This window comes from Rhizobium sp. B230/85, from assembly GCF_019355735.1.
In the GTDB taxonomy this organism is placed as follows: Bacteria; Pseudomonadota; Alphaproteobacteria; order Rhizobiales; family Rhizobiaceae; genus Rhizobium; species Rhizobium rhododendri.
Genome location: NZ_CP072156.1, coordinates 288,358 through 346,028 on the forward strand (window position 1 = coordinate 288,358; position 57,671 = coordinate 346,028).

General features: G+C 58.4%; 53 protein-coding genes, 1 tRNA gene and 3 pseudogenes (1 of these 57 running past the window's edge). 30 read left to right on the forward strand and 27 right to left on the reverse strand.

Annotated features, from left to right (window positions below):
• The 8 genes from galE to J5289_RS29135 form a co-directional block, all read right to left on the reverse strand.
• Window positions 1-385, reverse strand: the start of a protein-coding gene (gene galE / locus J5289_RS01390) for a UDP-glucose 4-epimerase GalE (RefSeq protein ID WP_209185364.1). 599 nt of this gene lie to the left of the window's left edge; 385 of the gene's 984 nt are visible here — the first part of the coding sequence; it begins with the start codon at window positions 383-385; its stop codon lies off the left edge, out of view.
• A 338-nt stretch (window positions 386-723) separates the two neighbouring features.
• Window positions 724-1,011 carry a hypothetical protein gene (locus J5289_RS01395; protein WP_111222061.1) on the reverse strand — a complete coding sequence of 96 codons (288 nt, stop codon included), beginning with the start codon at window positions 1,009-1,011 and terminating at the stop codon, window positions 724-726.
• 232 nt (window positions 1,012-1,243) lie between these two features.
• On the reverse strand, window positions 1,244-1,480 hold the full coding sequence (locus tag J5289_RS01400) for a hypothetical protein (RefSeq protein ID WP_209185365.1): 237 nt from the start codon (window positions 1,478-1,480) through the stop codon (window positions 1,244-1,246).
• Window positions 1,481-1,646: 166 nt separating this feature from the next.
• Complete coding sequence (gene bfr / locus J5289_RS01405; protein ID WP_111222062.1) at window positions 1,647-2,132, reverse strand: bacterioferritin; 486 nt, start codon at window positions 2,130-2,132, stop codon at window positions 1,647-1,649.
• Window positions 2,098-2,409, reverse strand: a complete 312-nt coding sequence (locus tag J5289_RS29700; RefSeq protein WP_111222063.1) for a (2Fe-2S)-binding protein — start codon at window positions 2,407-2,409, stop codon at window positions 2,098-2,100. The genes bfr and J5289_RS29700 overlap by 35 nt, the downstream gene beginning before the upstream one ends.
• Before the next feature lie 136 nt (window positions 2,410-2,545).
• On the reverse strand, window positions 2,546-5,935 hold the full coding sequence (locus tag J5289_RS01415) for an error-prone DNA polymerase (RefSeq protein WP_209207496.1): 3,390 nt from the start codon (window positions 5,933-5,935) through the stop codon (window positions 2,546-2,548).
• A complete protein-coding gene (locus tag J5289_RS01420; RefSeq protein WP_247749258.1) occupies window positions 5,932-7,353 on the reverse strand; it encodes a DNA polymerase Y family protein in 1,422 nt (473 codons plus the stop codon). The genes J5289_RS01415 and J5289_RS01420 overlap by 4 nt, the downstream gene beginning before the upstream one ends.
• 40 nt (window positions 7,354-7,393) lie before the next feature.
• Entirely contained in the window at window positions 7,394-8,338 is a 945-nt protein-coding gene (locus tag J5289_RS29135; protein WP_247749234.1) for an ImuA family protein, read from the reverse strand.
• 163 nt (window positions 8,339-8,501) lie between these two features.
• On the opposite strand from J5289_RS29135, the gene J5289_RS01425 reads away from it, so the two are divergent.
• Complete coding sequence (locus tag J5289_RS01425) at window positions 8,502-8,939, forward strand: metallopeptidase family protein (RefSeq protein WP_111222066.1); 438 nt, start codon at window positions 8,502-8,504, stop codon at window positions 8,937-8,939.
• An 8-nt stretch (window positions 8,940-8,947) separates the two neighbouring features.
• Here the strand turns inward: J5289_RS01425 and J5289_RS01430 are convergent, their stop codons facing one another.
• Entirely contained in the window at window positions 8,948-9,154 is a 207-nt protein-coding gene (locus J5289_RS01430; RefSeq protein ID WP_209185368.1) for a DUF1737 domain-containing protein, read from the reverse strand.
• Complete coding sequence (locus tag J5289_RS01435) at window positions 9,151-10,059, reverse strand: CoA ester lyase (protein WP_209185369.1); 909 nt, start codon at window positions 10,057-10,059, stop codon at window positions 9,151-9,153. Before J5289_RS01435 ends, J5289_RS01430 begins: the two co-directional genes overlap by 4 nt.
• Window positions 10,060-10,172: 113 nt before the next feature.
• Here J5289_RS01435 and J5289_RS01440 point away from each other — a divergent pair, with 113 nt between their 5' ends.
• From J5289_RS01440 to J5289_RS01455, 4 genes are all read left to right on the forward strand, one after another.
• On the forward strand, window positions 10,173-10,403 hold the full coding sequence (locus J5289_RS01440; protein WP_142828761.1) for a hypothetical protein: 231 nt from the start codon (window positions 10,173-10,175) through the stop codon (window positions 10,401-10,403).
• Window positions 10,404-10,550: 147 nt separating this feature from the next.
• Window positions 10,551-11,156 (forward strand): 3-isopropylmalate dehydratase small subunit, encoded by a 606-nt coding sequence (gene leuD, locus J5289_RS01445; protein ID WP_142824560.1) that lies wholly within the window; start codon window positions 10,551-10,553, stop codon window positions 11,154-11,156.
• A 212-nt stretch (window positions 11,157-11,368) separates the two neighbouring features.
• The gene (locus J5289_RS01450) at window positions 11,369-11,587 is read left to right on the forward strand and encodes a hypothetical protein (protein ID WP_142824559.1); all 219 of its coding nucleotides are present in this window, start codon (window positions 11,369-11,371) and stop codon (window positions 11,585-11,587) included.
• A gap of 198 nt (window positions 11,588-11,785) precedes the next feature.
• Complete coding sequence (locus J5289_RS01455) at window positions 11,786-12,748, forward strand: sensor domain-containing diguanylate cyclase (protein WP_247749235.1); 963 nt, start codon at window positions 11,786-11,788, stop codon at window positions 12,746-12,748.
• 21 nt (window positions 12,749-12,769) lie between these two features.
• Here the strand turns inward: J5289_RS01455 and J5289_RS01460 are convergent, their stop codons facing one another.
• From J5289_RS01460 to J5289_RS01470, 3 genes are all read right to left on the reverse strand, one after another.
• Window positions 12,770-14,377: a DHA2 family efflux MFS transporter permease subunit gene (locus J5289_RS01460; RefSeq protein WP_257623384.1), complete on the reverse strand. Its 1,608-nt coding sequence runs from the start codon at window positions 14,375-14,377 to the stop codon at window positions 12,770-12,772.
• Between the two features lie 2 nt (window positions 14,378-14,379).
• Window positions 14,380-15,534, reverse strand: a complete 1,155-nt coding sequence (locus tag J5289_RS01465) for an HlyD family secretion protein (protein ID WP_247750757.1) — start codon at window positions 15,532-15,534, stop codon at window positions 14,380-14,382.
• Window positions 15,535-15,616: 82 nt separating this feature from the next.
• A complete protein-coding gene (locus J5289_RS01470) occupies window positions 15,617-17,839 on the reverse strand; it encodes a cation:proton antiporter (protein WP_209185370.1) in 2,223 nt (740 codons plus the stop codon).
• 317 nt (window positions 17,840-18,156) lie between these two features.
• Here J5289_RS01470 and J5289_RS01475 point away from each other — a divergent pair, with 317 nt between their 5' ends.
• Entirely contained in the window at window positions 18,157-18,432 is a 276-nt protein-coding gene (locus J5289_RS01475) for a hypothetical protein (protein WP_209185371.1), read from the forward strand.
• A gap of 22 nt (window positions 18,433-18,454) precedes the next feature.
• On the opposite strand, the gene J5289_RS01480 is transcribed toward J5289_RS01475, so the two are convergent.
• Together J5289_RS01480 and J5289_RS29140 are read right to left on the reverse strand one after the other, a co-directional pair.
• Complete coding sequence (locus J5289_RS01480) at window positions 18,455-18,955, reverse strand: regulatory protein RecX (protein ID WP_224127913.1); 501 nt, start codon at window positions 18,953-18,955, stop codon at window positions 18,455-18,457.
• Between the two features lie 212 nt (window positions 18,956-19,167).
• Window positions 19,168-19,359 (reverse strand): annotated as a pseudogene (locus tag J5289_RS29140) (cold-shock protein); the annotation flags it as partial.
• A gap of 247 nt (window positions 19,360-19,606) precedes the next feature.
• Here J5289_RS29140 and J5289_RS01490 point away from each other — a divergent pair.
• The 5 genes from J5289_RS01490 to J5289_RS01510 all read left to right on the forward strand — a co-directional run bounded on the left by J5289_RS01490 (window position 19,607) and on the right by J5289_RS01510 (window position 27,819).
• Window positions 19,607-21,907, forward strand: coding sequence for an FdhF/YdeP family oxidoreductase (locus tag J5289_RS01490; RefSeq protein WP_209185372.1), 2,301 nt, complete (start codon window positions 19,607-19,609; stop codon window positions 21,905-21,907).
• Window positions 21,908-22,071: 164 nt separating this feature from the next.
• The gene (locus J5289_RS01495; RefSeq protein ID WP_209185373.1) at window positions 22,072-23,079 is read left to right on the forward strand and encodes a Tim44 domain-containing protein; all 1,008 of its coding nucleotides are present in this window, start codon (window positions 22,072-22,074) and stop codon (window positions 23,077-23,079) included.
• Between the two features lie 766 nt (window positions 23,080-23,845).
• Window positions 23,846-24,499 carry a hypothetical protein gene (locus J5289_RS01500; RefSeq protein ID WP_209207495.1) on the forward strand — a complete coding sequence of 218 codons (654 nt, stop codon included), beginning with the start codon at window positions 23,846-23,848 and terminating at the stop codon, window positions 24,497-24,499.
• Window positions 24,486-25,673 carry an XRE family transcriptional regulator gene (locus J5289_RS01505; RefSeq protein WP_209207494.1) on the forward strand — a complete coding sequence of 396 codons (1,188 nt, stop codon included), beginning with the start codon at window positions 24,486-24,488 and terminating at the stop codon, window positions 25,671-25,673. The genes J5289_RS01500 and J5289_RS01505 overlap by 14 nt, the downstream gene beginning before the upstream one ends.
• A gap of 391 nt (window positions 25,674-26,064) precedes the next feature.
• Window positions 26,065-27,819 (forward strand): hypothetical protein, encoded by a 1,755-nt coding sequence (locus J5289_RS01510; protein ID WP_209207493.1) that lies wholly within the window; start codon window positions 26,065-26,067, stop codon window positions 27,817-27,819.
• A gap of 19 nt (window positions 27,820-27,838) precedes the next feature.
• On the opposite strand, the gene J5289_RS01515 is transcribed toward J5289_RS01510, so the two are convergent.
• Window positions 27,839-30,883, reverse strand: coding sequence for an N-6 DNA methylase (locus tag J5289_RS01515; RefSeq protein WP_247750756.1), 3,045 nt, complete (start codon window positions 30,881-30,883; stop codon window positions 27,839-27,841).
• Between the two features lie 361 nt (window positions 30,884-31,244).
• Between J5289_RS01515 and J5289_RS01520 the strand changes: the two genes are divergently transcribed.
• Complete coding sequence (locus J5289_RS01520; RefSeq protein WP_209207491.1) at window positions 31,245-32,519, forward strand: hypothetical protein; 1,275 nt, start codon at window positions 31,245-31,247, stop codon at window positions 32,517-32,519.
• 73 nt (window positions 32,520-32,592) lie between these two features.
• Here the strand turns inward: J5289_RS01520 and J5289_RS01525 are convergent, their stop codons facing one another.
• The 9 genes and pseudogenes from J5289_RS01525 to J5289_RS01560 form a co-directional block, all read right to left on the reverse strand.
• Window positions 32,593-32,850, reverse strand: a complete 258-nt coding sequence (locus tag J5289_RS01525) for a hypothetical protein (protein ID WP_209207490.1) — start codon at window positions 32,848-32,850, stop codon at window positions 32,593-32,595.
• An 83-nt stretch (window positions 32,851-32,933) separates the two neighbouring features.
• Window positions 32,934-33,374, reverse strand: coding sequence for a hypothetical protein (locus tag J5289_RS01530; RefSeq protein WP_209207489.1), 441 nt, complete (start codon window positions 33,372-33,374; stop codon window positions 32,934-32,936).
• Window positions 33,371-33,637 (reverse strand): hypothetical protein, encoded by a 267-nt coding sequence (locus J5289_RS01535; RefSeq protein ID WP_209207488.1) that lies wholly within the window; start codon window positions 33,635-33,637, stop codon window positions 33,371-33,373. Before J5289_RS01535 ends, J5289_RS01530 begins: the two co-directional genes overlap by 4 nt.
• Before the next feature lie 335 nt (window positions 33,638-33,972).
• Window positions 33,973-34,602 carry a hypothetical protein gene (locus J5289_RS01540; RefSeq protein ID WP_209207487.1) on the reverse strand — a complete coding sequence of 210 codons (630 nt, stop codon included), beginning with the start codon at window positions 34,600-34,602 and terminating at the stop codon, window positions 33,973-33,975.
• A 71-nt stretch (window positions 34,603-34,673) separates the two neighbouring features.
• On the reverse strand, window positions 34,674-36,104 hold the full coding sequence (locus J5289_RS01545; protein WP_209207486.1) for a site-specific integrase: 1,431 nt from the start codon (window positions 36,102-36,104) through the stop codon (window positions 34,674-34,676).
• 78 nt (window positions 36,105-36,182) lie between these two features.
• Window positions 36,183-36,302: pseudogene (locus J5289_RS29810) on the reverse strand (hypothetical protein); the annotation flags it as partial.
• Between the two features lie 277 nt (window positions 36,303-36,579).
• Entirely contained in the window at window positions 36,580-37,413 is an 834-nt protein-coding gene (locus J5289_RS01550; protein WP_209207485.1) for a DUF3037 domain-containing protein, read from the reverse strand.
• On the reverse strand, window positions 37,410-38,147 hold the full coding sequence (locus J5289_RS01555; protein ID WP_142828757.1) for a HipA family kinase: 738 nt from the start codon (window positions 38,145-38,147) through the stop codon (window positions 37,410-37,412). The genes J5289_RS01550 and J5289_RS01555 overlap by 4 nt, the downstream gene beginning before the upstream one ends.
• 165 nt (window positions 38,148-38,312) lie before the next feature.
• Window positions 38,313-38,402 (reverse strand) — tRNA-Ser (locus tag J5289_RS01560).
• 293 nt (window positions 38,403-38,695) lie between these two features.
• Between J5289_RS01560 and rplU the strand changes: the two genes are divergently transcribed.
• From rplU to modC, 11 genes are all read left to right on the forward strand, one after another.
• Window positions 38,696-39,013, forward strand: coding sequence for a 50S ribosomal protein L21 (gene rplU / locus J5289_RS01565; RefSeq protein ID WP_111222079.1), 318 nt, complete (start codon window positions 38,696-38,698; stop codon window positions 39,011-39,013).
• A gap of 30 nt (window positions 39,014-39,043) precedes the next feature.
• A complete protein-coding gene (gene rpmA / locus J5289_RS01570) occupies window positions 39,044-39,313 on the forward strand; it encodes a 50S ribosomal protein L27 (protein ID WP_142824524.1) in 270 nt (89 codons plus the stop codon).
• A 124-nt stretch (window positions 39,314-39,437) separates the two neighbouring features.
• On the forward strand, window positions 39,438-40,073 hold the full coding sequence (locus J5289_RS01575; protein ID WP_111222081.1) for a GNAT family N-acetyltransferase: 636 nt from the start codon (window positions 39,438-39,440) through the stop codon (window positions 40,071-40,073).
• On the forward strand, window positions 40,070-40,666 hold the full coding sequence (locus J5289_RS01580) for a GNAT family N-acetyltransferase (RefSeq protein ID WP_209185403.1): 597 nt from the start codon (window positions 40,070-40,072) through the stop codon (window positions 40,664-40,666). Before J5289_RS01575 ends, J5289_RS01580 begins: the two co-directional genes overlap by 4 nt.
• A gap of 193 nt (window positions 40,667-40,859) precedes the next feature.
• A complete protein-coding gene (gene obgE, locus J5289_RS01585; protein ID WP_209185404.1) occupies window positions 40,860-41,954 on the forward strand; it encodes a GTPase ObgE in 1,095 nt (364 codons plus the stop codon).
• Entirely contained in the window at window positions 41,951-43,117 is a 1,167-nt protein-coding gene (gene proB / locus J5289_RS01590; RefSeq protein WP_209207484.1) for a glutamate 5-kinase, read from the forward strand. The genes obgE and proB overlap by 4 nt, the downstream gene beginning before the upstream one ends.
• Window positions 43,110-44,393, forward strand: coding sequence for a glutamate-5-semialdehyde dehydrogenase (locus tag J5289_RS01595; RefSeq protein WP_209187654.1), 1,284 nt, complete (start codon window positions 43,110-43,112; stop codon window positions 44,391-44,393). The genes proB and J5289_RS01595 overlap by 8 nt, the downstream gene beginning before the upstream one ends.
• Window positions 44,394-44,430: 37 nt before the next feature.
• Window positions 44,431-45,021 (forward strand): nicotinate-nucleotide adenylyltransferase, encoded by a 591-nt coding sequence (locus tag J5289_RS01600; protein ID WP_209185479.1) that lies wholly within the window; start codon window positions 44,431-44,433, stop codon window positions 45,019-45,021.
• A 515-nt stretch (window positions 45,022-45,536) separates the two neighbouring features.
• Window positions 45,537-46,328 (forward strand): molybdate ABC transporter substrate-binding protein, encoded by a 792-nt coding sequence (gene modA, locus J5289_RS01605; protein WP_209207483.1) that lies wholly within the window; start codon window positions 45,537-45,539, stop codon window positions 46,326-46,328.
• Between the two features lie 52 nt (window positions 46,329-46,380).
• Entirely contained in the window at window positions 46,381-47,079 is a 699-nt protein-coding gene (gene modB / locus J5289_RS01610) for a molybdate ABC transporter permease subunit (protein WP_142824517.1), read from the forward strand.
• Complete coding sequence (modC, locus tag J5289_RS01615; protein ID WP_142824516.1) at window positions 47,079-48,155, forward strand: molybdenum ABC transporter ATP-binding protein; 1,077 nt, start codon at window positions 47,079-47,081, stop codon at window positions 48,153-48,155. Before modB ends, modC begins: the two co-directional genes overlap by 1 nt.
• 9 nt (window positions 48,156-48,164) lie before the next feature.
• On the opposite strand, the gene J5289_RS01620 is transcribed toward modC, so the two are convergent.
• Window positions 48,165-48,542 carry a winged helix-turn-helix domain-containing protein gene (locus J5289_RS01620; RefSeq protein ID WP_142824515.1) on the reverse strand — a complete coding sequence of 126 codons (378 nt, stop codon included), beginning with the start codon at window positions 48,540-48,542 and terminating at the stop codon, window positions 48,165-48,167.
• Window positions 48,543-48,795: 253 nt separating this feature from the next.
• Between J5289_RS01620 and rsfS the strand changes: the two are divergent.
• The 6 genes and pseudogenes from rsfS (at window position 48,796) to J5289_RS01650 (ending at window position 54,604) form a co-directional block, all read left to right on the forward strand.
• A pseudogene (rsfS, locus tag J5289_RS01625) lies at window positions 48,796-49,238 on the forward strand (ribosome silencing factor).
• A 108-nt stretch (window positions 49,239-49,346) separates the two neighbouring features.
• On the forward strand, window positions 49,347-49,829 hold the full coding sequence (gene rlmH, locus J5289_RS01630) for a 23S rRNA (pseudouridine(1915)-N(3))-methyltransferase RlmH (RefSeq protein ID WP_142824514.1): 483 nt from the start codon (window positions 49,347-49,349) through the stop codon (window positions 49,827-49,829).
• A gap of 151 nt (window positions 49,830-49,980) precedes the next feature.
• Window positions 49,981-51,432: a murein hydrolase activator EnvC gene (locus tag J5289_RS01635; RefSeq protein ID WP_374108579.1), complete on the forward strand. Its 1,452-nt coding sequence runs from the start codon at window positions 49,981-49,983 to the stop codon at window positions 51,430-51,432.
• The gene (locus J5289_RS01640; RefSeq protein ID WP_142828751.1) at window positions 51,422-52,744 is read left to right on the forward strand and encodes a S41 family peptidase; all 1,323 of its coding nucleotides are present in this window, start codon (window positions 51,422-51,424) and stop codon (window positions 52,742-52,744) included. The genes J5289_RS01635 and J5289_RS01640 overlap by 11 nt, the downstream gene beginning before the upstream one ends.
• Window positions 52,745-52,855: 111 nt before the next feature.
• Window positions 52,856-54,049 (forward strand): divergent polysaccharide deacetylase family protein, encoded by a 1,194-nt coding sequence (locus tag J5289_RS01645; RefSeq protein WP_209185408.1) that lies wholly within the window; start codon window positions 52,856-52,858, stop codon window positions 54,047-54,049.
• A gap of 12 nt (window positions 54,050-54,061) precedes the next feature.
• A complete protein-coding gene (locus tag J5289_RS01650; RefSeq protein WP_209185409.1) occupies window positions 54,062-54,604 on the forward strand; it encodes an RNA pyrophosphohydrolase in 543 nt (180 codons plus the stop codon).
• A 96-nt stretch (window positions 54,605-54,700) separates the two neighbouring features.
• Here J5289_RS01650 and J5289_RS01655 read toward each other — a convergent pair whose 3' ends face one another.
• On the reverse strand, window positions 54,701-55,399 hold the full coding sequence (locus J5289_RS01655; RefSeq protein ID WP_209185410.1) for a DUF1013 domain-containing protein: 699 nt from the start codon (window positions 55,397-55,399) through the stop codon (window positions 54,701-54,703).
• 232 nt (window positions 55,400-55,631) lie between these two features.
• On the opposite strand from J5289_RS01655, the gene acs reads away from it, so the two are divergent.
• Complete coding sequence (gene acs / locus J5289_RS01660; protein ID WP_209185411.1) at window positions 55,632-57,590, forward strand: acetate--CoA ligase; 1,959 nt, start codon at window positions 55,632-55,634, stop codon at window positions 57,588-57,590.
• Window positions 57,591-57,671 lie beyond the last annotated feature (81 nt).

Consider the following 57,671-nt stretch of genomic DNA (forward strand, 5'->3'; position numbering starts at 1 on the left):
CGCTCTGCGGCAGGCCGTAGGTGGCGCAGGTTGAAGAGAAAACGAAAGCTTTTATGCCTGCCGCTTGCGCCGCAGAGAGAAGAGTGAGAGTGCCCACCACGTTGTTTTCATAAAACGCGACAGGATCCTTCACGGATTCGCCCACTTCGATCAGCGCTGCAAAATGCAGGATGGCTGCCGGCTTGTGCCGGGCGATCACCTCGTCGAGGCGGGCGCGGTCACGAATATCGCCTTCCTCGACCGGCCCCCATCTGACGAACTCGCGATGACCATTCGAGAAATTATCGTAGACGACGGGCACGAAACCCTTGTTTGCGAGATCGAGGCAAGTGTGCGAGCCGATATAGCCGGCACCCCCCACAACGAGAATTGTTTCCCCGGCCATGCAACGCTCTCCTCTATCTAAGCTGCGAAAGACTTAGACGAGTTGGGAGACAAGAAAAAGGCATCGGCGGTCGAAAATCAAAGTCTGACCGTCGCGCATCGCTGCGTGACGGATATGGGCGGAAAACCGATCTTACTTGTGCCCATCCCGCTGCGATATGAGCGAAAGCGGCTCGACGCTCTTTCCGAGGAGCGCTATCCGAGCCGATTGCATGCAGAAGCGATAGACCGGCCATTCCAGCCGGACACAGCAAAGCTGCCCATGCCGGCGACATGACCTCTCTCGATTTGAAAATACCGCGTGCTGACAAGGCGAGGCTTTTAGGCCCGGCGGGATGCCTACTTGTTGCGCATCAGCCAGATCTTACCAGCCATGGTGATTTCATGGCAGTCCAGTTCGGGCGATTCTTCCTGGTTGCAGCGCTCGATGAGGCCCATTTCGCGCAGTTCTTCCAGGGTGGTATTGGTGAGGAATTTAACCTTCTGCGGCCGCTCCTTGAAGCGGTCGGTCTTGGCATAGGTCACCACGGCGTTCAGGTGAGTCCACTTCTTCGGTGGCAGCGGAAAAAGCTTCCCGTCCTTGGCAAGCTTCAACCCTCTGATCTGAGTCGGTGTGAGCGTAATCATCGTGTGTCCTTGGATGCTAAAAGTTGTGCCTGACGGCCAAAAAGAGGGCTTGATCGACCCTCTTGTTTTTCTCTTGAAGCTCTCCCTAGCAGATCAATCGGCAAAAAGATAAGGATCTGTGCACGCCGATAGCGTTTCAGCGCGATCAAGGCTAACGCAACCCCACAAAATGCGGGCACTGACGTAACTGTGACGCTTGTTGCGCGTGTTCTTGGGAGGAACCAATACCTGGCTATACCACCGGCAAGGGTTCACCCCATGTCAAAGTCCACAATGGCTCGCCGGCCGGCATATGCGTATAGGTAAAGCGCTCGGTCACATCAGTGCCAATCACATCGACGATCCATTCCGTCGGTGAGCGGCGACAAAGCGCCTTCTGTTTTAACCAGGAACTGAATTGCTGTTTGCTCCCGCAGGCAGTTTCCGTTTGTCCGTTCGGCAGCTCAAAAGCCCAGTGTATCATCGCCATGCTCTAACTTTAAAAAAGTCGGATAGCAGGCAATACTTACGGCTGCCTGAAGGCAGACCGTCCAATAGCACAGACTTTTCGATTGGATTCCTGCAGTGCGCCAAGCGAAATTGGCAGGACAGGCATAGAAACGCGGCAACCTTTGAAGGCTGCCGCGTCTATGACACTACTCGGCTGCGTCGGCCGAATCGGCATTGAGCTGCCCGTATTTCTCGGCGCCGATCTTGGCGAAAAGTTCGAGTTGGGTTTCGAGGAAGTCGATATGCCCCTCCTCATCGGCAAGCAGCGTTTCGAAAAGCTTCATCGAAACATAGTCGCCGGCATCATGACAGATATCGCGCGAAATCTTGTAGGCGGCACGCGCGTCGTATTCGCCAGCGAGATCTGCCTCCAGCACTTCCTTGACGGTCTGGCCAATACGCAAGGGTGCGAGCGTCTGCAGGTTGGGATGGCCTTCGAGGAAAATGATGCGGGCGACGAGCTTGTCGGCATGCTGCATCTCTTCGATCGATTCGGCGCGCTCTTTCTTGGCAAGCTTGGTGTAGCCCCAGTCTTCGAGCAGCCGATAATGCACCCAGTACTGGTTTACGGCACCGAGCTCGAGGAACAATGCCTCGTTAAGCCGCTCGATGACTCTTATGTCGCCTTTCAATGTCCGCTCTCCTTTGGTCTTCGTGGAACTTTTTGAGACGGGACATGAAATCAACTATTTCGACATCCGTCGAGTGGCGACGGGCGTGATAGTCTTCGGTTGTCTGTATGATCAGGTCGACCACGCCGGGAAAACAGCCGCAGCAGCGTCCGCGCTTCGACATCGCATGATAGACCTTCGACGGCACGATCAGCTGCCAACAGTCTTCGTCGAGCAGCTCGTTGATGACTGCCCGGATATCGTGATCGGTTATGTAATTACAGCTGCAGACCAGCATGGTTCTTCAGTCCGTCAAACATGACACTTGCTATCCTGTTTTTGATAAAGAAGAGACTGGATGTCAAGAAAGATTCTGATGCTGGCTTCCACAGGATGTCGTGAATGTGTCACATCGCCGTGAATGGCGAGTGTTTTCAATGGAAGTTCCGACCCCTGGGCATGACACTGGCAGTCCCGGAGACATCGGCAAGATCTGGGACATCCCTTTTCACCGCCTTTTCCCGCGCTAGGCGCTCGAGTTGCAGGGCCAGTTTCTTCTGCCGATGGTCGGCTGTCGGACGCAGCGCCTCGTCAGCTCTCTCGCTCGCGCCGAAACGCCGTGCTTCACGCTGCAGGATACCGAGTGCCGGGGTCAGGTCCTCGAGGTGATCGGCAACCACGTGAATGACGCCATTGGCACTCTGCAATCGTCCATGGATCTTGACCAGCCTCGCGCCCATCGCAATCGATCGGTATTTTTCAAAGATTTTCGGCCAGACAATAGCGTTTGAGACACCTGTCTCGTCCTCGAGCGTCATGAAAACGACCCCCTTTGCAGACCCCGGCCTCTGGCGCACCAGCACCAGCCCGGCAATGATCAGCTTGCGGCCGGATGGAACGGTAAGCAGATCGACGTTGCGAACAATGCCCATCGCGGTGAACTCGGTCCGCAGGAATTCTACCGGATGCGCCTTCAGCGATAGCGACAGGGCACGATAATCCTCGATCACCTCTTCGCCCGGCAGCATGGCCGGGAGGGTAACCTCCGGCTCGACCTGCAGATCGGCCCTGTCGGCAAGATCGAATAGCGGCAGGTTCTCCGCCGCATTTTTCGCATCCAGCGCCCGCACCGCCCAGAGAGCCTCCCGCCTGTTGAGACCGATGGACCGGAAGCAATCGGCATCGGCCAGCTTCTCGATGTCGATTCTCGCCAGCCCGGAGCGCAGCCAGAAATCGCGCACGGAAACATAGCCGGCGCCGCGCCGGGCCACGAGGAGGTCCCGCATGTCCCCCTCCGACACTCCACGCACCTGGCGAAAGCCCAGCCGGACAGCCTTCCTGGTCCGGATCACCCCCTGCATCGATGCATGCCGGGGGTCGATAGCGATCGGAGAAGGTGCATTTTCCAGGATCGAATCCCATTCCGACAGATTGATATCGACCGGGCGAATGTCGACGCCGTGCTCGCGCGCATCGCGAACCAGCTGCGCTGGCGCGTAAAAACCCATCGGTTGCGAATTCAGCAGCGCCGCACAGAAGACGTCCGGATAATAGGTCTTGAACCAGCAGGATGCATAGACCAGCAAGGCGAAGGAGGCCGCATGGCTTTCCGGAAACCCGTATTCGGCAAAGCCTTCGATCTGGCTGAAGCAGCGCTCGGCAAACTCCTGCGAATAGTTGTTGGCCAGCATGCCCGCGATCATGTCGTCTCTGAATTCATTGACCTTTCCGGATCGCTTGAATGTGGCCATCGAGCGTCGCAGCCGATCGGCCTTGGCGGGAGGGAAGCCCGCAGCCGTGATGGCGATCTGCATCGCCTGCTCCTGGAACAACGGCACGCCGAGGGTGCGCTTCAGCACCGCCTCCAGCGCCGGGCTCGGATACTCGATCTCCCGGCCGCAGCGCTTGTCTTCCCTGCGCTTCAGGTAGGGGTGCACCATGTCGCCCTGGATCGGCCCTGGCCGGACGATCGCCACCTCGATCACCAGATCGTAGAACTCCCGTGGCCTTAGGCGCGGCAGCATGCTCATCTGCGCCCGGCTTTCGATCTGGAAGACGCCGATCGTATCCGCCCGGCAGATCATGTCGTAGACGGGCTCGCCGTCCTGGTGATCGTCGTTACCGAGATCGGCGAGCGTCTTCTTCACCTCGTAGTGCAGCGCCAGCATGTCGAAGGCCTTGGCAAGGCAGGTCAGCATGCCAAGCGCCAGGATATCGACCTTCAGGATGTCGAGGACATCGAGATCGGTCTTGTCCCACTCGATCATGTAGCGATCGGGCATGGCGGTGTTCATGATCGGCACGATCTCGTCGAGCCGGTCGCGGGTGATGACGAAGCCGCCGACATGCTGCGTGAGATGGCGGGGAAATCCCATCAGTTCGGAGGCATAGGAGAGCACACGCTGCGTCGTTCGATCCGAAAGATCGAGCCCTGCGGCCCGCGCCTCGCGCTCCGACAGATCGTCGGACGACCATCCCCAGACGGTGCTTGCAAGTGCCGACTGTACGTCCTCGGAAAGCCCGAATGCCTTGGCCACCTCACGGCCGGCGGATCGAGCGCGATAACTGGTCACCGCCGCCGTCAGGCCGGCATGGGCAATGCCGTAGGTCCTGTAGATGTACTGGATGACTTCCTCGCGGCGGGCATGCTCGAAGTCGACATCGATATCAGGCGGTTCGTCACGGTCCATGGAGATGAAGCGCTCGAACAGCAGCGTGCTCCTCTCCGGATTGACCTCCGTAATCTCGAGGCAATAGCAGAGCGTCGAATTCGCCGCCGAGCCCCGCCCTTGGCAAAGGATATTCAGTTCGTAACGGGCGTGCTGGATGATTTTGTGGACTGTGAGAAAATAGGATTCGTAGGCCTTCTGCCGGATGAGATCGAGTTCATAGGCGATCTGCGTGGAGATTTTCTCCGGTACGCCTCCGGGATAACGGCGCGATGCGCCAAGCCATGTCAGACGTTCCAGGGTTTGCGCCGGCGTTTCGCCCGGTGCACTTTCATCCGGATAATTATGCTTCAGTTCGTCCAGCGAAAACTGCAGGCGGGCAAAAAAGGCCTGCGTATTCTCGACCGCCTTGGGATAGGCCTCGAAAAGCCGTGCCATTTCACGCGGCGGCTTGAGATGGCGCTCTGCGTTAGGCGCCAAAAGAAATCCGGCATCGGCGATCGTCACATGCTCGCGGATTGCCGTGACGATATCAGCAAGCGGGCGCCTCTGAGCGCCATGATAGAGAGGCTGGTTGGTGGCAATCAACGGCAACCGCGTCTTTGCAGCCAGCATTGCAAAGGCTTCGAAGACGAAGCGGTCTCGGCCGTCATAGGATGGCGAAAGGGCCAGATGCAGCTGCCGGGGAAAGCGACCGCGCAACCGATCGAGACAGGTCGTCAGCGCTTCCCAGCCAGAAGCATCGGAAACGAGGGCAGGGTCGGGGACAACGGCCAGCATCATGGCGTCCCCCCAGGCACACAGATCCTCTTCATGCAGGATACAGCCGCCCTTTTCCGTTCTGAGGTTACCCGCACTGAGCAGCCGGCAAAGATGGCCCCATCCGGCCCTGTTCTCCGGGTACGCCAGAACATCCGGCGTTCCGTCGGCAAACACCAGCCGCGCACCGGGCTGGAATCGATAGCCGTTCTGCCGGGCGATCGCATGGGCGCGCACCACCCCCGAAACGCTGTTGCGATCGGCAATGCCAAGGCCGGTCAGGCCGCAGGATTCGGCCGCCACGACCATTTCCTCCGGACTTGAGGCGCCTTCGAGAAACGAGAAATTCGTTCTCGCCCCGATCTCGAAGAACATAGGCGCCGGGCGCTGGCTCATGCGAAAACCCCGTGCATCAGCCAGCGCGGCGGGGCGCCTTGCCCATAGAGCCCCTCGCGAAACATCCAGAAGCGGTGTCCGCTTTGTACTTCCAGCCTGAAATAGTCGCGGGGCGGGGCCGCCTCGCCATCGAGCCACCATTCGCGTGCCAGCCTCTCCGGCCCCTCGGCGCGCAACACCTCGTGCATCGTTCGCCGCCAGCGAAATCTCTGTGGCGGCCCTTCCGGCACCTCGGCCATGAACGTCTCGACCGGCTCCGGCGTCCGGAACAGCCGCAGCGGTCGCTCGGACCGGCCGGCCCCAACCGTCGGGCCAGTCGTCTGCCGAGGCTGGTCGGACAGCACGTCCGATGCGGGCACGAACAGGGCCGCCCGCTCCGGCACATGACTTTCCGCCAGTTCCAGTGCCTGCAGACAGGCCCGCCCGAGCCGGGCTGCGACCTGATCGACAAAGGCGGAAAGCGACTGCTCCGATGGTCCATCGACAGTAAAATCCGCCTGAAGCGCATCGAAAACTTCGTGCTGCAGCACGTTCAGCCGGACAATCTCGTAACCGAAGCCGGCATCGAGATCGTCATGCACGGCCTTGATACGCTCTGAAAACAGCGCGGCAATGCGTTTCGGCTCGCGCAGCGGCTTCGACGCACCGGCCGAAATCCGAAACACGGCACCGTCGACCCTGAACAGCAGCAGTTCGAACAGCCGACCGCCGATACCACGGGCTTCCAACCCCGGCTTCAGGGCAGCCCCAAGCTGGCCTGCCAGCAGCAGGATATCTTCCTCGGCCTGAACCGGCTCGATGAGGCGCCGTTCGGCAGAAAGGCTGGCCACCGGACGTCGCGGCGAAATCGGCTCCTCGTCAAGGCCCAGCGCCTGATCAAGGCGCAAAAGCAGATGCGCACCGAACCGTCGTGCCAGTGGCGCCCGGGCGGCAGCGATGATATCGCCGACCTGCTTCAGGCCGAGCTTCTGCAGGGCGGCGACGGTCGGTCCGTCGAGCCTGAGCGACGCCACGGGCAATGGCGCGAGCACAGTCTCCATCTCATCCGCTTCGACAATGCCGCTGCGGCCAAAGCGTGCGACGGCCCAGGAGAGGCCCGGGGAAGATGAAATGGCGCCCCGCACCTCCAGACCGAGATGAAACAGCCGGTGCAGCACATCCTTCAGCAGTGCCCGCTCACCCCCGAAAAGATGGGCGCAGCCGGTAATATCGAGGAACAGGCCGTCACGACCATCCAGCGAGACCAGCGGTGTATAGCGGTCGCACCAGTCTGCCATCGCCTCCAGCAGTCGCCGGTCGGCCGCATCATCGTCCTCGACCACATCGAGGTCGGGACAGATTGCCCGTGCTTCGGCGACGCCCTGGCCAGCCTTCAGACCGATGCCCTCGGCCGCTGCTTCCAGGGCTGTCAGCCGCATGGCATTTTTCACCCGTCCGGCGCAAACCAGCGGCGGCGTCTCAGGACGCCCGGTGGTACGCCACGACAGACCCCAGCGCTTGCGGGCGATCCGATCTGTCGACAGCCGGGGAAACGTGAGGGCCAGAATGCGCTGCTGGCCGTTCGACAGCGGTAGGCTGCCGGTTGACAGGGAAAAATTGGCGGTCATGGGCATTCCATTCGAGGACAAATGACAGGGGAGCCGGGTTGCGGCTCTTTTCCAGGGTGAGACGGAAGGACGGGTTTCCGATGCTGCCGCCCAGCATCGATCCGTCCGGCAAAGGCCGCGCCGACGCCGGCGCGGGTTCGATATGAAGGCGCAGAAGGGCGCTGCTGGCCTCTTCCAGCCCGGCTTGCCTGAGGACAAACAACGGTCGCCCGGCAGCCTTGGCCCGCAGGCTCAGCCGGCGACTTTCCGTCAGGCCGAAATGGGCGGGATTGCCGCGCACCTCGAGCACGACGAGGGTAAAGACGGCACTGGCAAGCGCCTCCTCCGCCAGCCACAGCGCCTCTTCGAGTTTTCGCGGCGCCGCGTGCAGGAAGCCGCGTGGCATGACGCCGAAATCCTGAAGGCCCAGGGCATAGGGCAGGCCTGCTTCCAGCATTACCATCGTCTCGCCGATCCAGAGGACCGGCGAGACACCGGCATGGTTGTCGCGCGCCCTGAGCCTTGCGGCTAAAGCCAGCACGAAGCCGGTCGCAGCCCCTGCATCGCGAAGGCTGGAAGAGCGTATTTCGGTCAACGCATTGAGGGGAAAGCCCCCCTTGAGCGCCGCATCGAGATCCGCAACACCGCTCGAGAGCAGCGTCTTCCCCCCGGAAGGGACCCTGCCCGAGACAGCACTTTCGTTGCCCAGGCGATCGTGCTCGGCCGCCGAAAGGGCTGGCACGGGCTTGCCTTCCAGACGGGCGATGGTTTCGCGCAGGGCAAAAAGCGTCTCCCGCGCCACGGCATTGCTAGCCATGGACGTTAGCTCCTGAGTGTATTGTTCCTGTTATGTTCTTATAGATTCCAGAGCGCTAAAGAAGAGTCAACAGGGATTCTCTGTGAATTTATTCCTGCCTTGAATTGGCTCTCGAAAAATTTCCCCAAAGCCTCTATATGGGCCGAAAGAAGGGAATGAGATCATGGCCCGCATTGACCAGAGCGACGATTGGCGTGACCGCCACGCGCCGACAATCAGCGCATTCGAGTCGCTCGCTGCCGAAGCCTACGGCCATCTGCCGGAGGAATTCCGTGCTCTAACCGGCAACCTGTCGATCGAGGTCGAGGATTTCCCGGATGACGAGATCTTCGATGACATGGCCCTGGAAACGCCCTTCGACCTGCTCGGCCTGTTCGAAGGCCGCGGCATTTCCGAGCGCTTTACGGTCGAGACCGGCGAGATGCCCAATCGCATCCGCCTCTATCGCAGGCCTATCATCGATTACTGGGCCGAGAACGACGAGACGCTGGGCGATATCATTACCCACGTCCTGATCCACGAAATCGGCCACCATTTCGGCCTCAGCGATGACGATATGGAACGCATCGAGGCCAGCGCCGAAGAAGCCACGGATCGCTGACGCCCGCTCTACTGCTCCGAGAGCTTCATCTCTGGATCGTAATCCTTGCCCGGAACGTCCTTTACGACGGCCTGGCCGCACTGCATGACGCCGGTTGCGGCATTGAAGGCATAGGTCGGCGAACCCAACAGCACCCAGCCCTTGGAAAGGGCCGCCGATACCTTGTGACAGAAGGCGGAATCGTCCGGGCCGGTGAGAAAGCGATAGAGTTTCATGACGACGTCTTTCGGTCTGCAATGAGATCGGCTTTATGGACCAGTCCCTCCGCCTCGACAAGATGCAGCCGCTCGACCATCTGCCCCTCGAGATCGATGACGTTGAGCCCGGCGGCGGCCGGCTCGGCGAAGGCAGCAATGATTTTCCGCGCCTGCGCGACAGCGGCCTCGTTGGGGCCGAAGTGACGGTTGGCGCCATCGATCTGGGCCGGGTGGATCAGCATCTTGCCGCCAAACCCCATGGCCCGACCTTGGGCGCATTCATCGGCGAATGCGGACAAATTCTTGAAATCGTTGAAAACGCTATCGATCGCGTCGAGCCCGTAGGCGCGCACGGCCAGCACCACCTGCATCAGCCAAGGCACCAGGTAAGTCCGTCCTGGCAGTGCCGGAACGCCGGTTTCCTTGCGCAGATCGTTCAGTCCGACGACGAAGCAATCGAGCCTGGAACCGCCTGTCCGGCCGAATTCGGCAAGGGCGGCAACATTGAGAATGCCCCTTGGCGTCTCGATCATTGCCCAGATGCGCAGCTCCTCCGGCGCGTCGGCATCGGCCAGCCGGTCGCCGACCGCCATGATGTCCTGCGGTTCGTCGACCTTGGGCAGCAACACCGCATCGGGCTGTAGCGCCAGTACGAGGTCCAGGTCGGCCTTGCCGAACACGGAATCGAGCCCGTTGATCCGGATGATCAGTTCCTTGCCGGGAGGTTTAGGCCCGGCGAAGAAGGCACGCAGATTGTCCCGCGCTTCTGCTTTACGCTCCGGGGCAACGGAATCTTCCAGATCGAAGATCACCGCATCGCAATCGAGATCGTGGATTTTCTCGAGCGCCCGGCGGTTGATCGCCGGCACGCTGAGGACGGAACGGCGAAGGCGCGCGGAACGGGTGTGCGGAGAACGGCTCATAGACGACTTCTGCCAATCTTTGTCGCAGCAGGCAAGACAACAAAAAGCCACTCTCCTCTTGCATAGCAGCGGGTCTGGGGCCACATTGGCTGCAGAGAAAGGGTCCCAAAGCCATGAAGAATATCCGTTCGCTGTTTCTTGCCCTCACAGGCGTCGCAATCTTTGCAGGCCTGGCCCTACTCACAGTTTCCCTGACGCTGGTCTTTGCTGCTATTCTGACCGTCTTCCTCGCTGTTCGCGTGCTATCGACCCGCGCCAAGCCGGTGCCTGTTCGCGCCACCGCAAATGGCGCAAAGCCGATGCGTATATGGAACGACGGCCGCGGCACAATTATCGATCTCTGATCGCTGACGCTCCCTCGTCCACTCTCGCCATCACCCTCTCGTCATAGCGTGGCGAAATCTTCACGATATTTTTCTTCATTTCCTGCCCAATTTGCTCTATTGGCTGGAAAATTCGTTGATGCGGCGAAATCGTAGGCAGGAATTTCCATGGACAAGTTCGTGAAGCTGACGGGTGTCGCGGCACCTCTCCCGGTCGTAAATGTCGATACCGACATGATCATCCCGAAGGATTATCTGAAGACTATCAAACGCACCGGCCTCGGCGTCGGCCTGTTTGCCGAGGCTCGCTACCGGGATGACGGTACGCCGAATCCGGATTTCGTGCTGAACAAGCCAGCCTATCAGAACGCCAAGATCCTGGTTGCCGGCGATAACTTTGGCTGCGGCTCGTCGCGCGAGCATGCTCCCTGGGCCCTGCTCGATTTCGGTATTCGATGCGTCATTTCCACTAGCTTTGCCGACATCTTCTACAACAACTGTTTCAAGAACGGCATTCTACCGATCACGGTTTCGCCGGAAGACTTGGAAAAGCTGATGGACGACGCTTCGCGTGGCTCCAATGCTGTCCTGACGGTCGATCTCGAAAACATGGCAATCACCGGTCCTGACGGCGGCTCGATCACCTTCGATCTTGACCCCTTCAAGCGCCATTGCCTGCTGAACGGCCTCGACGACATCGGCCTGACGCTGGAAAAGGGAGCGGCTATCGACCGCTTCGAAAAGTCCAACGCCGTCGCCCATCCCTGGGCCTGATCGTTTAGAAGCAGATATATCCAAGCCGGGCCAGTTGCCCGGCTTTTTTGTGCCTTTTCCGGGCACCACCCGCTCCCTTCACCGGCACCCGAGAGTGGATCTTTCTGGCACAAGTGGCGCGGACCAGCCGGTTGGCGGCTTAACGGTTTCTTTGCTCGAATCTCTTACCGCTCGCTCCGCTGCGGATAGCTGTGTGTTATCGGGAATAAAAAATGAATAGTTCCAAGAACTTTACCGGCTGGGCACTCGATCGGGCCGAAGCAATCGTTGCCGACCAGGGATTCGATATTATCGAATCGACCTGCGACCACCCTCGGTGGACGAAGGAGCAGAAGGTTGTCCGACTGACCCTGGCGATCATTGAAGCTCTTGTCGATGCTCACAATTTCGGCCGCGAAGACGAGAAACCGAACCGCGGGCTTCATTCCTGAAAACGCCAAAACCATAACAAAGGCAGTGAACAAGCGGCCAGGATGGTGATCCCGCCGCATAATCTGGCAAAGCACTCTCACAGCACCCCGCCCATAGAGATAAGCTCATTGCTGTCTATAGCCATCACGTGTATTTTAGCTATGCCTTAAGGCTTTCAAAATAGGGTCGCCGCATCCACGAAAATCCCGGGGCTGGCCATGGACAAGGACGAAATAATTCCACCAGACGTGCTGGCTTCGATGCTGGTGCGGATGTTTGAATTGGCTCCCATCGCAATGGCGATTACCACCAGTGACACACGAACTTCCAGCTATGCTAAGGTCAATGACGCCTATCTTCGGCTAACGGGTCTCAACTGGGACAAGATCCGGGGAAAGAAGCTCATTTCCGAAGGATCGGCAATCGATAGCCCTGCGCGCGACCGTCGTCATCGGTTGCTGGCGGAAGAAGGCAGCTATGTGCTCGAAGAGGTCGATATCGTTCATGTCGACGGCACGACGATACCGACGCTGATCTCGGCCCAGCGCACTGTCGTCAACGGCGTCTCCTTCGATGTCGAGGTCATTGTCGATGTCTCATCGCGCGTCCGGCAGCAACGCGAAATCGAGAACGCCCTGAAGGCGTCGGCCTTGACGGATGCTCTCTCGGGACTTCCGAACAGGGCCAGCTTCGACGCTGTGATCGCCGACCATCTCAATGAAAACAGGCCGACCAGGAATATCCTGGCTCTTGCCTTCATTGATCTGAACGGTTTCAAGGCAGTCAACGACAGGCTGGGCCACGGCGCCGGCGACGAGGTCTTGCGAATTATAGCTGCCCGTCTGCGAGAGCACTCACGCGCCAACGACTTTATCGCCAGGATCGGCGGCGACGAGTTCGCAATACTGATCGAGGCCGATCCGGCCACCGCATCGACATTGCCGCAGACAATCCGCGAAACCATGGAGCGCGTCTTCAAGCCTATCGCCATTGAAGGGCATGTCACCGATACCGGCGCTGCGGTCGGCGTCGCATTTCTCGGCGCCGACGACGATCCCGCCTCCTTCGTCAAGCGGGCAGATGAGTTCATGTACCTTGCCAAGACGACGGAGCAACGCGTTGCGGTCGTTTGCTCCGGTCAGATCCTGACGCCGGTGTCACCAATCGCGCGCGCGCGATAAGCGGCACCCACCCCTCGATAATCAATGGCCGCCGGCAGGCGCCCCGCCGGTCAGGTCGATCTTGCGCAGGATCAGTGCCAGCGGAATGACACAGAGTGAAATCACCATCAACGTATGGAAAACGTCGATATAGGCGAGATAACTCGCCTGGTTCTGAACCTGCGTGCTGATCCAGGCCAGCGCCCGCGATTGCGCATCCACCATGCTGGAGCCCCGGTCGACAAAATACTGGGTGACCGACTGCAGCGTGCTGGTATAGCCGGGATCCGAGGGGACCACCCCCTCGATCAGCCGGCTCTGATGGAATTGCTCCCGATGCGCAAGAACATTGGAGGCGATCGATACGCCGATGGAACCACCGGTATTGCGGGCTGCATTGATCAGCGCAGACGCCTGGTCCGTCTGGTCTGGTCGCAACCCGTCGTATGAGGCCGATGTGATCGGGATGAAGATCAGTGGCAAACCGAGCCCGAGATACATACGCGACCAGACGAAAAAACCGAAGTTGAGATCGGCGTAGAGCCTTGTCATGTACCACATGGCAAAAGCGATGATGCCGCCGCCGATGGCGATCAGGTATCGCGGCTGGACCTTTGTCGCCAGACGGCCGCAGACGAACATCATCATCATCGTAACCACGCCGCCGGGCGACAGGGCAAGCCCGGCCCAGGTGGCGGTATAGCCGAAGTTCTCCTGCAGCACCTGCGGAATGAACTGGGTCGTGGCAATGAGGATGGCGCCGGTCGCCAACATAACGATGAAGCAGGAGCCGAATTGCCGGCTGGCCAGCAGTCCGACGTCGATCACCGGATTTCGCTTTGTCAGCAGCCAGGGAATGGCCGCCAGAAGCGCGATTGCGCAAAGAGACGTGGTGACGACGATGAAGTTCGAATCGAACCAGTCTTCCGTCTGGCCGCGGTCGAGCACCATTTCGAGAGCGCCGAGGAAGGTAGCCACGAGAAGGAAGCCGATAATATCGAAGCGGATACCCTTCTTTCGCATCTCGGCCCGCTCCTTGCGGAGCTTTTCGGGCTCCTTCACCAGCATATAGACCAAGGCGAGAGCCAGCACGCCGACGGGACCGTTGATCAGGAAGCACCAGTGCCAGGAAAAATTGTCAGACAGGTATCCGCCCAGCGTCGGGCCAACGACCGGGGCAACGACGACAGCCACGCCGAACAGCGCAAAGGCCTGCCCGCGCTTGGCCGGCGGAAAGGAGTCGGCCAGGATCGACTGCGAAATCGGCACCATGCCGCCTCCTGCAAAACCCTGGATCATGCGGAAGAGCAGCAGCGATTCGAGATTCCACGCCAGTCCGCACAGAATGGAGGAGATCGTAAAGACGGCGAGGCAGGCGAGATAGAAACGCCGGCGTCCGTAGCGCTTGGCGATAAAGCTGCTGGCCACCAGCACAATGGCATTCGACACCAGATAGGTCGTCACCACCCACGATGCCTCATCGGAACTGACCGCAAGGCCGCCCGAGATGTAGCGCAGCGCTACGTTGGCGATCGTCGTGTCCAGCACCTCCATGAAGGTGGCGAGCGACACTACCATCGCAATCAGCCACGGATTGACGACCGGTGACGACTTCTCAGCCGCTCCGCCGGCGGTAGTAGCGGCGCTCACCGTCAGTGCCTCGGCCGAACGGTGACGACCGGAATGACCGACATTCCGGGCCCGATCGAGACATCGGCAGGCCAGCTGTCGACGAGGATCTTGACCGGTACGCGCTGCGTCATCTTGACGTAGTTTCCGGTGGCGTTTTCAGCCGGCAGCAACGAGAAGGCTGTGCCCGAGCCGGGCTGTACGGAGGCTACCTTGCCTTTGAGCACGTGATCCGGATAGGCATCGATCGTGACATCCACCGGCTGGCCCGGACGCATGTCGGTAAGCTGCGTCTCCTTGAAATTGGCCGTGACCCAGATTTCGTCCGGCACGAACATGGCGACGGCCTGTGCCGCCTGGACATATTGGCCTTTTGAGCCGCTGAGACGGACGACGCGGCCGGGCTGGGCAGCCGAGATCGTCGTATATTTGAGGTTTTGCTCGGCTGTCTCGACCTGAGCCTCGGCCTGATGGAGGTCGGCGACGGCGCTGGCGCGCTGTGCCCCGGATGCGACCTTGTTCTTGACCGCAGAGGTGACGCTTGCCTGCGCCTGGGCAAGGTTGGCCTCGTTCTGGCGCAGGGTCGACGTTGCCTGCTGCTGGGTCTGCTGCGAGCCGGCGCCTGATTTCAGCAGTTGGTCCTGCCGGCTGGCCTCGTCCCTGGCAAATTGCAGTGCTGCCGCTGCCGACGCCAGTTGTGCCTTCTGCTGGTCGATCGATGCCGCGCTGGCGGCAATCTGCGCATCGGCGCTGGCAATCGCAGCATTCGACACGTCGATCTGGCTTTTCGCCTGATCGAGAGCAATCTGGTAGTCTCGCGGGTCGATCTTCAGGATGACATCGCCGGCGTTGACGTGCTGGTTATCGGTGACCGGCACTTCGGAGACATAGCCCGAGACCTTGGCGGCGACTGAAAAGCTGCGCGCGTCGACGAAGGCGTCGTCCGTCGTCTCGTAGGGATGCACGTAGATGAGCCAATAAACGTAGCTGCCGATAGCCAAAAGGATGATGGCGACGATCACCAGCAGCACGATGAACGGATGGCGGCGGAGGACAGAGGGTTTCTTCTCCTCATCCTCCTGCTCTGTGTCGTCTGCGGCCTTCGTGTCTGCGTCGTCCTCGACTGCGTCTTCAGGCCTCGCGGCGCGGCTGGTCGGAGCGTGCGGGTTGTTGTCCAACGTAACATTCCTGAGATTGTGAAGAATGGGCTTCAAACGTCGACGAAATCATTAGGTTCCCAATCGAATCCGCGGACCCGCCTTACTCGGTTTCGAAAAACACGAAGGACCGGTCCGCAGCTTCCAGGAGGGTATCGGCAATTGCGCCGTAGGAAAGCCGCTCCCCTGCCCTACGGCTGACACCGAGCACGATGAGGTTGTAATCGCCCTTGCGCGCATGGCGAAGGATCGACAGCTCGGGCGCGGCCCCTTCCTGAACGATCTTGCGGACCTTGACCCCGTTGTAGAGAGCGATCTCGTCGATCTTCTTGAACGCGGCCACATGGGCATTGCTGGCGTCACTGACGCGCGGCAGCGAGCGGATCTGCTGCGGTTCGCGGATATAAAGCACCGAAATCTGGCACTCCGTCGCCTTTGCAATGACGAAAGCAAGCTCGGCGGCGCGCGTCGAACGTTCCGTGCCGCTGATCGGCACCAGGATGCGCAAATTCTTGTCGACCGGCAGTTCGCCCCGCGAGGACACGATCGCCGTCGTTCCCCTGAAGGCCGATGTCATGACCGACAGTTGCTCGTGGAAGCCACCGGCAGTATCGACCGTCGGCTCGACTCCGATGAACAACAGGTCGTGGCCCTTCTCCGCACCCTCGCCGAGGATCTTGCGCAGGTTGGCATCCTTGATTTTCGTGGTGATATGGATGTCGGTTGTTTCCGGCTGGTGCGGATCGGTGGTCGTTGCCACCGCGTCATCGGCCGCAGCCTTGACGCGCTCTGCCCCCTCCTCGGCCCGGGCGACGGCTGCCTTCGGATCGCTATCGCCGGCAGCTTCCGGCTTTGCCGCCGGAGCCTCCTCGCCGATGATGTCGAGCACCGTCACCGGTGTCTTGCGCACCGCAGCGAAATGGCCGGCAATGCGCGCGGCCAGATGGCTGCTCGCGGAAACGTCGATCGCCAGCAGGATCCGTTCGAATTTCTGCAAGAAGCTGCGCTCCTCGAATTCCTCCTGTTTCAGCCGCTCGCGCTCCTCGTCGCGCATCGGTAGACGCGCCAGTGCCCAGCGCAGCGTCGGCGGCATTGCCATGGTCGTCACCACGGCCATGGCGACGATGACCGAGAACAGCCGCTCGTCGAGGACGCCGACGGAGAGACCGATAGTGGCGACGATCACTTCCGTCGAGCCGCGCGCGTTCATGCCGCAGCCGAGTGCCAGCGCTTCGGCATTCGAAAACTTGCCGATCTTGGCGCCGGCAAAGGCACCACCGAACTTGCCAAGACTGGCAATGACGATCAGTCCGACGGCGAGCATCAGCGTCGAGGGATCGCCAAGCACGCTGAGGTCGGTATGCAGGCCGGTAAGACCGAAAAACACAGGCATGAACAACGCCGTCGTCAGCGCCCGCAACTGCTCGTCGATCTGGCGCGTCAGGATCGGCGATTCGCCAACCAGGATGCCGGCCACGAAAGCGCCAAGTACCGTGTGGACGCCGATAGCATTGGTGATGATCGCCATGCCGCCCATGATGGCAATGATCGCACTCAGCACAGGCAGGTCGCTGCGGAACCGGTCATTGGTGAAGCGGATGATCTCGAACACCAGTTTTCGGCCGATGGTAAAGCTGAAGGCCATGAAGGCCAGCGTGCCGATGACCGCCTTGGCGAGCGTCGGCAGGTCGACGGCACCCTTTTCCGCCAGGCTGAAGGTCACGGCAATGATCACCCAGCCGACAGTATCGTCAATGATCGCCGAGGCGACGATCAGTTGACCGATGTTCCGGCGCATGAAGTCCATCTCGCGAACGACGGAGGCGACGATCTTTACCGACGAGATCGATAGCGCAGTACCGAGAAACAGCGACGTCACCAGCCGCTTGCTGGCATCCGGGAGGAACTCTGCGGGGATAAGCTGCCCCAGCGCAAAACCGGCTGCAAACGGCACGGCAATACCGGTCAGAGACACGCCGATGGCTGCCCGTCGCAAGCGTTTGGCGAGCCCGAGATCGGTTTCCATACCGGCCAGCAGCAGAAGGAACAGGATCCCGAGCTGTGCCACCGCATCCGTCATGCTCTTCTGCTCGGGAGACGTCGGAAAGATATGCGCCTGGGCATCTGGCCATATCTGGCCGAGGATCGAAGGGCCGAGAATGATGCCACCGATGATCTGCCCCATGATCGATGGCTGGCCGATCCTCACCATCGCCTCGCCGAGCAGGCGGCCGACGACCACGAGGATGACGATCTGGATCAGGAACAGACTTTCCGACGCGCCCCCCTTGGCGCCCTCTTCAGCAAATGCATTTGCAGGCGCCATGAAAAAGCAGGCCGCTGCCGCTGTCTGTAGAATATGATTTCGGGAGAGGTCGGATAATCTGGGGAAACGTATCAATAAGAATGCCTCGCTATGTCTGCCAGCAACGTCGGATGGGACGCCGCGTTCCCTGGCATTAGCCTTGCAGATGGGTCGTATCCAGAAAAATCAATCCAATAATCTTCCGCTGGCATAGATGACTGCCGTCCCCGGCCCGCCGACCGGAACCGCTCATCAAAGCCGCAGCCGCGAGAGATACCCTTGCATAGAGGCTGCCCGAAGCCTAAATCGGCGCTTGAACAGACAGGATCGGAGACCAGATGAACCCGCTCGCCAAGCCGCAACGCGAAGGAAAATATCGCGACAGGGATATCGACTGCCAGGAGGCTTTGGAAAAGGCATTTATGGAAATCGCCGGCGTCCAGTCCAACACGGTGGTCGCCGCTGCCGGCGGCACCATGTCTCCGGCATTGGCGGCCCTGGCAAAACGCGCCGAGGCTGTCGGCTGGTCGCTGGAAGAGGCCGAAGTCGCCATCAGCGAACTGGCGCAGAACCTGCTGGATGAAGACGCTGCCGGCGCCGGCGAAGAGGAATAAGCAGATGTCCGAAGCGACGCCGTCAGCCTGCCAGGATGGCGTCGGCTTCGTCTGCACTCATCTCGAAGACCGCATTGCCGATCGTGAAGCCGAACCCGTTACGGGCGAACGCCGATAGCTCCTTGGCCTTGCGCTTGTCGTCGGCCTCTCCCCGCCGGTACGGGCCGAAGGCGCGCTTTCTGGCAAAGACCACGGCCGCATAGAGATCGTCGGTATCCTTGAGTGCCGAAGCAGCGACGTCCGTATCCACACCCTTTGCCGAGAGCGTCTGCGCAATAAATCGCTTCGACTTGCCGTTGCGCACGGCAGCATCCGTCTTCTGGCGGGCATAGGCGCCGTCATCCAGTGCCTTCTGTTCATAGGCCAACGCGACTGCCGCAGCGGAAATTGCACGCAGTTGGTCGCCTGTGATGTCTTCGAATTTCGCCTTGGCTTTTTTGACGATCGCTTCGGAAAGCTCTTTTTCCGTCATCATCCGCCGTTCGAGACGGGAGAGCGTTGCATTGCGCGTCCAGGCCAGCATCCGGGGCGTGGGGACTGAACCCTGGTCCTCTTCGGGGACTTCCGGTGGACGCGCCCTGGCCTTCGGAAATTCGATCAGAATCGCCGCAGACCCCATTCGCGCTCGAATTCGGCGTCGGCATCGATTTCCTGAACAACAACAGGGGTAGGGCTGCGTTTCTGCTGCACGGGAGCCTCGACCTTGGCAACAGGAGCAGGCGGCGCGATCATCACCAGGTTCTCGGCGAAGACCTTGCCGTTCTTGTCGCCCAATGTGTATTCCAGGGATGTGCCGGGTTCGAGGGGCGGCAACTTGGCTTCCTCGATTTTCCGCAAATGCAGGAAGACATCAGCGCTGCCATCGTCCGGCGTGATAAAACCATAGCCCTTGGTTACGTTGAACCATTTCACCTTGCCCGTGGCCAAATCCGGCTTTCCTCATTCGCTGCAAATCATTTAACCCATAGTGGCACTACGGCCGGCAAAATTCAACGCCATGACCGTTTGAAGCCCCGAGTAACCGCGATTATTGTTACTATCCGGCACAAGAAATACGTCGGTTGCGGGTGCGCGGTCGCCGCTTCGTGACTGGTCCTTCGTCAGAGCTCAACTATAATGCTTCGAATACGGCGGAGATCGCCTGTAGAACCATCGACGAGGAAGAGGAAGCACCGTGAGCAAGAAGCGTCCCGAAGGCATCGAAACCTACGACGCGCCGGCCGGCGGCTGGGGCGCATTACGCGCCGTCGCCAAGACGCTCTCCCAACAGCAGGTTGTGGCGCAAGGCACGACGACGCTGCTGAAAGCCAATCAGCCCGATGGCTTCGATTGTCCAGGTTGCGCCTGGCCGGACCCGAAACACACCTCCTCGTTCGAATTCTGCGAAAACGGCGCCAAGGCCATCACTTGGGAATCGACGGCAAAACGCGTCGGTCCCAGCTTCTTTGCCGACAACAGCGTAAGCGATCTCTGGCACTGGACGGACCACAAGCTGGAAGATGCCGGCCGACTGACCCATCCGCTGGTCTACGACCGCGACAGCGACCGCTATGTGCCGATCGAATGGGACGAAGCCTACCGCTTGATCGGCACCGAACTGAACAAGCTGCCTGATCCGCACATGGCCGAATTCTACACCTCGGGCCGCGCCTCGAACGAGGCTGCCTTCCTGTTCCAGCTCTTTGTGCGCGCCTACGGCACCAACAATTTCCCCGACTGCTCGAACATGTGCCACGAGGCGACCAGCGTCGGACTGCCGAAATCGATTGGCGTCGGCAAGGGCACGGTGACGCTGGAGGATTTCGACCACTGCGACGCGATCTTCAGTTTTGGCCACAATCCCGGTACCAACCACCCCCGCATGATGGGAACGCTGCATGAAGCAGCCCGTCGCGGCGTACCGATCATCGTCTTCAATCCGCTGAAGGAGCGGGCACTGGAGAAATTCGCATCGCCGCAAAGCCCAGTGGAGATGGCGACCTTCTCCTCGACGCCGATCGCTTCAGCCTATCACCAGGTCCGTACCGGCGGCGATCTGGCTGCCCTGAAGGGCCTGATGAAATCGATCTTCGAGCGCGATGCCGCAGATCTCGCTACCGGCGGGACGGGCGTGCTGGATCGCGAATTCATCGAAACCCACACCGTCGGCCTGGAAGCTCTGAAGGCCGATATCGACGCCACCAGCTGGGACGCCATCATCGAGAGCTCCGGCCTAACGCGGGCAGCGCTCGAGAGCGCCGTCGACGTCTACGTCAATGCCAAAAAGGTCATCCTCTGCTACGGCATGGGCATAACCCAGCACGCCAACGGCACCGCTAACGTCCAGCAACTCGCCAACTTCCTGATGCTGCGCGGCAATATCGGCAAGGAGGGTGCCGGCATCTGTCCGCTGCGCGGCCATTCCAACGTCCAGGGCGACCGCACCGTCGGTATTACCGAGATCCCGACCAAGCCGCTGATCGACGGCATCGAGCGTGCCTTCGGCTTCCGCCCGACCATGGACAAGGGGCACAATGCCGTCGAAGCTGTCGAGGCGATCCGCGACGGCCGGTCGAAGGCGCTGATCTGCCTCGGCGGCAACTTGGCCGTCGCCATGCCCGACCCCGATGCCACCTTCGCTGCCATGCGCAAGCTGGATCTGGCGGTCCACATCACCACCAAGCTCAACCGCTCGCATCTGCTCCTTGCAAAGACCTCGATCCTGCTGCCGGTCTTCGGCCGTACCGACCTCGACACCCAGAAATCCGGGCCGCAATCGGTGACCGTCGAGGACTCGATGTCCATGGTGCACGCCTCACGGGGCTTTCTCAATCCACCAAGCGAGCACCTGCGCTCCGAACCCTCGGTCGTTGCCGGCATGGCAAAGGCGACCCTCGGAGATCGCTACGGCATAGACTGGGACGGCATGATCGAGAATTACGACCGCATCCGCGACAAGATTGCGATTGTCTTCCCGGACTTCCACGACTTCAACGCCCGCGTCCGCGTCAAGGGCGGCTTCCGCCTCGACATTCCGGCAAGCTATCGCCAATGGAAGACCGAAAGCGGCAAGGCAACCTTCCTCGTTGCCCCCGGCGTCGATGAGGATCCGCGCCTCTCCGACGACAATATCCTGGTGCTGACGACGCTGCGCAGCCACGACCAGTACAACACCACCATCTACGGCATGAATGACCGCTATCGCGGCGTATTCGGCAGGCGGGATGTCGTCTTCATGAACAAGGACGACCTTTCCGCACGTGGCCTCACGGAAGGCGACAAGATCGATATTATCGCGGCCCTCTATCCGAACGAAAGCCCGTCGGCCAGCAAGACGGTGCGTGGCTTTACCGTCGTTACCTACGATATCCCCAAGGGCTCGGTGGCCGGCTATTACCCGGAAATGAACAGCGTCATCGCGCTTGGCCATTACGACCGGAAGTCCGGTACTCCGGCCTATAAGGGGGTGCCGGTCGAGGTGCGCCGCGCCGTCTGACCACACGGGCAAGGCTTTCCATCCCGATTGGCCCGCAGCAGGGGACAGTGGGGATGGAAGTCACGAAAAGATCCCCGCAAGGAGAATCGCCGGGAGAGCTTAAAACTGTGATCTGCAGTCCCTATATGAGGAACGTCACAGTTCAGTGCCTCATAGGAGAAGCAATGCCCGCTGCCTCGCGTTTCGCCAAATTCGCTCTTATCGCCGTCGTTTCAGCGGCCAGCGTCTTTGCTACCATCGGTGATGCGGATGCCCGGCGCGCCGGCGGCGGCATGAGCTTCGGAAGCAGAGGCACCCGCACCTATACGGCGCCGCCAGCCACCAGCACGGCCCCGACCACTGCCGCGCCGATCGAGCGCTCGATGACACCCCAGACCTCGCCGCAATTTCAGCCGCAGCCTGGCGTCAACGCGCCCCGCACCGGCGGAATGTTCGGTGGCTTCGGCCGCTCGCTGCTCGGCGGCCTTGCCATCGGCGGCCTGCTCGGCATGTTCCTCGGCCACGGCTTTGGCGGTGCGGCCGGCTTCCTCGGCATGCTCCTGCAGATCGCCATCGTCGGCGGCCTGATCATGCTCGCCATGCGCTTCTTCGCCAATCGCCGGCAGGGTGCAGCCTCACCATCGGCAGGCAACGCCTATGCCGGCCCGTCGCCAATGACGCCGTCCTTCCGCATTCCGACCTTGGGCGGCTCAGGCTCAGGCTCAGGCTACGGTTCCGGCAATGCGCCGAAGACATCGGCCAAGCCGAGCGACGAAATCGGCCTGTCGCCAACCGACTACAGCCGCTTCGAAGCACTGCTCACCAAAATCCAGACCGCCTACGGCGCCGAAGATTATAGTGCCATCCGCGCCCTGACGACGCCTGAAGCCATGTCCTATCTGGCCGAAGAACTCGGCGAAAACGCCACCAATGGCGTCCGCAACACCGTATCGCAGGTGAAATTGCTGCAGGGCGACGTATCCGAAGCATGGCGCGAAAACGGTGTCGACTACGCGACCCTCGCCATGCGCTACTCCAGCATCGATGCCATGGTCGATCGCAACAGCGGCAAGCTCGTCGACGGCGACGACCGCAACCCGAGCGAATCCACCGAACTCTGGACCTTCACCCGCAAACCCGGCACCGAATGGCTCCTCTCCGCCATCCAGGGCACTGAGCCTGCAAGGCACTAAGGCGAACTGCGATCGCGGCCGGGGATCAATCCCGGCCGCATGAGCATCGGCAGAAAATTGCGATAACGTGCAATGGCCTGTGAGTGACACACGCCAATCTCTTTAGTGAGCACATCAGCAAAAAAACTGGAAAATAATGCGAGCTACCGCAGATAGCCGCTAAAGATGGCGGAATCCAAATCAGGAATTGGCGGAGAGGGTGGGACCCTCCCCCAAGTTGGCCATAACCGCTTGATATCGCTTCCGTTGGAACGCCCTGGCAGGTTCGTTATGAGGTACGGATTAAGAGGATGGATGTCAACACTGATTAGCAAATGCGGCCTCGGCAAGAAGCCATCGTTCCCCCTGTTGTCGATATCGCGAAGTCTCAGCTTCACGTATAGTGTCGAAAAATGGAGGCGGTATGGCATACTTTGTGAAGGTTATCCCCCCAGGCAAGAGGGCGCGAATTCACACCGGTGAATGCAAGTTTTGCCGCGACGGTCAGGGAATGGAGAATCAAGACAAAGGTACTGGCCCAACTTATTGGCATCCATCCTACCCTTCTTTGGGGCTCGGAACGCTTGATGATGCACGGGGCTACATGGCGAGCCTTGGACCACGCTACATCGATACGGGCTTGTGCTCCTATTGTATGAAAGACAACGCCTATCCTACCTGAGCACCAGAAGCGCCATAGCAAACCACCGCATGGCTGGTTGACAAAAGAAGCTAATTTTCGTAATTGGTTGCCAGGCGACTTAGGCAACCGATTCGAGGAATTCGCATGTTGCATCCAGAGATTTTCGTGAAAAGTCAGTTCCCGGCCACTTACTGGTCGACTGTTCCCACGATACTAAAATCTGCTTACGCCGCTGTTGATGATCTATTTAAGGACACGCCCTTTTTGGAAGCGAAAAGCGCTGAAGAAAATAGGGGCCGCTTCATAACTTATGCAGTGGATTTCGGCTTCGAACGTGCCATAAAGAGCGGCACATTTGATTGCGACTACAGATGGAAAGAGTTTGCTCGCCCAACAGGACGGTACTTGGAACTGAGATTTTCGCATTCGACGGCATCCGTAAGCCAAGTTTCTGACCCGGTTTGTCAGCCTCGTGCGGTTGTATTCCGTGAGAACGCACGCCTCAGAACCCAGGCAATATTTCCGTTCGCTGAACTGGAAAAAGAGATGGAGGTATCTGGGCTTCCCCATTTTCTCTTCATCCATGGCCATCAAACGCTAGAATTTGCGCATATTGGAGTACCGTCTGCGACTTCAAATACCAAGTTTTCTTGGCGCTCACCCAACTTCATGAAGATGCCACACGCGATAGGCAACCCGGATGAGGTCAAGCCGGAAGATACCGACTACGACCTTGACGCCGTCAATCTTATCAAAGAAGACATTGAAAAATGGATTAGAGATAATGGCGACGACTGACAACATCCTTGCTTTCCCTCGCGCCGCCCAATCTGAGCAGATTGGGCGGCTTTTGATTCCGGAGCGTTTGACCGAGGCACGTCTTGCAGCCCGGATCACACAAACTGAACTGGCAGAAAGGGTTGGCGTTAGTAGGCAGGCTGTATCCTCGTATGAAGCCGGGAGTAAGAACCCAGAGCCAAGCGTGATGATCACGATTGCCTCCATTTTAAATCAGCCCATCATTTTCTTCACAAAGGAAAGGCGAAGCGATTTCGGCAAGCACAGCGCAAATTTCTTTCGAAAAACTGGGGCGGATACGAAGCGGAGGAACCAAGCTTGCGATGTTTACGCCAGATGGCTGTCATCTGTTGCTCATGCCTTTAACAACATAGCGAACTATCCATCTGTCGATATACCGTCGTTTGAGCCTCGCGACAGCGCATACAGCGAAGAGGAGATCGAGGAATGCGCGGAGAAGGTCAGGCAACACTTTGGGTTGGGTCTTGGCCCAATATCTAATGTGCTGAGGTTGCTTGAATCCAAAGGCGTCATTATCTCACGCTGCCGCATGGATGGTGAGACCGTCGAGGCTTTTTCTTTTTGGTCTGGATCGCGACCGTTTATATTTCTTGCATCGACGAAAGAATCTGCTGCGAGAGCGAGGTTTGACGCGGCCCATGAATTGGCCCATCTGTGCCTTCATAGGTGGGTTGGTTCCGAAGAAATCGACGACCCGTTGCGCCTGAAAGAGATTGAACGTGAAGCCGATAGGTTTGCTGGAGCATTCCTCCTTCCTGGAAAGTCATTTCCAAATGAAGTGTATTCCGCCCGCGCTGAGAGCTTTATTGACCTAAAGGCAAGGTGGAAAGTCTCCATTCAAGCGATGGTATACCGTGCAAAGGATTTAGGCCTATTCGATGATCGGCAGGTGACAAATATTTACAAGCAGATTTCTTTCAAAAAGTGGAGGACAACAGAACCTCTCGACAAAGGCCCAAGGGCTATTTCTTTTGAAGAACCCTTGCTTTTAAAGAGAGTAACTGAACTCGTTCTTGAGAGCGGGCGCTACAGTATCGATAGTTTTAAATCCGATGTTGCACTTTCTGATAGGGACTTAGAGCGCCTGACAGGATATCCGTTTGTCAATCAACACCCAGAGTTGGACGTCGATTATAAACCGACGTTGAAGTAGGGGTTCGGTGATGAGGCTACGATCATCTCGGAAATGCCTCGTCGTGTTCCAGGCGGGTCAAGGACAAAATGAAGGGTGGTGCGGGCGCAGGCTTGCCGAGCCACGGCCTTCAGTTTTTTCCTTGAGGCGCTGAACAGAGACATATGCTGGATCAATTCGTGCTGGGAAGAAGGGCGTAGCCATACTGAACCAGCCGAATGCTAGGCGGCGCCAATGAGCCATACTTTCTGGCTGTTTGCGGCGAACTGGAACGCTTGACGCGAGGGGGAAATGCGGTGAGCATTAAAAAACCGCCTTTCACAGGGTTCGCATCCCTCGGGCGGTTCTTTAAGGACTGTTCCATAATTATGAACGATCAAGAGAAAATTGTAAAGCCGCCGTTGACAATACGGTGACCGCGAGGCTGGGAGGCAATACCCCAGCCAGGACTACGGAAACCCCTGCCCCATCTTGTCAACAAAATTGGCCAGAAGGCGATCAAAAACACAAGACCAGCGGTATCGCTTCAGCCGCCTTGAAGGTCCTCCACGAACGGTCGACGGGTCCCAACTTTGACCACAACGAGGCACTCCAAGCCAACACGGGCTGGCAGATCGACGAGGAGAGATGGGCAGAACGTGTCGTCGCGTCGCAGAATCTCACCAGACAGTCGGAAGCAATCGTTAATTCTTTAGAACGAATGGGCGAGCGCGTTCGTCTTGATTCTGAAATTTTCGCAATCGGTGCAATTTCCGAGCGCGTTGAGGAACTGCCAGTTTACCGTGCCCTTAGAATCATCCCAACTATTGCCGCAAGAGACCGCCGTCCGATCCTGAACGGCTTGAAGTACCTCATGGGGTACAACCGCTCTTCCCAATATTATCGGTACGCGGTCTTTAGCGCTGGTGACTTGGTTGTTGAAGGCGGCGCCTTGCGGGAAGTCATTCAGGCGCTATCGCGGCGAATCTCAAGATGGGCGGACTTCGCGAACTCCGAATATGGAATTGAAATCCTCTTTAGGGGCATTGAATTTACGCGCCGCAGTGCCGAAAACAGAGACCGAGACGGTGAAGAACGCAATCGGCATCGGAATCCGAAATTTATCGGCCCGCCGGATAGGCCTCTTAGTCGAAGGCATGGAGAATCCGCCATGTTGTATCACGTGCATGCCAATGTTTTGTACTGGCCTCATCGCAAGCTTGTTAATGGTGAGTGGGAAAAATTCCTAAGCTCAACACGGAAGCGCGTAAAAGCTACTTGGAAGGATAACGGAAAGGTTACTAAGCCGGAGGAAATCATCAAATATTGTATGAAACCGATGGACACTGAGCAGGCGCCGGACACAGAGATACTATGGCTCTACCAACAGACACATAAGCTGAAAATATGCCAACCAATGGGGATGTTCAAATCGTTTATGGCCGATTTAAAGTCTAATCGACAAAAGGTGGTCCGCGTAAGGATGGGTGCCGGTCCCAAGCTCTGTAAGGTAAAGAAGTCACGCCGACTCGATCATTCCAAAAAGGAAGAAGATGCGGAAGCCCACAGAGAAACCTCGGGCGAGGTTTGTCAAGAAACGAAAGTGGCTACGACGCGAGAGCGGATAGACCCCGACGCCCCCATCTCCAAAATCAGGCCAAAGAACCAAATCCTTGGTGTCTCCCTACCGCAATGGCGGCATATGAATTGGGCAGAACCGATGATTCTAGTACAGCGTTACGACGTATCGGCAGACAGCGAGGGCGACAATGATCGCTTGCAGGAAATTGAGTCGATAAAGTTTGATTCCAGGCTTGATTGGGATGCCTCGGGAGCACCGAGGCCCGCTGAGGCTCTGTGGATTGCCGACCAAGCCTTATCGCGTCACGTCGCTGCTTGCAGCGGCGTTGACGCCTATAAGGTTCACACATGTAGGCCAACTGTCCAGGAACGCTGCAGCGCAGAGGTCCTGGTTAGGCCTGCCGATGACCCCGAAGCCAAATCTGTTTGCCAAGACTATTGGAAACAGGAAGCCAACATCGCTATCGAGCATATCGGTCTCGTCGATAAGCAAAACGTCCCGGATTCGAGTTCATTCCTCGACGGGCTCTCGTATCTTGGCGGCAAATCTCGGGATACGAATGCCGTCATTCTTGATCAAATATTTGAGTTGATTAGCAGGATGTGAACACGATCACATAACCTAATTACCCTATCAGTTCAAATGTTAGCTCGTTTATCTCCTGCCCCTCTACGGTGGCGTTAAGATGCCCTCGGATGTGTCGCCTAGTTGCTGAAAAATGGACATCGATGTCGATGGGAAATGACGCGACAATTCCCTCCGCCTTGCGGCCGAGTTCGGAAAGACGCCGGTGTAAAGTATTTTCTGGGTCATATTTCGGGATCGGTACCTCCCAGACGTGCTTGTGAATGTCGCGCTCGTCTTTTCCGTATGACATGAAGGGTCGCACCATTTCAGTCGTAACGGGCGCATTCATGACGGCGCACAGATAGTCAGCTTCGTGCTCGGTATCCATTGCAGCCCAATAGAGGCCACTTGCAATGATTGCTCTCGGTTCTTTCAGTTTTGCCGCCATTAAATGCATTCCCGCCCGATTATAAACAATGCGAAGCTGCGGGGGCGGTAGCTGTTTCGATAGTTTGGACTGGAAATCTAATTGCTGTATCAAGGTCAGCCGCTCGCTGGATCGATGTTCCATCCAAAGCGTTTCAGCTCGTCCCCACCACTGACTCAAACCTGGGTGCAGTTCAATCTGAGACGGAGTTAGGATACCATTCTTAGAACACGGCAGAACCGCCATCTGAGCATTGCCGGTACGGTAGGGATAAGCATTATCCCCTGTGTAGAAAGGGCGAACAAACTCACTCTCCACCACGCCTGTCACATCGGGCAGCGCCTTCCACGGCTTGTTCTCCTGAACGCTTCTGGACGACTTAAGGGCTTTACGCCCTGCAGGAATTCCGAGTGAGTTCGCATCCTGCTCCACTACGACGAATGCCACCCGTGGAGCGAAAATGGCGCCTTGAGTGAATGCAGGACTGTACGGAGATTTGACCAACTGACCAACGTGCTTCACCTCCCCCTGCTTACGGGTCAGGGTGAGGCTTGCTTTCTCCCAGGTTAAGTTTGGCTCAGATAGCCTCCCATTCCAAAGCTCTGCTTTCAGTGGCATTTTGCGACCGGCCCAGGTACTTTCTCCCAGCTCTGTCTCGGTCTGTCGGGTGTGCTCTTCACGAATGCCGAAAACAACAGACGCCGCACGCGGGAAGAAATGGGGGCGGATGCGACGCAAATCCCACGAAGGATCAAATGCTATTGCGGCATTTCCAGAACCGTCGCCGTAATAGCCGCTACGGAAACCCGTGTAATGTTCACGGTCAATCGCGGCATTTGGAAGGACCAAGCCGAACCTGCCTTTGACCTTAAGATAAAGCTCGCACGCCCTTACGGCAAACAACCCAGACAGGTCTTGATGTGTAGACAGCTCTCCACCGGCCCAAAGCCCTCTGGCTTCGCTCATTTCTCGGAACGTGGCTTGCATGTCCGACGTCATCTTGCGGTAGGCAAGCCAAGGGGGATTTCCAACCAGAACGTCGACGCGGTTTTGTGTACGCGATAGCCAAAGTGGCCTTGCGAGGTTTCTTATGTAGTAACCCCAAATATGGTCGCGACCTTCGTCGTGCAGGCGGCACATCGTTTTAAAGGTGGCCTCGATAGTGGGTCGGAATTTGTCCGGAATGGCGAGCCTTTGAAAGACCGGGTTCAAGGAAGGAAAGGCCGATCCCGGCTTTCGCGTTGAGGCTTTGTTGGCCATATCGCTCACAAGCTCATCGAACCGAGAGGCGTTATCGAGAAGCGCGTCGGGAAATGAAAGATCATTTCCGAAAAGGTCCTTCTTGTCGTCCGTCCGTATGGTTAGATTTCCTGCAGCCCACAGGTCAGCGTTTTGTTCTTGCCATTGAAGACTGTCGCCCAGGTAAACAGGTATGCGTATTGTTCCGCGATCTGGGTCGACTAATCGATGTCTACCAATGGCCAGCAGATAGGTAACGCGTGCGAGGGTAACCGCCACGGGATGAAGGTCCATTCCAATGACATGCTCAGTTACGCCGTCGATCAGCTTTCCGACGGGCATGCCTTCTGCTTCAGCGGCCGCGATATATTTTCGAATTGCGTGAAAAAGAAAGGTACCAGAACCGCAGGCCGCATCCAAAACTCGGGAATTGAGAGGGTCTTTGACAGTTTCTTGAACAACTATGTCGGCAAGCCAGTCAGGCGTATAATATTCGCCGAGCCGTTGTCTCGTTTCCGTGCCGATGACGCTTTCGTAGAGGACCTTCAAGACGTCTTGTTCGACCTTGCTCCATTCGAAGCGAGCGAGCCGTTTGGCAAGAGTTCTGATGAAAACATCGCCACCCTCGATCTCGACCACCCAGTCAAAGAAGTCCGACTCTACAACTCCATGAATTCCGCTCTCATCGAACTTGTCGCCAGCGAGCAGCGCCGCCGGATTTAGCGATTGTATCGGAAGGCCTAGAACAGCGTGAGCAATAGTCTCAGCTGTGTTAACAAGGAGAGTGTGCTCGACAAAAAGTTTTTCGGTGTCTTCAAATGCAGTACCGAGAGCCGAAGTAAGAAGCCTCGACCATAGTGTTCGTTTCATCTTGACGGTTGGATTATTCTTATTTCTCTCATACAGCGAGGAGATGGTTGCCCAATCCAACTGATAAGAGCTACTACCCGCTCCAAGCCTCATTTCTATATTTCGAGCGCTCGGGGCGATGTTTTGCGAGGTGGCAAGTACACCGTCCAGCCAGACTGTAAACCTCTCCATGTCCACAGCTGACGGCTCAACCATAATAGTCGATACCTCTCGCAGCTTTCCTTCAACTAGGTCATAGCAGAGCCACTCTGTGCCATCCGTCAGGACACCGACGTAGCGAAGGCCGGTTTGATTTACGCGCAGCTCCACATAGCCAGCAAGTTGCTCGACAGCATCGGCCTTAACCTTTCCCTTTCGAAGGTCACGCTTGACCTCAATAACGGTCGAGCCAACTTCAACATCGATACGCCTGCGATCTCCTGTCTGCGACTCAAGCAAAACAATCTTCACGTCGTCTTCGTCCAAGTTGAGCGGGGCGCTCAATATGAATTGGCGAACGTCGGCCTGTATCTCGGATTCCGTGCGCTTATCATTACGCCTGGCGATCCGGTCGAAAATTTCAAGCAATGGCCATCCCCCCTGTTGATGCGGCGTTTCTAATCTACGAAGCATCACAATCTCGCCAGAGGGTCTTATCGTTTATTCGGCCTGGATATCAACTCAACTCATGCAAGAAGCGCAGGGCAGCTTGTCGACGGCCTTTGGCTACACAGCGACCTTTCGACATCCGTGGCGGCATGACAACAGTTGTCGCAGGTGAGATCAAGGCTGACTTGACGAACGAAGGCACAGCGAGCTTGACTGCGAACGAGTTTGTTGGCCCCGCAGGGCAGGCACAATAACCAACGGGCATTGTATTAGTCTGTCACTAATACAATCTGGTTCCTTGCTTTCTCTCAGCTCACAATACCGGCGCGGGAGGATCAAGATGGGCGGATTTCAATTTGTACACCTGGAGGCGTTTTCTCGCAAAGGAAACAAGCGCGGTCAGTCTACGGACTTTGTTTTTGACGAGGCGCAGAGACGTCCGGGGGCTTGCCTTCACGTCGCCGAACCAAGTGAACCCGAAGTCATATTCGGCCTTCCCTTGAAGGACTTGCGAGAGTTGCACGATGGCCGAGCCGCTGAAGCCAAAGACACCATGAAAAACGGCAAGTCCCGCGCCATCCGGTCTACGCAACAAACGTTGGCAACGGTGATCGCGAGCCATCCGTTCACGGTCTCGGAAGCCCTTGCTGATCCCCATAAGGCGGTAGCCGTGGCTCGCTGGGAAGAGAAAACAGTTGAATGGCTCAGGAAGCTATATGGCTCTCAATTGCGTTCAGTGGTGCGCCATACGGACGAGAAGCACTGCCACCTTCATTGTTATTTGATCCCCGAAAACTCAATGATGAAGGCAGCTCAGCTTCATCCAGGGCACGTCGCAAAGTCGGCTATCACCTCTGGCGGAATGCGTCCTGGCGAAGACCAACTGGCGTTCAACAAGCGGGGGGATAAGGCGTACCGATCCGCTATGAGGGATTGGCAGAATGATTATTTTCTAGACGTCGGCGCTCCCTGCGGATTGACGCGTATGGGTCCTGGCGTCCGTCGTCTCGGCCGAAAAGAATGGCAAGCAGAGAAAGAGGTGGCAGTGTCCCGAGCCGCCGCTGAAATCGACAGCGACAAGCTATCGGTCAAACGAGCCGAGTTCGTGGCGAAAACAAACGAACAAGCGGCAGCATTCGTAAAGCGAGTTAACGACCATGCTGGGAAGGTATTGGACAGTGCAAATGCTCGGGCGCAAAAGGTTCATTTAGCTGCCGGACAAAAGCTGTTGGAGGCAAATCAGATAAGAGATCAAGCAGCGTCGGCACTAGCAAGAGCTGAGAGATACGCAGGCTTCGCAGGCCGCATTCGAGCGTGTTGGGATGGCCTGCGCCGATCATACATTGCTGCCTCTTTATGGAAACAGGTATCAGTAGAGGTGCAACGGATGCGCATCGCCTTGCAAGTCTCGGAGCGTACGCTGAAGGATCAGCAAAACGTGCGGCGGACGTTCGAGAAAAGATTGCGAGATGCCAATCGTGAAAAAGAATTAGCCAGAAACCAGGCAGCGCAATACCTGCTGGAACGAAATCAAGCGCTATCTTTAGTGAAGCCGTCGGCGACTAAGGCAAACGATGCACCAGCACCCAGCTTCCGACCGAAGCTGGGGAGATGATCGATATTGAAGGTTAGCAAGCCCCAGTTCGCTCATGCAGACCGAACTGAGACTTGCTTTATGCTATGAACGCTTAATCGGCGTTCAGCATCGAAATGATTTCCGAGATCGCCCCGCCATCAAATTTTTCGAAGGGGATTTTGGCTCGAAGGCTGTCTTTTTTGGTCATCAGGTAAATGTCGCCGTCTTTGGCCACGATTAGGATATCAGCGCGACCATATTTCACTACGCTTCCTGTCGCCGCGTCGTGTTGAACGAAGGCCTCGATGGCTGGCCCAACATGCAAAAAGTGACGCTTTTTTACTCGTTCGCTGACATAGATATCAGGCATAGGAATACTCCTTTAAGCTTAAAGAGAGGGGCGATTGTCGGATAGATACCTCACGACAGTCGCCCGGTTTTATTTAACAACAGCTATCGTCCAATGCGTGCAAGTAGGTCGAAAGCAAGTTTATTTTCGATGTCGTTTGCACCGCCTAGAACCTCTTCCGATATGGCCTTGATTGGCCTCAAGCTCGTGGAGATGAGATACGGATGCCACCCAACGAAGGGAATCTTTGGTACTTTCGTTAGCCCAAAGTCTTGATGCATCGGTCCCCAGCCGACCTTATCGACACAGAACCAGGAGAGTGAAACGAGTTCGGCCTGATGGAAAACCCCGTACTGGGTGAAGCCCTCATGCTTAGTTATCGTTATGCTGAAGCTCCATTCCGTGTTCGGGATGTATTGACGACCCCTTGCTCGAAACGAAGTAGGGTCTGCGACCAGCAGGGTTGGAGTATCGATCACCGGCCTTGCGATAGCTTTCAGACCAATCATTTCGACGTTCCATTTGATGAGACCTTTGTACCTCATTTTTCACCTCCATCGATCAACCGAAGCGAGCTTGTGCCACTCATGAGTGAGGTGAAAGCCAGTTCGCTCTGCTGAGCTGCACTGGCTCTGGACCATGCCAAACCATGTAGCGTACGGTCCGGCCTGGCATCATCTTCCGAATATTGGTCGATCAGCCAAACCGTCCTTTCTTCATGATCCCGCTCAATTGAGCAGAGTGAGATCATGAAACTGGGCCAGGGGAAGCAAGACCCATCTTCATTCCATTCAAATGTATATTTCATCTTTAACTCCGTACATTGAAAGCAACATGAATTTGCCACAGGTTGTTCGGAACAAAAATTAACTAATTTTCATCAATCTAAGGTATTAATGGAACTTTCCTTTACTAAAAACCAAATTGAAATGACAAATAAAGGGGAAATTCCTTTCCCCTCTTTGAATTATCCCCGCCAGTTCCTTAGCGGCGTGCACAATTAAAATTAGGTTTCCTTTTGGCTGACTCGCATCGCCGCCTCAACTAAAGGAAATGTCACGCAATAAGACTCATCAACTTTTGTGATGTATTGCCACGCATCCACATTTTTTTGTTGAATTAAAGGAATATTTCCTTGTCAACTTACAACCCGGGATGGTTTTCTGGTTCCGAGGTTGGTGCCAGTCGGGCTCGCAAGTCGCGTTCTACGTCTTCCCGCCAACGTAAGGCAGCACGGGGAAGTGCGGCTAGGGTCGCATCGCCCGAACGCTGGCGACAGCGCTTAATAGCCTTGCCGCCGTCTTCCCTAACACTCCATTCCAGCCAGTCGTGGATGGAGGACGGTGTCATCATTTTGATGACCTTCAATGCATCTTCGCGCATCCAGTCGTGTTGAAGATGGTCGAGTAAACTATGAATATGGGGCCATTCACGATATCGGTCCGGTAGTGACCGAAAGCGGGGGCGCAACTCCAAGTGATCCAATGGAACCACAACTGTTGACGGATCCGATCCACCACTATTGTTGTCATCAGATTTCTTTTGACCGCACTGCCTATCCGGAGCCGGATACCCATTTTCAACGAAATGGAATTTGCGGTATGTGCACGCGCCATCAAGGATGAGCAGTAGAACGAGCAACAGCCATGAAAGCAGCTTCTGATCCCTTTGAAGTTTTTGTTGCTTAGATCGGAGGAACGCGAGCCAAACCTGCCATCTGGTCCGCCAATCGATCCGTCGTGAGCGCTTTCGTGTTTTAAGTCTATGTGTCATTGTGAGCCTCCTGTGCGCTGTCACAATGATTTATGGCGATGCAAGGAACCACTGTGCTATCGCGAGACTTCTCAATCAAACCGATGATGTGAGCGAGAATTTATATACGGAGAAATGTCCAGACCAGATGGAAGCGGCATTGCTCTTAACACCTCGACTTCTTCGAGGACGAGATGCTTGGAACCATAGTTTCGCGAAACGCCGTCGAGACTGTGACCTGTCTGGAGATCATGAGTACGCTCATCGATTTTGGCAAGTCTCAGAAAATCCTTGGCGTTGTGCCGGGTACTGTGGAAAGTCGCTGTCATTTCTTTGTGAATACCGACGAGCTTCAGCATGCGGTTCATGCGCTTGGAAGCCGCATCCGCCGGGTCTTCAACCTTCTTCTTACCGTGGTTAAACGCAGCAGGAAAAATAAACTCATCAGACTTCCGGGACTGAGAGTATTCGATGAAGCCGACTGCCTCAAACGTACTGTGCAGCGCGATCAGGCGTCGAGAAGGCTCGTTCTTGAGTTGTCGAGGCTCGGAAAAGCCAGACTCAGCCACGACGTCAGTTCGAAGATCGAGGACCCAATAAGGTTCGCCATCTTGCCCGTGCATCGAGTAAACGTCTTTTCCCTGGAGATATACAAGTTCAGCGATACGTGCTCCGGTGATTGTACCGAGCAACGGAAGCCACTTCATATCCGCTCGATTTTCCTGCGCGGCGTGAAGAAACCATTCATTCAGTTCCCAAATCTCAAACGGCTTTCGGTCTTTGGAAGCTCTAGCATTCTGTGGAATGCGAAGATTTATGTCCGTCATTGGAGAACGGAACTGAAACTGTGCGGCTATATCTCGGAAGAACATCCGAAGTGGCGAAATATAGTTATCTTCAATACTTTTCCCTACCAAAGTAGGCAACTTTTCGTGATCCGGTAACGCGTCATTGAACGCCGCTGCTTCCTGCCGTGACTTTCCCTTAATCTCCGGAATTTTGGTATAATGCGAGGGAACTCTCGACAACAAATTCACAAATTTCTGAAAATCAAAAAAAACGTACTTATTCGCGGACCGGTCACCGGCGAACTCAATAAAGTCGCGTATTCGATTTCGATCTGTCTGAACTTTCTTTGGGCTGATACCTTCAAAATTCCTGATCTCGTCCGTCCAAGTCTCTAGGCATTGCGACAGAACTGGGCAGTCCGGCCCATTTATAGACAGGCTAACCGTGGTGGACATTTCAAATAGCTTGTTACGAACGTCGTCCAGGCGAGAGGCTTGTATCAAAGAGCCCTGCGTCTGCAACACATTAATCCGCTCGCCGATGTCTTTGATGCGGTCGCCGAGTTCTCGTTGCTGCCTCAGTTGTTCTACGGCGGTCTCCATCCGGACGGCCTTGATCGCAGCTTCTTTCTCTCGCTTGGCCAGCGCGTAGATTTCCTCCTGCTCGTCCATCGATGCGGCAATGATATCGATTAACTGATCAATGATTAATCCGCGTAAGTCTGGTCCATTCATCTGTCGATATCCACCATTTCTTATATCGACAAATAGCCTCTCGGCGTGACCAGCGAGTAAACGCGCCAACTGATTGGCCTTCCGGCCACGCGCTCGACTGAGTGATAATCTCAGGGGTGATTTTCCGATTCGTGTCAGCAAATCTGACGGAATGCGAATCTGGAAACGAAAGCCGCTGGTAGTTCTTGTCAAATACATCTGAAAAAGGGTACGTTCGAGGGTACAAATGCCCCAAAACGGCCTTCAGACAGCAAAAATATCAAGGACTTAGAATGGCGGAGAGGGTGGGATTTGAACCCACGGTGCCCTTGCAGGCACGCCGGATTTCGAGTGCGGTTTTCCGGCCACATTGAAAGCTTTGGGGTAATTCTTCTCCCGATCCAAAGATCCTAATTCGCAAAATCACAATATCTGCAGCTAGCTCTCACAGGCGCCAAGTTATGCGCCGGATGTCTGCCTTTCCAAAGAAGAAAGTTCATCGCTCCACAGCGCTCAGAAGCTCACTGTCATTCCTACCATCGACAACCGTGATATTGTTCGCCTTGAATTGCTCGATAGATTCGCGAAACGCCCTTTGGCGCGGCGAATCGCCGCTAGGCCCTTCCACCGCGAAAACCACCTCCGGCGGCAGGACTTTCTTCAAGCGATTGATCGTGAAAACCCATTTGTTTCCATGGTCCAGAATGCGTGTCGGTTCGTCTTGACCGAGATATATCGGCTTCAATACCTTCAGCGGCGTATCCCGGACGATTTCCACAAACGGGAACTTTGCGGAGTATATTCCGTCCGAAAACGCCATAGGCTTGAAACTACGGCCAATATCGCGCAGTTTTAAAATCCCTCGGACGTGCTTTTCTAGTAACCCTTCACGATAAACCGAGCCGGCGAAGTTCCGTCTGACATAGTAGTCAAACAATTCATCGAGCTTAGCCTTGGGATTATCAGTCATTGCGAAGCGAACGTCGCTGAATCGGATTACCCCCTCGCGATCCTTAGTCAAAGCGTGAAAAAGATGCTCGGCGTTGTCGTTCAGATCGAACTCGAACCTACTCTGCCCGTTACCCGTATGACCGGCGAGATCCCTGATACGCTTCAACTCAGTGTAATAGCTTTTCAGGACACTGCGAATAGTAACTGCCTCGACGGTGTCGAAGAAGTTTGTCAACCTACCCAGGCGCCTGGTCTCAAGCCTAAAGTCCAGAAAGCTCATGCGCGGCGCGACGATCACGATACCGATGTTGGCGAATTCTTCCGTTTCGACGTGCGGCTGGAAACGGACTATCGCATAGCTCACAGCTTGCTTTTTCATGTTCGTTCCCAAAACGCCGGCACTCTATGTCGCTTCAGTGTGTTTTCGACACGATCGAGCGACAAGTTAATATCGACCGTGCAGGCGTCGTCTACATAGTGCCACCGTTCTGGGATGTCACCAAGGATCTTGGGCAATCCTGTCAAAGCCTTCTCAAACCTTGCATTGTAATGGCCCTGTAGATCCTCCTGGTCGCAAATATCCGACAGAGAACTACGGAAAATATGACTTTCAAGCTGTGAATGAAGCGTTACCTCTTCATCGAAAGCTAGATTATGATCGATGACAACAAGCCGATGAGCTGTCTCTGACCAAAGGAGATTGGGATTGCCGCCAGCATCAGTTAGCGTGCGGTCGCCGTTTTTAACCCACCAGTCGAAGGCCGCGATATCGCGCTTTAGGTCCGTCGGCGCGTGCTGGACGTTGATGAAAGACATCTCCGTCGCATTCTCAATATTCTCCGAGCCGAAGAGCAAGCCAGCTCCCAAGGCACTTAAGGCCCCGTGCCGGCCTGCTTCGTAAAGTTCCTGCGGCACCGTTACTATGCAAAATGGAGGTATCGGCAAACCCAGTTGTCGCGCTAGGTGACCAGCAATCCATTCTTTTACAAGCGAGGCGTAGCCAGCCCCTGTGCCTTTAACAAAGTAGATTTTGCCGTCGGAACCGCGGCAAATATAGGGCTCCGTAGAACCCTGCTCAGAGCGTCTCAGCACTTCGTCGATTTCGATCGGCATCGGTCCCCACGCATACCACTTGTAGCATGCCTTAGATCACACCGTAAATCGAAGTCCAAGAGCGAGGACGTGCCGAGAGTGTGGCCCTAGCCAATTTTAAACTGGCATCGAATATAGCTAAAATCAGCGGATTGGGAGGGAAGCCTTACGGCCCCACGTTCAAAATGGCGGAGAGGGTGGGATTTGAACCCACGGTGCCCTTGCAGGCACGCCGCATTTCGAGTGCGGTACATTCAACCACTCTGCCACCTCTCCGCGGAACCGGTTGACGCTGTGAAGCGCGCCGTCCTCATACCGATAGAAAGTCCGGATGGCAAGGGTGAAAGTCGAAGCTTTTCACCCTTTTGCCTTGACACAATTTGACCCCTCGCGTATGTGCCCGATCCAATAGGTGCGGAGAAGTCCGCTCCCTTTGCGCTTCCGCGTTCCGCGCAAGCATCACCGGCAGGCCGGTTCGGGCACAAGGCCCGCCTCGCCTGCTCAATGTCGACTGATAAAAAGACGGCCCCCAAAGCGGGAGAGCCGGAACGAACATGAAAGGATAACCAATGTTCGCAGTCATCAAGACCGGCGGTAAGCAGTACCGTGTGGCAGCAAACGACGTGCTGACCATCGAGAAGCTCGACGTCATCGCCGGCGATATCGTAGAATTTAACGAAGTCCTGATGATCGGCGTCGGCGCCGACGCTTCTATTGGCGCACCCTTCGTTGTCGGCGCAACCGTCAAGGCTGAGGTTGTCGAACACAACCGCGCCCGGAAGGTCATCGCCTTCAAGAAGCGTCGTCGTCAGAATTCCAAGCGTTCGCGCGGTCATCGTCAGCACCACACGGTTGTCCGCATCACCGACATCGTCGCTGCCGTTTAAGATCACGGACAGGTTTAAAGGAGAAATCCCATGGCACATAAAAAAGCAGGCGGTTCGTCGCGCAACGGTCGTGATTCCGAATCCAAGCGTCTCGGCGTGAAGAAGTTCGGCGGCGAAGCTGTGATTGCAGGCAACATCATTCTGCGCCAGCGTGGCACGCAGTGGCATCCGGGCGCCAATGTCGGCCTCGGCAAGGACCACACGATCTTCGCGCTCACTCCCGGTAACGTCGCCTATCGCACCAAGGCCAATGGCCGCGTGTACGTATCCGTAATGCCGAAAGCCGAAGCAGCAGAATAAAGCCGGAAGCGTTTAAGCAGCCGGCGTCTCATCGACCCGGCTGACCGCATCAGGTTCAGTCTTTGAAAACGGGGAGATGGGGCGCCATCTCCCTTTTTTCTTTTCCCCCAAGGAGGACTGAACGATGCAAAGCGAATTGTTAAGGGAGGACCAATCGCGGTCGCCCGAAGACCGGTTGAGGCCGGAGAGGTTAAGACCCGATTGCCCCGTCTTGTTATCGGAGCGGCTCGTTCTGCGCGCCCCCCACAAAGACGACATCGAAGCTCTTGCCCATCTCGCCAATAACGCCAATGTCGCCACCATGGTCTCGCGCATGCCGCACCCGTATACGACCCGGGACGCCGCCGATTTTGTGCGCCGCACGACGTCTGGCGAGATTGGCAAGTGCCTCTATGCGATCACCAAAATGGAAAACGGCGCCTTTCTCGGCTGCTGCGGCATAGAACCGGGCCAGGATCCGACGACTGTCGAAATCGGCTACTGGCTGGGCGAGCCCTACTGGAACCAGGGCTTCATGACGGAGGCGGCTCACGCGCTGATCGACATGGTGTTCCGCACGCGGCCTGAGGTCGACCAGATCGATGCCCGCTGCCGGGTCACCAACGTCGCCTCGCGCCGGGTGATCCACAAGTGCGGGTTCCAGTTCCAGGGCGCCGGGCTGGCAGCGTCCCTGGCGCTTGGCAGCACGGTCTCCGTCGAATGGTTCCGACTGGATCGCCGCACCTGGATGTCGTTGCGCAGCTGGGGGGCACTGAGATGAACGCCGCTGTCCTCTCGCGCCGGTCGCGGCAGATCGCGGCACCCGGCCCGGAACCGGTTATCCGCACCGCCCGGCTGACACTGCGTCCGCATCGCCTTGGCGACGCGGACGCGATCACGGGATCCCTGTCGGATTTCGCGGTCACCCGCATGCTGGCGCGCGTGCCGGTTCCCTACCACCGGCAGGACGCGCTCGACTGGCTGGTGCCGCGGGCCTCCGGCCTGCTTGGCGACTGGGCGCTCGCCATCACCGAGGGCGATGACGATGTCCATATCGGCACCGTCGGCATCGAACTGCGCCACGACCGCTGGCACGTCGGCTACTGGCTGAACCGCTACTACTGGCGGCGTGGGTTCATGGGCGAAGCGGTGGCAGCGGCGCTGGAACGCTTCAGCCGGCGGATGCCAGGCGAAAACATCCATTCCGGTGTTTTCGTCGACAATCCGGCGTCGCTGAAGCTGCAGGAGAAACTCGGCTTCCGCATTACCGGTTGCGCGGAAGTCTTCAGCTTTGCCCGCAGCACCATGGTTCCGCATGTCGAAACCCTGCTGTTGCCGGGCGATCTGCGCACCAGCGCCAGTGCCAGTGCCTGAGGCAGACAAAGCTGACATAGACAAAACCGTCGCCGGTTCGCCGGCGGCGGCTTCTTATAGACCAGACAGCAAGACCCCCGCAGGCGACTATGCTATAGCTGCTGCAGATGACGATAATCTTTGACCTCCGGCAGAACCGCCTATATCGAAGGCGGCATGACGGGCGCAAACTGACCGAATAGCGAAGAATACGATGAAATTTCTTGACGAAGCAAAAGTCTACATCCGCTCCGGCGACGGCGGTGGCGGCAGCGTCTCATTCCGCCGGGAAAAATTCATCGAGTTCGGCGGCCCCGACGGCGGCGACGGCGGACGCGGTGGCGACGTCTGGGTCGAGGCGGTCAACGGCTTGAATACGCTGATCGATTTTCGTTTCCAGCAGCATTTCAAGGCGCAGATCGGTACCCATGGCATGGGCCGCAACCGCACCGGCGCAAACGGCGAACACGTCACGCTGAAGGTGCCTGTCGGCACCCAGGTCTTCGAGGAAGACGCCGAGACGATGATCTGCGACCTGACCTTCGAAGGCCAGCGCTTCCGCATTGCCGCCGGCGGTAACGGCGGCTTCGGCAATGCCCATTTCAAATCCTCTACCAACCAGTCGCCGGATTGGGCCAATCCTGGTCTCGAGGGCGAGGAAAAGACCATCTGGCTGCGGCTGAAGCTGATCGCCGATGCAGGCCTCGTCGGCATGCCGAATGCCGGCAAGTCGACCTTCCTCGGCGCAGTTACGCGTGCCCGCCCGAAGATTGCCAATTACCCCTTCACCACGCTGCATCCCAACCTCGGTGTCGCAACCGTCGATGGCACGGAATTCATTCTGGCCGACATTCCGGGCCTGATCGAAGGTGCCCATGAGGGCGTCGGTATCGGCGACCGTTTCCTCGGCCATGTCGAGCGCACCCGAGTGCTGCTGCATCTGGTTTCCGCCCAGGAAGAAAAGGTCGGCAAGGCCTACAAGACCGTCCGCCACGAGCTCGAAGCCTATGATGAGGCGCTGGGCGAAAAGCTGGAAATCGTCGCCCTGTCGCAGGTCGACATTCTCGACGATGCGGAACTAAAGAGAAAAACGAAGGAGCTCGCCCGCGCCTGCGGTCACACGCCATACCAGATTTCGGCGATCACCGGCAAAGGCATGACGGACCTTTTGCGCGCGCTGCGCGACATCATCGCTATCGGCGAAACAGAAGACAAGCCGATGAAGGCGCTGAAAAACCGCCACAGGGATACAGTCGACCTGGTCGCGGATGAAGCCAACGAAAGCGGGGACGAGGAGCGCGAGGGATGACAGCCCGACAGCCGCTCGACCGCTACCGGCGCATCGTCATCAAGATCGGCTCGGCGCTGCTGGTCGACCGCGGCACCGGGTTGAAGAAGGCTTGGCTCGATGCGATCTGCGCCGATATCGCCGCGCTGAAAGCAAAGGGCGTCGATGTCCTTGTTGTCTCCTCGGGAGCCATCGCGCTCGGCCGCTCCGTGCTCGACCTTGCCAGCGGCGCCCTGAAGCTCGAGGAGAGCCAGGCGGCTGCGGCGGTCGGCCAGATTGCGCTCGCCCGCGCCTGGTCGGAAAGCCTTTCCCGTGACGACATCGTTGCCGGCCAGATCCTGCTGACGCTTGGCGACACCGAGGAGCGACGCCGCTATCTCAACGCCCGCGCCACCATCAGCCAGCTCCTGAAACTCGGCGCGGTACCGATCATCAATGAGAACGACACGGTCGCCACCAGCGAAATCCGCTATGGCGACAACGACCGGCTGGCAGCGCGCGTTGCCACCATGACCGGCGCAGACCTGCTGATCCTGTTGTCAGATATCGACGGCCTCTACGCCGCCCCGCCGCACCTCGACCCAAATGCCCGGTTCCTCCACACGATTGCTGAAATCACGCCCGAAATCGAGGCGATGGCTGGCGGCGCTGCCTCGGAACTGTCACGCGGCGGCATGCGCACCAAGATCGATGCCGGCAAGATCGCCACCGGTGCCGGCTGCGCCATGATCATTGCATCCGGCAAGACGGACCGGCCTCTTTCCGCCATCGACCAAGGTGCCCGCTCCTCCTGGTTTGCGCCCTCTGGCACACCGGTCACGGCGCGCAAGACCTGGATTGCCGGGCAGCTGCAGCCGGCAGGCGAACTGCACGTCGATGCCGGCGCCGTCACCGCGCTCGGTGCAGGCAAGAGCTTGCTGCCTGCTGGCGTGCGCTCCGTGATCGGTCACTTCGGGCGCGGCGATACAGTCGCCGTCATCGGTCCCGCCGGCCGCGAGATCGGCCGTGGCCTTGCCGGCTACGATGCCGAAGAGGCACGGCAGATTACCGGCCGCAAGTCGGCGGAGATCGAGGCCATTCTCGGCTATGCCGGCCGCGCCGCCATGGTTCACCGCGACGATCTGGTAATGACGGCGTCGGGAACGCAAGGCACAGCAAGCCGAAAGGACGAGGCGCATGCTTGATCACGTAGCAGCCAGCCCTGATATCGACCGGCTGATGGATGAAATCGGTCGCCGGGCCCGCGCTGCGGCACGTCCGCTGTCGTTTGCCTCTGCTCAATCGAAAACCCGCGCCCTCAATGCCATGGCGGATGCCATTCTTTCAAAGCGGGACCACATATTGGCTGAGAATGCCAGGGATCTTGGCGACGTGGAAGGCACCGGCATGCTCGCATCGTCGATCGACAGGTTGACGCTGACCGAGGCACGCATCGACGCCATGGCCGACGGCATCCGCACGATTGCCGCACTGGCCGATCCGGTCGGCGAAGTCATTGCCGCCTGGGAACGCCCGAACGGGCTGCAGATCGAGCGCGTCCGCACGCCGCTCGGCGTCATCGGCGTCATCTTCGAAAGCCGCCCCAACGTTACCGCCGATGCTGGTGCACTCTGCCTGAAGGCCGGCAATGTCGCCATTCTGCGCTGCGGCAGCGATTCGCGCCGTTCCTCGCAGGCAATCCATGCCTGCCTCGTCGAGGGATTGAAGGCGGCAGGCTTGCCGGAATACGCGATCCAGCTTGTCCCGGTTACCGATCGGGCAGCCGTCGGCGCAATGCTGTCCGGGCTCGATGGAAATATCGACGTCATCGTCCCGCGCGGCGGCAAAAGCCTCGTGGCGCGGGTGCAAAGCGAGGCCCGCGTTCCGGTCTTTGCCCACCTCGAGGGTATCTGCCACATCTACATCGATGCGTCTGCGAAACTGGAAATGGCAAAGCAGATTGTCGTCAACGCCAAGATGCGCCGTACTGGCGTGTGTGGCGCGGCCGAGACGCTGCTTGTCGACCGGGCGGCAGCGGCAACCCACCTCAAGCCGCTCGTCGACGCTCTTGCGGCGGCCGGCTGCGAAGTTCGCGGATCGGCCGACGTGCTTCATGCTATCCCCGCATTGAAGGCTGCCACCAAGGAGGATTGGTCGACGGAGTATCTCGATGCCATTATATCGATTGCTATGGTTGATGGCATCTCGGGCGCTATCGAACATATAGCCCGCTATTCATCCAATCACACCGAGGCTGTCATTGCTGAAGACCCCGAAGTGGTGGGGCGCTTCTTCACGGAGGTGGATTCAGCAATCCTGCTGCACAACGCATCGACGCAATTTGCCGATGGCGGTGAGTTCGGCATGGGCGCGGAAATCGGCATTGCCACCGGAAAGATGCATGCGCGCGGACCTGTCGGCGTCGAACAACTGACGTCTTTCAAATACCGGGTGCGCGGCAGCGGACAGATACGGCCCTGATGTGACAGCAGACCGGATCGACGCGCCCTATCTGCGAATGCCCCATGCCGAGCGTGGAATGGTCGTCGGCCTTTTCGGCGGATCCTTCAATCCGCCGCACCCGGGACATGTGCTCGTTGCCGAGATTGCCATCCGTCGGCTTGGCCTTGATCAGCTGTGGTGGATGGTGACGCCGGGCAACCCGCTTAAAAACACCAACCACCTCGCCCCCTTGGCAGAACGCATTGCCCTCAGCGAGAAGATCGCCGTCGATCCGCGCATCAAGGTGACCGGCTTCGAGCAGGCGCTCAACATGCGCTATACGGCGGATACGCTGGCCCGCGTCAAGGCACTGAACAGCCACGTGCATTTCATCTGGATCATGGGCGCCGATAGCCTGAACACGTTCCACAAATGGCAGAAGTGGCAGACCATCGCCAAAACCTTCCCGATTGCCGTGATCGATCGTCCGGGTTCGACGCTGTCGCACCTGTCGGCCAAGATGGCGAAGACGTTTCACTACGCCCGCGTCGATGAAGACGACGCAAGGGTGCTGTGGAAGAAGCGTGCACCGGCCTGGACATTCATCCACGGTCCGCGTTCGACGCTGAGCTCGACCGCACTGCGCGAAGAGCAGCAGAAAACCTGAATTTCCGAAATTTGAAATCCTCCAAAATGAAAAGCCCGACGGGGGAGGAGATCCGTCGGGCCTATCAAAACTGATCGACAACCGGGAGGAGGAGTGTCATCGATCCAAAATCGAATGGCGCTGGGAGGAGGAGTGCGCTGTTCGATGAGTTAAATCTAGCACAGCTGTCGAGAAGTAAAATCGTTGATATCGCAACGCAGCCATGCATTTTACACATGACAGAAAAGTGCAAATGCACAAAATTAAATCTTTCGTAAGCTTTCGCGCGAGATCACACCGACCACCTACGCTGTTGACGACGCCCTGCCCCCAAAAGACGCTGGGGCGCCATGTTGCAGCCCGATGGATGTCACAGGGGCCTACAGAGCCATGCGAAATCGACCAAGTCAGTAGGGAATAGCAATCGGCGAAATCTCTGAAATCATTGTCGATTAATCGTGTTGACGAAACCGACGCTGGTCAAATCGCGCGAAGCGATATATTCCTGAAAATACTTCGCCAATTTGGAGATTGCCATGCCGACCCGCCGTTCCTGGATGAAACTTGCCGCTGTAGCCATTGTCGCCGGCTGGCTCGGATTGGCCACCGGCGTCTCTCCCTCGGCAGCGGCGGAAAAAATAACCGTGTTCGCTGCCGCCAGCATGAAGAACGCCCTCGACAGCGCAAACGCCGCTTACACCGCCCAGAGCGGCAAGCAGATCACCGTGTCCTATGCCGCGAGTTCGGCGCTGGCAAAGCAGATCGAGAGCGGCGCACCTGCAGATATCTTCATTTCGGCCGACACCGACTGGATGGCATACCTCGGCAACAAGAACCTGCTGAAGCCGGATACGCAGGTAAACCTATTGGGCAACCAGATCGTGCTCGTTGCCCCCCGCGACAAAGCGAAGCCGGTTGATATCAAGGCCGGCATGGATTTCTCCGCCCTCCTCGGCGACGGTCGCCTGGCGATGGGCCAGGTCGATTCCGTGCCAGCCGGTAAATACGGCAAGGCAGCCCTCGAAAAACTGGGGATCTGGCCGTCGGTCGAAAGCAAGGTTGCCGGTGCCGAAAGCGTGCGCGCTGCGCTGGCGCTGGTATCGCGCGGCGAAGCCCCCTACGGAATTGTCTATCAGACGGATGCCGCCTCCGACCCGGGCGTCGCCATCGTCGGCACTTTTCCAGCAGACAGCCACCCGCCCATCATCTATCCGCTCGCCATCACTGCCAGCAGCAGGAACAAGGATGTCGATGCCTATTACGACTTCCTCAAGTCGTCCAAGGCGGAGCCTTTCTTCGAGCACGAAGGTTTCACCATCCTGAACTGAACATCGCCTGCCTGCTGCATGACCGGCGGACCAACAGGGAAAGAGAGCGGTTTTGGAGGGATGGCATTTAAGCAGTGACGAGTGGACGGCGATTCTGCTTAGCCTGCGCGTCGCTAGCGTGGCCATGCTGGTGAGCCTGCCATTCGGGGTCGCCGCAGCGCTGCTTCTCGCTCGCGGCCGGTTCTTTGGAAAATCGCTGCTGAACGGCATCATCCATATGCCGCTGATCCTGCCGCCGGTCGTCACCGGTTTTCTGCTGCTGATCCTGTTCGGTCGCCGCGGCGTCATCGGCGCCTTCCTCGACAACCATTTCGGCATCGTCTTTTCTTTTAGATGGACCGGTGCCGCGCTCGCCTGCGGAATCATGGGGTTCCCCCTGATGGTACGCAGCATCCGGCTGTCGCTGGAAGCCGTCGACCGCAAGCTGGAGGAGGCTGCAGGAACGCTGGGTGCCAGTCCTGTGTGGATATTCCTCACCGTCACCTTGCCGCTCACGCTCCCCGGTATCATTGCCGGCATGATCCTCTCATTTGCCAAGGCGATGGGGGAATTCGGCGCCACCATCACCTTCGTCTCCAACATTCCTGGCGAAACCCAGACGCTTTCGTCGGCAATCTATACCTTCACTCAGCTCCCCGGCGGCGATGCGGGCGCGCTGAGGCTCACCGTCGTCGCGGTGCTGATTTCCATGACCGCACTGCTGGCGTCCGAGTTTCTTGCCCGTTGGGTCGGCCGCAGGGTGGACGTCTGATGACGCTGACGGTGAACATCCGCCACAGGCTCGGCGCTTTTGCGCTGGACGCTGCCTTTACCGCAGAGGGCGGGGTTACGGCCCTGTTCGGCCGCTCCGGCTCTGGGAAGACCTCGCTCATCCGCAGCATTGCCGGGCTGATCCACCCCGACCACGGCCACGTTGCGCTCGATGGCAGGGTGCTGACGGACACGGACCAAAATATCTTCGTGCCCCGCCATCGCCGCCGTTTCGGCTACGTCTTTCAGGAGGCACGGCTGTTTCCGCATCTGTCGGTTCGCCACAACCTCGGCTATGGCCGCTGGTTCGCGCCGAAAACGACCGACCGCGACGATTTCGACAGCGTCGTCGATCTACTCGGGCTCGGCCCGCTTCTGGAGCGCCGACCCGGCAAGCTGTCGGGCGGCGAAAAGCAGCGGGTGGCAATCGGCCGTGCCCTGCTCTCCAACCCGCGCCTGTTGCTGATGGACGAGCCGCTGGCGGCACTCGACGAGGAGCGCAAGGCAGAGATCCTGCCCTATCTTGAACGGCTGCGCGACGAGACGAAAATCCCGATCGTCTATGTCAGCCACGCGATTGCAGAGGTCGCGAGGCTCGCAAGTCGCGTCGTCCTTTTGCGCGACGGCCATGTGGAAGCGGTCGGCAGCGCCGTCGAGGTTTTGAGCCTGCCATCGACGGCGGAGGGCGCCGAGCGCCGCGAGGCCGGCGTGCTGCTGGAAGGCCGCATCGACAGCATCTCGCAGACCCATCTCCTATCGACCGTCGCCCTGAAGACCGCGAAACTGCAGGTGCCGGGGACAGGATTTCCGGTCGGCAGGATGGTGCGGATCCACGTCCCCGCCCGCGATGTGATGCTGGCGACCGTGCGCCCGGAAGGCCTCAGCGCGCTCAATATTCTCGAAGGAACGATCACCTGGATCGGCGTGGTCGCCAACGGTGCGCTCGAAGTCCGCCTCAACTGTGGCGGCGACCCGATCCTGTCGCGGATTACCCAGCTGTCAGGCGAAAGACTGCGCTTGGCAGTGGGCATGACCGTTTTTGCAGTCATCAAGACAGTCGCCCTGCAAAACGGATGACCGGTGTTATCACGCTTCCGGCAACCCCTGCGGACGGTAGTGCTCCTGCAGCCACAGCAGATCGTCGGCGAGAACGAGGGCGACCGCCCGCTCCATCGCCCGGAACCGCTCGAGCAGCGCCTCGCCGAAGGGTGTCAGCACCGCACCGCCACCCTTCTGGCCGCCCCGCTGCGATTCGACCGAGGGCACGTCGAACATGCGGTTGAGGTCGCTGACCAGAAGCCATGCGCGGCGGTAGGACATATCCATGGCTCGCCCCGCCGCCGAAATCGAGCCCGTCCTGCGGATGTGCTCAAGCAGCTCCATCTTGCCCCGGCCAAGCCGATCCTGTCCCGTGAAACGGATGCGCAGGATGGCGTCTATCGTGTCGTTGGAATGTCTGGTCATGGCCCGCAGCTTTTGAGCGTTGTTTCCCTATACGCGCAGCACTCTTGGCTGTATACGGCCGTACCCGAGGCATCGATATGGGCCAATGGGAAGGCCGACGGGCAAAAATTCGCAGATCGGTGCCGAAAACGCATCGCTGGCCGAGAAACTGAGCCCCGACCGCCGATGCCGAGCTGCACGCGTCTTGAAACCTTAGTGCTTTGATGCCTATCTTGAGAACTGATTTGAACGACAGTTCGAATCAATCGCGTGCATGTTCTGTTACTCCTGAAAGGAAAAGCACTGACAACAGTACACGCCAAGGGACGAACGCTAGCCGTTGCCCCGAAGAGCCCGGAACGTGGCGTTGATGCCGCCGCCCGCGCCCTGCAAGCCGTCCTCAACAGCCTTGAGGACTCCAAAGCTGAAGACATCGTCACCATCAACATTGCGGGCAAATCCGCGCTGGGCGACTACATGGTTGTGGTCTCCGGGCGCTCAAACCGCCATGTCCTGGCGATCTCCGATCACCTCACGTCCGATATCAAGGGCGAAGGTCTCGGCAACCCGCGCGTCGAAGGTCTCGACGCAGGCGACTGGGTTCTGATCGACACTGGTGACATCATCGTCCACGTCTTCCGTCCGGAAATCCGCGAGTTCTACAACATCGAAAAGATGTGGGCCGCGCCGGATCTCGACGAGGGCACGATACACTAGCAGATCCGGTTTCCCCGGCTGCTGCGCAGGTTTGACTGGCCGCAACGGCATCTGTCGCGCGGCTAAGAAATATGTGCGGCCGTGCTGGCCATCGTCTCTGGAGTGAACATGCGGATTGGATTGTTTGCCGTTGGCCGGCTGAAGACCGGCCCGGAGAAGGATCTCGCGGCCCGCTATTTCGACCGGTTCGCCAAGACGGGCCCAGCCATCGGGCTGGATTTCTCGCGCGTCACCGAAGTCGCGGAAAGTCGTGCCTCGAACGGCGAAACGCGCAAGCGCGAGGAGGCGGCCATGCTGCTGAAATCGCTGCCGGACGCCAGTATCCTCATGCTGCTCGACGAGCGCGGCAAAGCGATGGACAGCGAGGCATTTGCTGCGCTCCTTGGCCAGTACCGGGACCAGGGCAAGCGCGACCTGACGATCGCCATCGGCGGCGCGGATGGCCTCGATCCTTCGCTCTACGACAGGGCAGACAGCACGATCTGTCTCGGCAAGATGACCTGGCCACACCAGCTTGTGCGGATTCTTATTGCCGAACAGCTCTACAGGGCGGTCACCATTCTCTCCGGCCACCCCTACCATCGCGTCTGAAAGTGGCGGATCGCTCACACAGCCGTGTTTTGATTTCGTCACCGAACTGGCGATATGTCTTGGCCATCGGCGGCAAATCAGCTTACGCCTTGCGCGATAGAGAAATCCTAAGCCATCCGCGATGAAACGATCCGCCGCCCCTCTGCCGCGTCTGCTCCCGCCGCCTCTCGCGGCAGGTACCCGTGCGGCCTTTTTGTGTGCAGCCGTAATGCTCGCGGCAGCTCCGGTGATCCAGGGATATCAGGCGCGCGCCGAGGATGGCGCTGCCGATCTGACGTCGTCGCGGTTGCCACCGGACCAGCAAACCGCCCCCGATACAGCCACCGCAAACCCGCCGGCGCCCGATCCGGCAGCCGACCTTGCCGAAAAACGCGACCAGACACGAGCCGAACTCGATAGCCTGTCGAAGACGATCACCCTCTCTGCCGAAAAGCAGAAGCAGCTTCAGGAAAGTGTAGCGGCGCTCGACAAGAGCAATGCCAGCCTGCGCCAGGCGCTGATCGATTCGGCATCGCGCCGCAAGACGATGGATCGCAAGATCGAAGACAGCGAAAGGGCGCTGACCGATCTGAAGGTCAAGGAGGGCGGCGTCCGTCGCTCGCTTCACGAACGGCGCGGTCTCCTGGCCGAGGTTTTGGCAGCGCTGGAGCGCATGGGCCGCGACCCGCCTCCGGCCCTGCTCGTCAGCCCCGACGACGCCCTCAATTCGGTGCGAAGCGCCATCCTGCTCGGCGCCGTGGTGCCCGGCATGCGCAAAGCGACTGAAAAGCTGCTTGCAGACCTCGGCGAACTGTCGACGCTGGAAGCCTCCACGGCCAAGGAAAAGGCAAACCTTTCCGCAACGCTCACGTCCAGTCTGGAGGAAGAGCGGCGTATGGATCTGCTGATCGCCGAGAACGACCGGCAGAGCAGGGAAAGCGCCGCTCAGATAGAGGACGAGCGCAAGCGTGCCGAGCAACTGGCAGGTAAGGCAACCAGCCTGGAAGGCCTTGTAGCCTCTCTCGAAAGCCAGATCGGCTCGGTGCGCAGCGCGGCAACGGCTGCCCGCGAGGAAGAACAACGCCGGCAAATGATGACCGACGAGCAGCGTGCCGAAGCCAAGGCCCTGGCCGAAAGCGGGGTGCCCGATAAAAACCGCATTGCCCCCGCATATCGATTTTCAGACCTAAAGCAGAAGCTCGAGCTGCCTGTGGCCGGTGATATTCTTCGGCACTTTGGAGACGACGACGGAACGGGACACACGGCCGCTGGCATGACGCTCGCAACCGGCCCCGGCGCGCTCGTCACGGCGCCCGCCGATGGCCTGGTGGTGTATGCCGGCGCTTTCCGCAGCTACGGCCAGATGATCATCCTCGATACCGGCGACGGCTTCCACATGGTTCTGTCCGGAATGGACGCCATCAAGACGCGCCAGGGAAAATTTGTTTTCGCCGGAGAACCGGTTGCGGTGATGGGCGAGAAAAGAGTGGCAAGTGCGACAGCATTGGCGCTGGAAACAAACAAGCCAACGCTTTACATTGAATTGAGAAAAGACGGAAAACCGGTTGATTCCCAACCCTGGTGGACCGCAAAGGATACTGGAAAGGCACGCAATGATTCGTAGGGCTTCTCTTGTCGTCATCGGCGCATTGATGGGTGCGACCGCCATGGGCGTCATTTACTCAGCGGGAGTCCCGGCGGAAGCTGCGAGCGGTTCCACGTATAAGGAATTGTCGGTATTCGGCGATGTCTTCGAGAGGGTTCGGGCGCAATACGTTACGCCTCCCCAGGAAGACAAGCTCATCGAGGCGGCCATCAATGGCATGCTTGCCTCGCTCGATCCGCATTCGAGCTACATGAATGCCAAGGATGCCCAGGACATGCGCACCCAGACCAAGGGTGAGTTTGGCGGTCTCGGCATCGAGGTAACGATGGAGAAGGACCAGATCAAGGTCGGCTCCACGATCGAGAATACCCCCGCCGACAAGGCCGGCGTCAAGGCTGGCGACTTCATCACCGCAATCGACGGATCGCCTGTAAAGGGCCTGAAACTCGAAGATGCCGTGCTGAAGATGCGCGGCGAGGTCAAGACGCCGATCAAGCTGACACTGCAGCGCGTCGGTGTCGATAAGCCGATCGAACTGACGATTGTCCGCGACATCATCCCGGTCGCCGCCGTCCGCTCGCATGTCGAAAACGATGTCGGCTACATCCGGATCCTGCAGTTTACCGAGAAGACCACACCGGATCTCGAAGCTGCCATCCAGAAGATCAAGCAGACCGTGCCAGCCGACAAGCTCAAGGGCTATGTCCTCGACCTGCGCCTCAACCCGGGCGGCTTGCTCGACCAGGCGATCAACGTCTGCGACGACGTCCTGGAGCGTGGCGAAGTGGTCTCGACCCGCGGCCGTAACCCGGACGAAACCCGCCGCTACAACGCCGGTCCGGGCGATCTGACAGACGGCAAGCCGATCATCGTGCTGATCAATGGCGGCTCCGCCTCCGCATCGGAAATCGTTGCAGGCGCCCTGCAAGACCTGCGCCGTGCCACGATCCTCGGCACGCGCTCCTTCGGCAAGGGGTCGGTCCAGACGATCATCCCGCTCGGTGAGAACGGTGCCTTGCGCCTGACCACGGCGCTCTATTACACGCCATCGGGCCGCTCGATCCAGGGCACCGGCATCACGCCTGACATCAAGGTCGACGAGCCGCTGCCGGACGATCTCAAGGGCAAGATGGTCTCCGAAGGCGAATCCACCCTGCGCGGTCACATCAAGGGCCAGTCTGAAACCGACGAAGGATCGGGCTCGGAAGCCTATGTGCCACCGGAGGTCAAGGACGACGTTCAGCTGAACTACGCGCTCGACCTGCTACGTGGCGTCAAGAAAGACCCCGCCTTCCCGCCAAATCCGGACAAGGCTGTAGTCGCCAAGTAAGACGTCGTATAGTAGGACGTCGCCAAGACAGAAAATGGCGCCGGGCTGGAAACAGACCCGGCGCCTTCACGACGCGGAACGACGATTTCCGATGTGGGGCGGACAAGGAAATTGGGAACGGACCTACACGCACCGCTGGGACAGAACCGCCCGCCTCGCCGCAATAGGCGCCTGCCGCCGGTGGGCCGTATGCTGGCAGCCCTCTGCCTGATCGCAATCGCCGGCTTCTCCCTCTACACCGCGCTGATCCGCGATCCCTTCCAAAAATCTCCCCCCGTCGAAACCGCCGCCAAGGCACCGCCACCGGCTGAAACCGGGGATACGCCGTCGGAGGATGCGGCAGCCGTGTCGACGGGCATGCCGCAGGCAGACCCGCAATCCGGCGCCAACGTCGAGCGCAACCTCACCGGCGACGGTTCTGTTGTGACAACCTACACGCCAAAGCCGCGGGACGGCTCAGGGCCGGTCCTCGTCAGGGCCAACCAGATCGGCCAGGATCCCCGCATGGCGGCAACGCCCAATGATGCGTTGCTGGAAAACTCACCGTTCGGCCGGCTCCCCATCACCTCTCCCGCCGGCCTGCGGCCGATGGATCAATATGCGCGGCCCTGGTCCGGCGCCCACGGCACGCGCATCGCCATCGTCGTTGGCGGCCTCGGCCTCAGCCAGACCGGTACGCAGCGGGCCATAAAGCAGCTGCCGGAGGAAGTAACCCTTGCCTTTGCGGCCAGCGGCAACAGCCTGCAGCGCTGGATGCAGGACGCCCGTCGCAGCGGCCACGAAATCCTGCTGCAGGTACCGCTGGAGCCCTTCGATTATCCGGCCAACAACCCCGGTGCCGATACGTTGTTGACATCGCAGCCAGCGGCGAAAAACGTCGAAAACCTGCACAAGGCGATGGCTGAAATCACCAATTACACCGGCATCATGAATTATCTCGGCGGCCGCTTTCTGTCGAACCCGACCGCTTTGGAACCGGTTCTGCGCGATGTCGGCAAACGCGGCCTGCTATTCCTTGACGATGGCTCATCTGCGCAATCGAAATCCGGCACGATCGCCAAGGCGCTCGCCGTGCCGCATGCCTTTGCCGACGTACAGCTGGACAGCGAACTGAATGGCGACGCGATCACCCGGAAACTGGACGAGCTTGAGCGTATCGCCCGCCGCAACGGCTCGGCAATCGGCGTCGCATCCGCATTCGACGAAAGTGTCGACGCAATTTCCGCCTGGAGCGAGAATGCCGCAACGCGTGGCATCGAGATCGTCTCCGTCTCGGCGCTCGCCAACGATCCTAAACATCCCTGACCGGAGGATATGATGAGCAAGAACCCCAATCCCGTAAAAGCCGAGGACCTGCCTTATCGCCCCTGCGTCGGGGTGATGATCCTCAGCGCCGAGGGCCTCGTCTGGGCCGGCCGGCGCATTCCCATCGGCAATTCCGAATATGATGGCTCGGAAAATCTCTGGCAGATGCCGCAAGGCGGCATCGACGAGGGCGAGGATCCGCTGGAAGCGGCCTATCGCGAACTCTACGAGGAGACAGGGATGAAAACCGTCACCCTGCTTGCCGAAGCCAGCGACTGGATCAACTACGATCTGCCACCCGAACTGATCGGCATCGGCCTGAGGGGGAAGTTTCGCGGCCAGACACAGCGCTGGTTTGCCTTTCGCTTCGATGGCGACGAAAGCGAGATCGCCATCAACCCGCCACCCGGCGGCCACGAGCCGGAATTCGACCAGTGGGAATGGAAGCCTATGGAGGAATTGCCGGAACTGATCGTCACCTTCAAGCGCGGCGTCTACGAGCGCGTCGTTGCCGAATTCCGCCATCTGGCCACCCTTGGCAAGAGCAGCGACTGATCGTCGTTGCCAGAAGCGCAATCGGGATAGCTCTGTCCCTAAACGTCAAACCCCGGCAAAAGCCGGGGTCTGGTAGATGCAAAAGTTAATAAGACCTCAGTACTGGTCTTCGTCCTCGTCCTTCGGGGCGCGCAGCGACTTGAGCTTGGCAAAGACGGCATCGGCGTCGATGGTCTTTTCTTTTTCTTCGCGCTCGTAGGAGAATGGCAGCTTTTCGGTTTCCTGCGACGGCTGCAGGGTTGCGCCGAGTTCGGCAGCTGTCGGCAGCGGACGGCCCTTGGCAGCCTTCTCGACTTCCATGTCGAGGTCGATCTGGCTGCAGAGACCGAGCGTCACCGGATCCATTGGCGCAAGGTTGGTCGAATTCCAGTGGGTGCGGTCACGGATCTGCTCGATCGTCGACTTGGTGGTGCCGACCAGGCGCGAGATCTGCGCGTCCTTCAGTTCCGGATGATTGCGCACCAGCCAGAGGATCGCATTGGGGCGGTCCTGGCGCTTCGACACCGGCGTATAACGCGGGCCGCGACGCTTGGATTCCGGAACGCGCACTTTCGGTTCGGAAAGCTTCAGCTTGTAATCCGGCTTGCCTTCGGCGCGGGCGATTTCCTCGCGCGACAGCTGGCCGGTGGAAATCGGGTCGAGGCCCTTGATGCCCTGCGAGGCTTCGCCATCGGCAATGGCTTTGACTTCCAGCGGGTGAAGCTTGCAAAACTGCGCGATCTGTTCGAACGACAAGGCGGTGTTGTCGACAAGCCAGATGGCCGTAGCTTTCGGCATAAGCAGTTGTTGAGCCATGGGTATAGTCCTTCTGTCCGTCCGCGCCGGGGTCGCGGTCCGTGGGTGTTTTCACCACTGATGTCCGGGAAATGACGCCCTGTATATCCTCAGTGCCGCATAATTGCAATTCTTTGCGGATGAAATGCTCTTTGTCCAATGGACGCCGTATCTTAAGGTGCTATCTGTGAGGACAAAGACCGCAGTTTTTGTGAAAAAACGCGGGCCTAGCCGGACATTTCGAGGAGGAATCATGTCTGAAAAAATTTATCCGGTCACAAAGCCGGCCAGGCAGAATGCGCTGATCACCAAGGAAAAATACGAAACCTGGTACGCAGACAGCATCGCCGATCCCGACGCCTTCTGGGGCGAGCACGGCAAGCGCATCGATTGGTTCAAGCCCTACACCAAGGTCAAGAACACATCGTTCACCGGCAAGGTGTCGATCAAGTGGTTCGAGGACGGGCTGACCAACGTCGCCTATAACTGCATCGATCGCCATCTCGAAAAGCGCGGCAACCAGGTTGCCTTCATCTGGGAGGGCGACAATCCTTACATCGACAAGAAGATCACCTATAACGAACTCTACGATCGGGTTTGCCGGCTTGCCAACGTGCTGAAGAAGCATGGCGTCAAGAAGGGCGACCGGGTCACCATCTACATGCCGATGATACCGGAAACGGCCTATGCGATGCTCGCCTGCGCCCGCATAGGCGCTGTGCACTCCGTCGTCTTCGGCGGCTTTTCGCCGGACGCGCTGGCAGGCAGAATCGTCGATTGCCAATCGACGTTCATCATCACTTCCGACGAGGGCGTACGCGCCGGCAAGCCAGTGCCGCTGAAGGATAACACCGATACCGCGATTCATATCGCTGCCCGCCAGCAGGTCATGGTCGACAAGGTGCTGGTCGTGCGCCGCACCGGCGGCAAGACCGGCTGGGCGCCCGGTCGCGACCTCTGGTATCACCAGGAAATGGCTACGGTGACGGCGGACTGCCCGCCGGCGAAAATGAAGGCCGAGGACCCGCTGTTCATCCTCTACACCTCCGGCTCGACCGGCAAGCCGAAGGGTGTGCTTCATACCACGGGCGGCTACCTCGTCTATGCGGCCATGACGCACGAATACACCTTCGATTACCATGACGGCGATATTTACTGGTGCACCGCCGATGTTGGCTGGGTCACAGGCCATTCCTATATCGTCTACGGCCCACTCGCCAACGGCGCGACATCTGTCATGTTCGAGGGCGTGCCCAATTTCCCCGACCAGGGCCGTTTCTGGGAGATCGTCGACAAGCACAAGGTCAACATTTTCTACACTGCGCCAACCGCAATCCGCTCGCTGATGGGGGCAGGCGACGAGTTCGTTACTCGCGCCTCACGCGCCAGCCTGAGGCTGCTCGGCACAGTCGGCGAACCCATCAACCCGGAAGCCTGGAACTGGTATTACAATGTCGTCGGCGATGGCAGATGTCCGGTGGTCGACACCTGGTGGCAGACCGAGACCGGCGGACACATGATCACGCCGCTGCCCGGCGCTACGGACCTGAAACCGGGCTCGGCCACCAAGCCGTTCTTCGGCGTCATTCCCGAGCTGGTCGATGCCGAGGGCAGGGTGCTCGAGGGCGCCGCAGACGGCAATCTCTGCATCGCCGACAGCTGGCCCGGCCAGATGCGCACGCTCTACGGCGACCACAAGCGTTTCATCGAGGCCTATTTCTCGACCTACAAAGGCAAATATTTCACCGGCGACGGCTGCCGGCGCGACGCCGATGGCTACTACTGGATCACCGGACGCGTCGACGACGTACTCAACGTCTCCGGCCACCGGCTTGGAACGGCGGAGGTCGAATCGGCGCTGGTGTCGCACAACCTTATCTCGGAAGCCGCTGTCGTCGGTTACCCGCATGCAATCAAGGGGCAGGGGATCTACTGCTACGTGACGCTGATGTCCGGCCACGAAGGCACCGATGCGCTGAGGGCCGAACTCATCAAGCATGTGCGGACCGAGATCGGTCCGATCGCGACGCCAGACAAGATCCAGTTCTCGCCGGGACTTCCGAAAACGCGCTCGGGAAAGATCATGCGCCGTATCCTGCGCAAGATCGCCGAGGACGATTTCGCGGCGCTGGGAGATACCTCCACCCTTGCCGATCCCGCCGTCGTCGACGACCTCATCGCCAACCGCCAGAACAAGGCAGAGGCAGCCTGACGACAGTGGTCTTACCTGTTGCGCTTCCGGACGCTGGCGGAACCAATCCTGTGCCGGTTCGTTAGCTGATTGGAAGTTCAA

Excerpts from the sequence above, each read along its gene's own strand:
- J5289_RS01395 (WP_111222061.1), bottom strand. The coding sequence starts at position 1,011 with ATGATTACGCTCACACCGACTCAGATCAGAGGGTTGAAGCTTGCCAAG.
- J5289_RS01400 (WP_209185365.1), bottom strand. The coding sequence starts at position 1,480 with ATGGCGATGATACACTGGGCTTTTGAGCTGCCGAACGGACAAACGGAA.
- J5289_RS29700 (WP_111222063.1), bottom strand. The coding sequence starts at position 2,409 with ATGCTGGTCTGCAGCTGTAATTACATAACCGATCACGATATCCGGGCA.
- J5289_RS01415 (WP_209207496.1), bottom strand. The coding sequence starts at position 5,935 with ATGAGCCAGCGCCCGGCGCCTATGTTCTTCGAGATCGGGGCGAGAACG.
- J5289_RS01420 (WP_247749258.1), bottom strand. The coding sequence starts at position 7,353 with ATGCGGCTGACAGCCCTGGAAGCAGCGGCCGAGGGCATCGGTCTGAAG.
- J5289_RS29135 (WP_247749234.1), bottom strand. The coding sequence starts at position 8,338 with ATGGCTAGCAATGCCGTGGCGCGGGAGACGCTTTTTGCCCTGCGCGAA.
- J5289_RS01425 (WP_111222066.1), top strand. The coding sequence starts at position 8,502 with ATGGCCCGCATTGACCAGAGCGACGATTGGCGTGACCGCCACGCGCCG.
- J5289_RS01430 (WP_209185368.1), bottom strand. The coding sequence starts at position 9,154 with ATGAAACTCTATCGCTTTCTCACCGGCCCGGACGATTCCGCCTTCTGT.
- J5289_RS01435 (WP_209185369.1), bottom strand. The coding sequence starts at position 10,059 with ATGAGCCGTTCTCCGCACACCCGTTCCGCGCGCCTTCGCCGTTCCGTC.
- J5289_RS01440 (WP_142828761.1), top strand. The coding sequence starts at position 10,173 with ATGAAGAATATCCGTTCGCTGTTTCTTGCCCTCACAGGCGTCGCAATC.
- leuD (WP_142824560.1), top strand. The coding sequence starts at position 10,551 with ATGGACAAGTTCGTGAAGCTGACGGGTGTCGCGGCACCTCTCCCGGTC.
- J5289_RS01450 (WP_142824559.1), top strand. The coding sequence starts at position 11,369 with ATGAATAGTTCCAAGAACTTTACCGGCTGGGCACTCGATCGGGCCGAA.
- J5289_RS01455 (WP_247749235.1), top strand. The coding sequence starts at position 11,786 with ATGGACAAGGACGAAATAATTCCACCAGACGTGCTGGCTTCGATGCTG.
- J5289_RS01470 (WP_209185370.1), bottom strand. The coding sequence starts at position 17,839 with ATGGCGCCTGCAAATGCATTTGCTGAAGAGGGCGCCAAGGGGGGCGCG.
- J5289_RS01475 (WP_209185371.1), top strand. The coding sequence starts at position 18,157 with ATGAACCCGCTCGCCAAGCCGCAACGCGAAGGAAAATATCGCGACAGG.
- J5289_RS01480 (WP_224127913.1), bottom strand. The coding sequence starts at position 18,955 with ATGCTGGCCTGGACGCGCAATGCAACGCTCTCCCGTCTCGAACGGCGG.
- J5289_RS01495 (WP_209185373.1), top strand. The coding sequence starts at position 22,072 with ATGCCCGCTGCCTCGCGTTTCGCCAAATTCGCTCTTATCGCCGTCGTT.
- J5289_RS01500 (WP_209207495.1), top strand. The coding sequence starts at position 23,846 with ATGTTGCATCCAGAGATTTTCGTGAAAAGTCAGTTCCCGGCCACTTAC.
- J5289_RS01505 (WP_209207494.1), top strand. The coding sequence starts at position 24,486 with ATGGCGACGACTGACAACATCCTTGCTTTCCCTCGCGCCGCCCAATCT.
- J5289_RS01520 (WP_209207491.1), top strand. The coding sequence starts at position 31,245 with ATGGGCGGATTTCAATTTGTACACCTGGAGGCGTTTTCTCGCAAAGGA.
- J5289_RS01525 (WP_209207490.1), bottom strand. The coding sequence starts at position 32,850 with ATGCCTGATATCTATGTCAGCGAACGAGTAAAAAAGCGTCACTTTTTG.
- J5289_RS01530 (WP_209207489.1), bottom strand. The coding sequence starts at position 33,374 with ATGAGGTACAAAGGTCTCATCAAATGGAACGTCGAAATGATTGGTCTG.
- J5289_RS01535 (WP_209207488.1), bottom strand. The coding sequence starts at position 33,637 with ATGAAATATACATTTGAATGGAATGAAGATGGGTCTTGCTTCCCCTGG.
- J5289_RS01540 (WP_209207487.1), bottom strand. The coding sequence starts at position 34,602 with ATGACACATAGACTTAAAACACGAAAGCGCTCACGACGGATCGATTGG.
- J5289_RS01545 (WP_209207486.1), bottom strand. The coding sequence starts at position 36,104 with ATGAATGGACCAGACTTACGCGGATTAATCATTGATCAGTTAATCGAT.
- J5289_RS01550 (WP_209207485.1), bottom strand. The coding sequence starts at position 37,413 with ATGAAAAAGCAAGCTGTGAGCTATGCGATAGTCCGTTTCCAGCCGCAC.
- J5289_RS01555 (WP_142828757.1), bottom strand. The coding sequence starts at position 38,147 with ATGCCGATCGAAATCGACGAAGTGCTGAGACGCTCTGAGCAGGGTTCT.
- rplU (WP_111222079.1), top strand. The coding sequence starts at position 38,696 with ATGTTCGCAGTCATCAAGACCGGCGGTAAGCAGTACCGTGTGGCAGCA.
- rpmA (WP_142824524.1), top strand. The coding sequence starts at position 39,044 with ATGGCACATAAAAAAGCAGGCGGTTCGTCGCGCAACGGTCGTGATTCC.
- J5289_RS01575 (WP_111222081.1), top strand. The coding sequence starts at position 39,438 with ATGCAAAGCGAATTGTTAAGGGAGGACCAATCGCGGTCGCCCGAAGAC.
- J5289_RS01580 (WP_209185403.1), top strand. The coding sequence starts at position 40,070 with ATGAACGCCGCTGTCCTCTCGCGCCGGTCGCGGCAGATCGCGGCACCC.
- obgE (WP_209185404.1), top strand. The coding sequence starts at position 40,860 with ATGAAATTTCTTGACGAAGCAAAAGTCTACATCCGCTCCGGCGACGGC.
- proB (WP_209207484.1), top strand. The coding sequence starts at position 41,951 with ATGACAGCCCGACAGCCGCTCGACCGCTACCGGCGCATCGTCATCAAG.
- J5289_RS01595 (WP_209187654.1), top strand. The coding sequence starts at position 43,110 with ATGCTTGATCACGTAGCAGCCAGCCCTGATATCGACCGGCTGATGGAT.
- J5289_RS01600 (WP_209185479.1), top strand. The coding sequence starts at position 44,431 with ATGCCCCATGCCGAGCGTGGAATGGTCGTCGGCCTTTTCGGCGGATCC.
- modA (WP_209207483.1), top strand. The coding sequence starts at position 45,537 with ATGCCGACCCGCCGTTCCTGGATGAAACTTGCCGCTGTAGCCATTGTC.
- modC (WP_142824516.1), top strand. The coding sequence starts at position 47,079 with ATGACGCTGACGGTGAACATCCGCCACAGGCTCGGCGCTTTTGCGCTG.
- J5289_RS01620 (WP_142824515.1), bottom strand. The coding sequence starts at position 48,542 with ATGACCAGACATTCCAACGACACGATAGACGCCATCCTGCGCATCCGT.
- rlmH (WP_142824514.1), top strand. The coding sequence starts at position 49,347 with ATGCGGATTGGATTGTTTGCCGTTGGCCGGCTGAAGACCGGCCCGGAG.
- J5289_RS01640 (WP_142828751.1), top strand. The coding sequence starts at position 51,422 with ATGATTCGTAGGGCTTCTCTTGTCGTCATCGGCGCATTGATGGGTGCG.
- J5289_RS01650 (WP_209185409.1), top strand. The coding sequence starts at position 54,062 with ATGAGCAAGAACCCCAATCCCGTAAAAGCCGAGGACCTGCCTTATCGC.
- J5289_RS01655 (WP_209185410.1), bottom strand. The coding sequence starts at position 55,399 with ATGGCTCAACAACTGCTTATGCCGAAAGCTACGGCCATCTGGCTTGTC.
- acs (WP_209185411.1), top strand. The coding sequence starts at position 55,632 with ATGTCTGAAAAAATTTATCCGGTCACAAAGCCGGCCAGGCAGAATGCG.